51 protein-coding genes and 1 CRISPR repeat array (1 of these 52 only partly in view) are annotated in these 57,671 nt (G+C 52.4%); of the genes, 10 read left to right on the top strand and 41 right to left on the bottom strand.

Annotated elements, in window-relative coordinates; genetic code table 11:
- Positions 1-289 precede the first annotated feature (289 nt).
- From OGX91_RS16370 to OGX91_RS16380, 3 genes are read right to left on the bottom strand one after another with little or no spacing between them, the layout of a single operon-like run.
- Positions 290-526, bottom strand: coding sequence for a non-oxidative hydroxyarylic acid decarboxylases subunit D (locus tag OGX91_RS16370; RefSeq protein ID WP_005130838.1), 237 nt, complete (start codon positions 524-526; stop codon positions 290-292).
- Between the two features lie 10 nt (positions 527-536).
- Complete coding sequence (locus OGX91_RS16375; RefSeq protein WP_040232221.1) at positions 537-1,964, bottom strand: non-oxidative hydroxyarylic acid decarboxylases subunit C; 1,428 nt, start codon at positions 1,962-1,964, stop codon at positions 537-539.
- On the bottom strand, positions 1,964-2,557 hold the full coding sequence (locus OGX91_RS16380; RefSeq protein ID WP_040232219.1) for a non-oxidative hydroxyarylic acid decarboxylases subunit B: 594 nt from the start codon (positions 2,555-2,557) through the stop codon (positions 1,964-1,966). Before OGX91_RS16380 ends, OGX91_RS16375 begins: the two co-directional genes overlap by 1 nt.
- Positions 2,558-2,715: 158 nt before the next feature.
- Here OGX91_RS16380 and OGX91_RS16385 point away from each other — a divergent pair, with 158 nt between their 5' ends.
- The gene (locus tag OGX91_RS16385) at positions 2,716-3,120 is read left to right on the top strand and encodes a MarR family winged helix-turn-helix transcriptional regulator (protein ID WP_005130843.1); all 405 of its coding nucleotides are present in this window, start codon (positions 2,716-2,718) and stop codon (positions 3,118-3,120) included.
- Positions 3,121-3,262: 142 nt separating this feature from the next.
- Here the strand turns inward: OGX91_RS16385 and rpoS are convergent, their stop codons facing one another.
- The 12 genes from rpoS to cysD all read right to left on the bottom strand — a co-directional run bounded on the left by rpoS (position 3,263) and on the right by cysD (position 13,175).
- Positions 3,263-4,255 (bottom strand): RNA polymerase sigma factor RpoS, encoded by a 993-nt coding sequence (gene rpoS / locus OGX91_RS16390; RefSeq protein ID WP_000081498.1) that lies wholly within the window; start codon positions 4,253-4,255, stop codon positions 3,263-3,265.
- A 61-nt stretch (positions 4,256-4,316) separates the two neighbouring features.
- The gene (nlpD, locus tag OGX91_RS16395) at positions 4,317-5,399 is read right to left on the bottom strand and encodes a murein hydrolase activator NlpD (protein ID WP_338079053.1); all 1,083 of its coding nucleotides are present in this window, start codon (positions 5,397-5,399) and stop codon (positions 4,317-4,319) included.
- Positions 5,400-5,585: 186 nt separating this feature from the next.
- On the bottom strand, positions 5,586-6,212 hold the full coding sequence (locus OGX91_RS16400) for a protein-L-isoaspartate(D-aspartate) O-methyltransferase (protein ID WP_005130872.1): 627 nt from the start codon (positions 6,210-6,212) through the stop codon (positions 5,586-5,588).
- Complete coding sequence (surE, locus tag OGX91_RS16405) at positions 6,206-6,967, bottom strand: 5'/3'-nucleotidase SurE (protein ID WP_149692207.1); 762 nt, start codon at positions 6,965-6,967, stop codon at positions 6,206-6,208. The genes OGX91_RS16400 and surE overlap by 7 nt, the downstream gene beginning before the upstream one ends.
- Entirely contained in the window at positions 6,948-7,997 is a 1,050-nt protein-coding gene (gene truD / locus OGX91_RS16410; RefSeq protein ID WP_040232214.1) for a tRNA pseudouridine(13) synthase TruD, read from the bottom strand. The genes surE and truD overlap by 20 nt, the downstream gene beginning before the upstream one ends.
- On the bottom strand, positions 7,994-8,473 hold the full coding sequence (gene ispF / locus OGX91_RS16415; protein ID WP_005130881.1) for a 2-C-methyl-D-erythritol 2,4-cyclodiphosphate synthase: 480 nt from the start codon (positions 8,471-8,473) through the stop codon (positions 7,994-7,996). The genes truD and ispF overlap by 4 nt, the downstream gene beginning before the upstream one ends.
- 139 nt (positions 8,474-8,612) lie before the next feature.
- The gene (gene ispD / locus OGX91_RS16420; protein WP_005130882.1) at positions 8,613-9,308 is read right to left on the bottom strand and encodes a 2-C-methyl-D-erythritol 4-phosphate cytidylyltransferase; all 696 of its coding nucleotides are present in this window, start codon (positions 9,306-9,308) and stop codon (positions 8,613-8,615) included.
- Positions 9,309-9,326: 18 nt separating this feature from the next.
- Complete coding sequence (gene ftsB, locus OGX91_RS16425; RefSeq protein ID WP_003034163.1) at positions 9,327-9,638, bottom strand: cell division protein FtsB; 312 nt, start codon at positions 9,636-9,638, stop codon at positions 9,327-9,329.
- A gap of 215 nt (positions 9,639-9,853) precedes the next feature.
- On the bottom strand, positions 9,854-10,177 hold the full coding sequence (locus OGX91_RS16430; RefSeq protein ID WP_040232213.1) for a DUF3561 family protein: 324 nt from the start codon (positions 10,175-10,177) through the stop codon (positions 9,854-9,856).
- A gap of 47 nt (positions 10,178-10,224) precedes the next feature.
- A complete protein-coding gene (cysC, locus tag OGX91_RS16435; protein WP_005130888.1) occupies positions 10,225-10,830 on the bottom strand; it encodes an adenylyl-sulfate kinase in 606 nt (201 codons plus the stop codon).
- Positions 10,830-12,257 carry a sulfate adenylyltransferase subunit CysN gene (gene cysN, locus OGX91_RS16440; protein WP_286626870.1) on the bottom strand — a complete coding sequence of 476 codons (1,428 nt, stop codon included), beginning with the start codon at positions 12,255-12,257 and terminating at the stop codon, positions 10,830-10,832. Before cysN ends, cysC begins: the two co-directional genes overlap by 1 nt.
- Before the next feature lie 9 nt (positions 12,258-12,266).
- Positions 12,267-13,175, bottom strand: coding sequence for a sulfate adenylyltransferase subunit CysD (gene cysD / locus OGX91_RS16445; RefSeq protein WP_005130891.1), 909 nt, complete (start codon positions 13,173-13,175; stop codon positions 12,267-12,269).
- 254 nt (positions 13,176-13,429) lie between these two features.
- On the opposite strand from cysD, the gene OGX91_RS16450 reads away from it, so the two are divergent.
- The gene (locus tag OGX91_RS16450) at positions 13,430-14,467 is read left to right on the top strand and encodes an aminopeptidase (protein WP_286626873.1); all 1,038 of its coding nucleotides are present in this window, start codon (positions 13,430-13,432) and stop codon (positions 14,465-14,467) included.
- A gap of 27 nt (positions 14,468-14,494) precedes the next feature.
- On the opposite strand, the gene OGX91_RS16455 is transcribed toward OGX91_RS16450, so the two are convergent.
- The 6 genes from OGX91_RS16455 to cysJ form a co-directional block, all read right to left on the bottom strand.
- Positions 14,495-15,088, bottom strand: a complete 594-nt coding sequence (locus tag OGX91_RS16455) for a LysR substrate-binding domain-containing protein (RefSeq protein WP_286626875.1) — start codon at positions 15,086-15,088, stop codon at positions 14,495-14,497.
- Positions 15,089-15,162: 74 nt separating this feature from the next.
- Positions 15,163-16,289: a CRISPR direct-repeat array (repeat unit 29 nt; unit sequence CGGTTTATCCCCGCTGGCGCGGGGAACAC).
- Between the two features lie 96 nt (positions 16,290-16,385).
- The gene (gene cas2e, locus OGX91_RS16460) at positions 16,386-16,679 is read right to left on the bottom strand and encodes a type I-E CRISPR-associated endoribonuclease Cas2e (protein ID WP_286626877.1); all 294 of its coding nucleotides are present in this window, start codon (positions 16,677-16,679) and stop codon (positions 16,386-16,388) included.
- Positions 16,676-17,551, bottom strand: a complete 876-nt coding sequence (gene cas1e / locus OGX91_RS16465) for a type I-E CRISPR-associated endonuclease Cas1e (RefSeq protein WP_286627035.1) — start codon at positions 17,549-17,551, stop codon at positions 16,676-16,678. Before cas1e ends, cas2e begins: the two co-directional genes overlap by 4 nt.
- 399 nt (positions 17,552-17,950) lie before the next feature.
- Positions 17,951-18,685, bottom strand: a complete 735-nt coding sequence (gene cysH, locus OGX91_RS16470) for a phosphoadenosine phosphosulfate reductase (RefSeq protein WP_182289939.1) — start codon at positions 18,683-18,685, stop codon at positions 17,951-17,953.
- Positions 18,686-18,786: 101 nt separating this feature from the next.
- Complete coding sequence (cysI, locus tag OGX91_RS16475; protein WP_199947082.1) at positions 18,787-20,499, bottom strand: assimilatory sulfite reductase (NADPH) hemoprotein subunit; 1,713 nt, start codon at positions 20,497-20,499, stop codon at positions 18,787-18,789.
- Positions 20,499-22,298 (bottom strand): NADPH-dependent assimilatory sulfite reductase flavoprotein subunit, encoded by a 1,800-nt coding sequence (gene cysJ / locus OGX91_RS16480; protein WP_155021772.1) that lies wholly within the window; start codon positions 22,296-22,298, stop codon positions 20,499-20,501. Before cysJ ends, cysI begins: the two co-directional genes overlap by 1 nt.
- A 304-nt stretch (positions 22,299-22,602) precedes the next feature.
- Here cysJ and queD point away from each other — a divergent pair, with 304 nt between their 5' ends.
- Positions 22,603-22,965 carry a 6-carboxytetrahydropterin synthase QueD gene (queD, locus tag OGX91_RS16485; RefSeq protein ID WP_005130904.1) on the top strand — a complete coding sequence of 121 codons (363 nt, stop codon included), beginning with the start codon at positions 22,603-22,605 and terminating at the stop codon, positions 22,963-22,965.
- A 96-nt stretch (positions 22,966-23,061) separates the two neighbouring features.
- Here queD and queE read toward each other — a convergent pair whose 3' ends face one another.
- Positions 23,062-23,733, bottom strand: coding sequence for a 7-carboxy-7-deazaguanine synthase QueE (queE, locus tag OGX91_RS16490; protein WP_286626883.1), 672 nt, complete (start codon positions 23,731-23,733; stop codon positions 23,062-23,064).
- Positions 23,734-24,161: 428 nt separating this feature from the next.
- Between queE and OGX91_RS16495 the strand changes: the two genes are divergently transcribed.
- On the top strand, positions 24,162-25,271 hold the full coding sequence (locus tag OGX91_RS16495; RefSeq protein ID WP_005130908.1) for an SDR family oxidoreductase: 1,110 nt from the start codon (positions 24,162-24,164) through the stop codon (positions 25,269-25,271).
- A gap of 69 nt (positions 25,272-25,340) precedes the next feature.
- On the opposite strand, the gene eno is transcribed toward OGX91_RS16495, so the two are convergent.
- The 5 genes from eno to rlmD form a co-directional block, all read right to left on the bottom strand.
- Positions 25,341-26,639, bottom strand: coding sequence for a phosphopyruvate hydratase (gene eno / locus OGX91_RS16500; RefSeq protein ID WP_005130911.1), 1,299 nt, complete (start codon positions 26,637-26,639; stop codon positions 25,341-25,343).
- Positions 26,640-26,725: 86 nt separating this feature from the next.
- Positions 26,726-28,363 carry a glutamine hydrolyzing CTP synthase gene (gene pyrG, locus OGX91_RS16505; protein WP_005130912.1) on the bottom strand — a complete coding sequence of 546 codons (1,638 nt, stop codon included), beginning with the start codon at positions 28,361-28,363 and terminating at the stop codon, positions 26,726-26,728.
- A 224-nt stretch (positions 28,364-28,587) separates the two neighbouring features.
- Positions 28,588-29,379: a nucleoside triphosphate pyrophosphohydrolase gene (mazG, locus tag OGX91_RS16510; protein ID WP_005130914.1), complete on the bottom strand. Its 792-nt coding sequence runs from the start codon at positions 29,377-29,379 to the stop codon at positions 28,588-28,590.
- Between the two features lie 104 nt (positions 29,380-29,483).
- A complete protein-coding gene (gene relA / locus OGX91_RS16515; RefSeq protein ID WP_005130916.1) occupies positions 29,484-31,718 on the bottom strand; it encodes a GTP diphosphokinase in 2,235 nt (744 codons plus the stop codon).
- A gap of 100 nt (positions 31,719-31,818) precedes the next feature.
- Positions 31,819-33,117: a 23S rRNA (uracil(1939)-C(5))-methyltransferase RlmD gene (gene rlmD, locus OGX91_RS16520; RefSeq protein WP_005130917.1), complete on the bottom strand. Its 1,299-nt coding sequence runs from the start codon at positions 33,115-33,117 to the stop codon at positions 31,819-31,821.
- 57 nt (positions 33,118-33,174) lie between these two features.
- Here rlmD and barA point away from each other — a divergent pair, with 57 nt between their 5' ends.
- Complete coding sequence (gene barA, locus OGX91_RS16525) at positions 33,175-35,931, top strand: two-component sensor histidine kinase BarA (RefSeq protein ID WP_286626886.1); 2,757 nt, start codon at positions 33,175-33,177, stop codon at positions 35,929-35,931.
- Between the two features lie 128 nt (positions 35,932-36,059).
- Here barA and OGX91_RS16530 read toward each other — a convergent pair whose 3' ends face one another.
- The 8 genes from OGX91_RS16530 to syd form a co-directional block, all read right to left on the bottom strand.
- A complete protein-coding gene (locus OGX91_RS16530; RefSeq protein ID WP_005130920.1) occupies positions 36,060-37,202 on the bottom strand; it encodes a glycerate kinase in 1,143 nt (380 codons plus the stop codon).
- Between the two features lie 78 nt (positions 37,203-37,280).
- Complete coding sequence (gene gudD / locus OGX91_RS16535) at positions 37,281-38,621, bottom strand: glucarate dehydratase (protein ID WP_286626887.1); 1,341 nt, start codon at positions 38,619-38,621, stop codon at positions 37,281-37,283.
- A gap of 20 nt (positions 38,622-38,641) precedes the next feature.
- Positions 38,642-39,982, bottom strand: a complete 1,341-nt coding sequence (locus OGX91_RS16540) for an enolase C-terminal domain-like protein (RefSeq protein ID WP_286627036.1) — start codon at positions 39,980-39,982, stop codon at positions 38,642-38,644.
- A 2-nt stretch (positions 39,983-39,984) separates the two neighbouring features.
- A complete protein-coding gene (gudP, locus tag OGX91_RS16545) occupies positions 39,985-41,337 on the bottom strand; it encodes a galactarate/glucarate/glycerate transporter GudP (RefSeq protein ID WP_040232198.1) in 1,353 nt (450 codons plus the stop codon).
- Between the two features lie 342 nt (positions 41,338-41,679).
- Complete coding sequence (locus OGX91_RS16550) at positions 41,680-42,129, bottom strand: flavodoxin (RefSeq protein ID WP_003034096.1); 450 nt, start codon at positions 42,127-42,129, stop codon at positions 41,680-41,682.
- A 19-nt stretch (positions 42,130-42,148) separates the two neighbouring features.
- Positions 42,149-42,931 carry a tRNA pseudouridine(65) synthase TruC gene (truC, locus tag OGX91_RS16555; protein ID WP_286626889.1) on the bottom strand — a complete coding sequence of 261 codons (783 nt, stop codon included), beginning with the start codon at positions 42,929-42,931 and terminating at the stop codon, positions 42,149-42,151.
- Positions 42,931-43,260: a YqcC family protein gene (locus tag OGX91_RS16560; RefSeq protein ID WP_149692202.1), complete on the bottom strand. Its 330-nt coding sequence runs from the start codon at positions 43,258-43,260 to the stop codon at positions 42,931-42,933. Before OGX91_RS16560 ends, truC begins: the two co-directional genes overlap by 1 nt.
- Before the next feature lie 633 nt (positions 43,261-43,893).
- The gene (gene syd / locus OGX91_RS16565; RefSeq protein WP_005130939.1) at positions 43,894-44,439 is read right to left on the bottom strand and encodes a SecY-interacting protein; all 546 of its coding nucleotides are present in this window, start codon (positions 44,437-44,439) and stop codon (positions 43,894-43,896) included.
- Positions 44,440-44,507: 68 nt separating this feature from the next.
- Here syd and queF point away from each other — a divergent pair, with 68 nt between their 5' ends.
- The 5 genes from queF (at position 44,508) to xni (ending at position 51,031) form a co-directional block, all read left to right on the top strand.
- Complete coding sequence (gene queF, locus OGX91_RS16570) at positions 44,508-45,356, top strand: NADPH-dependent 7-cyano-7-deazaguanine reductase QueF (protein WP_286626890.1); 849 nt, start codon at positions 44,508-44,510, stop codon at positions 45,354-45,356.
- Between the two features lie 113 nt (positions 45,357-45,469).
- Positions 45,470-46,834 (top strand): nucleotide 5'-monophosphate nucleosidase PpnN, encoded by a 1,365-nt coding sequence (gene ppnN / locus OGX91_RS16575; protein WP_286626891.1) that lies wholly within the window; start codon positions 45,470-45,472, stop codon positions 46,832-46,834.
- A 560-nt stretch (positions 46,835-47,394) separates the two neighbouring features.
- The gene (locus OGX91_RS16580; RefSeq protein WP_005130942.1) at positions 47,395-48,684 is read left to right on the top strand and encodes an HAAAP family serine/threonine permease; all 1,290 of its coding nucleotides are present in this window, start codon (positions 47,395-47,397) and stop codon (positions 48,682-48,684) included.
- Between the two features lie 53 nt (positions 48,685-48,737).
- Positions 48,738-50,105 carry an L-serine ammonia-lyase gene (locus OGX91_RS16585; RefSeq protein ID WP_005130943.1) on the top strand — a complete coding sequence of 456 codons (1,368 nt, stop codon included), beginning with the start codon at positions 48,738-48,740 and terminating at the stop codon, positions 50,103-50,105.
- Positions 50,106-50,275: 170 nt separating this feature from the next.
- Positions 50,276-51,031, top strand: coding sequence for a flap endonuclease Xni (gene xni / locus OGX91_RS16590; protein WP_149692201.1), 756 nt, complete (start codon positions 50,276-50,278; stop codon positions 51,029-51,031).
- Positions 51,032-51,107: 76 nt separating this feature from the next.
- On the opposite strand, the gene fucO is transcribed toward xni, so the two are convergent.
- From fucO to OGX91_RS16620, 6 genes are all read right to left on the bottom strand, one after another.
- Positions 51,108-52,256 carry a lactaldehyde reductase gene (gene fucO, locus OGX91_RS16595; protein ID WP_048213086.1) on the bottom strand — a complete coding sequence of 383 codons (1,149 nt, stop codon included), beginning with the start codon at positions 52,254-52,256 and terminating at the stop codon, positions 51,108-51,110.
- 27 nt (positions 52,257-52,283) lie between these two features.
- Entirely contained in the window at positions 52,284-52,931 is a 648-nt protein-coding gene (fucA, locus tag OGX91_RS16600) for an L-fuculose-phosphate aldolase (protein WP_005130946.1), read from the bottom strand.
- Positions 52,932-53,073: 142 nt separating this feature from the next.
- On the bottom strand, positions 53,074-54,072 hold the full coding sequence (locus OGX91_RS16605) for a LacI family DNA-binding transcriptional regulator (protein WP_005130949.1): 999 nt from the start codon (positions 54,070-54,072) through the stop codon (positions 53,074-53,076).
- Between the two features lie 66 nt (positions 54,073-54,138).
- Positions 54,139-55,719 carry an FGGY-family carbohydrate kinase gene (locus OGX91_RS16610; RefSeq protein WP_286626895.1) on the bottom strand — a complete coding sequence of 527 codons (1,581 nt, stop codon included), beginning with the start codon at positions 55,717-55,719 and terminating at the stop codon, positions 54,139-54,141.
- 53 nt (positions 55,720-55,772) lie between these two features.
- Positions 55,773-56,723 (bottom strand): ABC transporter substrate-binding protein, encoded by a 951-nt coding sequence (locus tag OGX91_RS16615; RefSeq protein ID WP_005130953.1) that lies wholly within the window; start codon positions 56,721-56,723, stop codon positions 55,773-55,775.
- Positions 56,724-56,796: 73 nt separating this feature from the next.
- Positions 56,797-57,671, bottom strand: the 3' portion of a protein-coding gene (locus OGX91_RS16620) for an ABC transporter permease (protein WP_003034055.1). 109 nt of this gene lie beyond the right edge of the window; 875 of the gene's 984 nt are visible here — the last part of the coding sequence; the start codon falls outside the window, past its right edge; it ends in the stop codon at positions 56,797-56,799.

Raw genomic sequence — 57,671 nt, forward strand, 5'->3', positions numbered from 1 at the left:
AACGCTAGCCTCAGGTTGATAGAACTATCTCCTGGGGCTTTTGTCTTTCCGGGACCTAACAAATGCTCAAAACCCAAAAAGCCTCAAGCACCCGCCGCTATTCTATTTCAGGTGTCATCTCTTCAAATAAATTAAGCCATTCGCTACGAGCTTGCTCGCAAAATAACAAACCCCGGATATTCCGAGGCTTAATATAGGTGTGTCCTTCCCGATGGCGCTATGCTTATCGGGCCTACAAAATACCGCTATATGTAGGTCGGGTAAGGCGAAGCCGCACCCGGCGTGTTGATTAGCGCTTATCTTCTGCCAGCAGCGGTGGAATACTCGGCACCATCGGTGCGTCATCCATATCTTTTTGCGTCATACGAAACGCCTGCGGGTAGTGCTCGCGGCTGGTGCGGCGTAGCGGTTCGGTATTACGCCAGGTGTACAGACAATGCTGGCACTGATATACCGTCCAGACGCCTTTTACCGGCGAGTTCGCCATCACTTCAATATGTTCATCGGCACAACGTGGACAAATCATCTGCAACTCCTTATTTACGGTTAGCCAGCATGGCGGTCAGCTTTTCAGCCCAGGCTTTCGTTTCCGGTAAATCACATACCGGCTGGCTGTAGTGCCCACGGTTATCCGGTGCAACCGGCGTGGTGGCATCAATGATTAACTTGTCGGTAATCCCCGCCGGACTGGAACCCGGATCAAGCTCCAGCACCGACATATTCGGCAATTGCACCAGATCCCCCGCCGGATTAACTTTCGACGACAGCGCCCACATCACCTGCGGCAGATTGAACGGGTCAACGTCCTCATCAACCATAATCACCATTTTCACGTAACCCAGACCATGCGGCGTGGTCATCGCCCGCAACCCTACCGCACGGGCGAAGCCGCCGTAGCGTTTTTTGGTGGAGATAATCGCCAGCAAACCGTGGGTGTACATGGCGTTCACCGCCTGTACTTCCGGGAATTCGGCTTTCAGCTGTTGATAAAGCGGTACGCAAGTTGCTGGCCCCATCAGATAGTCGATTTCCGTCCACGGCATCCCAAGATACAGCGATTCAAAAATCGGTTTACTGCGATAAGAGACTTTATCGATACGCACGACAGTCATGTTACGTCCACCGGAGTAGTGACCGGTAAACTCGCCAAACGGCCCTTCGATTTCACGCTTACGGCTTTCAATGACGCCTTCGAGGATCACTTCTGAACCCCACGGTACGTCAAAGCCAGTGAGTGGTGCGGTAGCGATCGGATACGGGCTTTCACGCAGCGCGCCCGCCATTTCGTATTCCGACTGATCGTACTTCAGCGGCGTAGCCCCCATCAGGGTAATAATAGGATCGTTACCCAGGGTGATGGCAATCGGCAGGTCTTCACCACGCTCTTCCGCTTTATGCAGATGCAGCGCGATATCGTGCATCGGCACCGGTTGCAGGCCCAGCTTACGCTTGCCTTTTACTTCCATACGATAAATACCGACGTTCTGCTTACCGAAGTTATCCGGATCCAGCGGATCGCGCGACACAACACAGGCTTTATCGAGATAGAACCCTCCATCGCCATCGTTCAGACGAAACAGCGGCAGAATATCAAACAGGTTGATCTCCTCACCATCAACACAGTTTTCAGCCCACGCCGGGTTAGCGCGGCGTTCTGGCGCAATCGGGAAGTGGTCCCAGCGGCGAATAAACTCATCAATCTGTTTTTTCACCGGCGTATTGGGCGGCAGGCCTAATGAAATGGCATGATTCTGCCACGAGCCGATGGTATTCATCGCCACGCGGGCGTCGGTAAAACCACGAATATTGTCAAACCACAGCGCTGGCGCACCGTCGCCAATACGTCCGGTCGCGTTAGCCGCCGCAGCCAGATCCGGCTCAGCGTTGACCTCTTCACCGATTTTCAGCAATTGCCCCTGGTCGTCCAGCGCCTGTAAAAAGCTGCGCAAATCATCAAATGCCATTATTCATTCTCCTGTGCAAAATTCTTCGCCTGTCGTAATCCCTGCCAGCGACGGGCGTTGGGGTGTTCCAGACCAAACTGATCGAGCACGCGAGCCACAATGTGTTGCGTGATGTCATCAACCGTTTGCGGGTGGTTATAAAACGCGGGCATCGGCGGGACCATCGCGACGCCCATGCGGGAAAGTGCGAGCATATTTTCCAGATGAATAGTGCTCAGCGGCATTTCACGCGGAACCAGCACCAGCTTGCGCCCTTCTTTCAGCACCACATCAGCGGCACGCCCCACCAACCCTTCCGCATAGCCTGCACGAATACCGGCCAGGGTTTTCATACTGCAGGGGATAATGATCATGCCGTCAGTACGAAACGATCCGGAGGAGATGGTCGCCGCCTGGTCAGCCGGGTTGTGGCAATAATCGGCCAGCGCTGACACATCGCGGACGTTGTACGGCGTTTCCAGTTCAATGGTGGTTTTGGCCCACTTTGACAGCACCAGATGAGTTTCCACCCCCGACATTTCCCGCAGCGCCTGCAGTAGCGACACACCAAGCGGTGCGCCAGTCGCCCCGGTCATTCCTACAATCAGTCTCATTTCATCCTCAAAATTGTTCGTATGCGAACATTTTTATTAAAATACTCCCTCAAGGCATTCCGGGCAAGGGTACCTCGCACAGATTGTTAAAGCAGCAATGGTTAAACTATGACGCATTACCCGTTAAGATAGAGACTAACAGAAATTCCGGAGCTCTCATGCCGTTACGAAATACCGCCTTCCACCTTTTACGCCAGCTTTTTCAACAGCATACGGCTCGCTGGCAACATGAATTACCGGAACTGACCAAACCGCAGTATGCGGTGATGCGCGCCATTGCCGAACAGCCTGGCATTGAGCAGGTTACCCTGACCGAGGCTGCGGTCTGTACCAAGGCGACGCTTGCGGAAATGCTGAGCCGGATGGAAAAACGCGATCTGGTCAGGCGTGAGCACGACCCGGCGGATAAGCGTCGGCGGTTTGTTTATTTGACCGCGCAAGGAGAAGCGTTACTGGCCAGCGCAACCCCGCTGGGAAATAGCGTAGATGATGAGTTTTTGGGGCGATTATCTGATGAAGAACGTGAGCAGTTCACACGTCTGGTGCGTAAGATGATGAACTAATTTGCCGGATGGCGACATAAATGTCTGATCCGACCTACAAAGTCCTGCTCCCCGTAGGCCTGATAAACGCAGTGCCATCAGGCAACAAACATAGAAAAAGGCCAGCCTCACCGAGACTGGCCTTTCTTGATAGAACTTGTGCTTACTCGCGGAACAGCGCTTCGATGTTCAGCCCCTGCGTCTGCAGGATTTCACGCAGACGACGCAGACCTTCAACCTGAATCTGACGAACACGTTCACGGGTCAGGCCAATTTCACGGCCCACATCTTCCAGTGTCGCAGCTTCGTACCCCAGCAGACCAAAACGACGTGCCAGCACCTCACGCTGTTTGGCGTTCAGTTCGAACAGCCATTTGACGATGCTCTGTTTCATATCATCGTCTTGCGTGGTGTCTTCCGGACCGTTTTCCTTTTCATCGGCCAGAATATCCAGCAACGCTTTTTCGGAATCGCCACCCAGCGGGGTGTCTACCGAGGTAATACGCTCGTTGAGCCGGAGCATACGGCTGACGTCATCAACCGGTTTATCCAGTTGTTCCGCAATCTCTTCTGCGCTCGGTTCGTGGTCCAGTTTATGCGACAACTCACGCGCGGTACGCAGATAGACGTTCAGCTCTTTTACAATGTGAATCGGCAGTCGGATCGTACGGGTTTGATTCATAATCGCCCGTTCGATCGTCTGGCGGATCCACCAGGTTGCGTATGTTGAGAAGCGGAACCCGCGCTCAGGGTCAAACTTCTCGACGGCACGGATAAGCCCCAGATTGCCCTCTTCAATCAGGTCCAGCAATGCCAGACCACGATTGCCATAACGACGAGCAATTTTCACCACCAGACGCAGGTTACTTTCAATCATGCGGCGGCGAGAAGCGACATCTCCACGCAGTGCGCGACGCGCAAAATAAACTTCTTCTTCGGCTGTTAACAGTGGCGAATAACCAATCTCACCAAGGTAAAGCTGAGTCGCGTCCAACACACGCTGTGTGGCCCCCTGCGATAACAGCTCTTCTTCAGCCAGGTCGTTATCACTGGGTTCCTCTTCACTCAAGGCTTTCTCATCAAAAGCCTCTACTCCGTTCTCATCAAATTCCGCATCTTCATTTAAATCATGAACTTTCAGCGTATTCTGACTCATAAGGTGGCTCCTACCCGTGATCCCTAACGGAACTAGCACGTGAAAGCCTGGTTCCGCCGAATTATCGCTGCGGTAAATAGCGCAGCGGGTTTACGGATTTCCCCTTGTAACGAATTTCAAAATGCAAGCGTGTAGAACTGGTTCCGGTGCTACCCATGGTAGCTATCTTCTGCCCCGCCTTGATTTCTTGTTGTTCCCGGACCAGCATTGTATCGTTATGGGCGTAGGCACTCAGGTAATCATCGTTGTGTTTGATGATAATAAGATTACCGTAACCACGCAGCGCGTTACCGGCATACACGACGCGTCCATCTGCGGTCGCGACAATAGCCTGTCCTTTGCTGCCTGCAATGTCGATCCCTTTATTGCCACCTTCGGTAGCTGCGAAGTTTTCGATCACCTTGCCGTCAGTCGGCCAGCGCCAGGTAGAAATCGGCGAACTGGTAGAAGTTGAGCTTGCAGTCGATTCGGTTGCACTAACTGCCGGAGCCGTTACAGGCGCTGTGACAACGGTCCCAGCAGGCTTGTTGTTCGGCAACATTTTGTTAGCACTTTGTTCACCTGAATCCTCAGAATACGTAATTGTTGGTTTCGAAGCAACAGCAACGGTGGAATTTTGTGCAGGGTTGGTCACAACTCCTTGCTGTGCTGCATCCGCCTGGGTGATGGCATTACCACCGGTAATCGGTGCACCCGACGCGTTGCCCACTTGCAGAGTTTGTCCGACATTCAGGCCATACGGGGCCGGAACGTTATTGCGTTGTGCGAGGTCACGGAAATCGTTCCCGGTAATCCAGGCAATATAGAAAAGCGTGTCGCCTTTCTTAACAGTATAGGTACTGCCACCCGTATAGCTACCTTTCGGAATATTCCCATACTGACGATTGTACACAATCCGCCCGTTTTCCATCTGGACAGGCTGTTCTGCAACCGGCTGAATCTGTGTTGGCTGAGTCGCCGGGCGTTGCACCGGTTGGATCTGTGGCGTTTGTTGTACTGTCGCCGTTGATCCCATTTTTGGTGGAGGCGTAATCAGCATGCCGGAGCTGGTGTTCGATGATGCATTGCCGCCAACAGAGCTGACCGGCGCTGGCGGATTCGAGGTGTTTGAACAACCTGCCAGCCATAACGAAACCAGTGACAATGCCGCAATACGGCGAACGGTAAATTTGTGGCTTCCCGCGCTCATTTATCCCCCAGGAAAATTTGGTTAATACCCAGTGACGTAATCACCGTGCAAGGCATCGGGCTGGACACTGGAAAACGTGACCACGATACGCTTACTAATTCCAGAATATCCAGGAAAACTCCAGGTATTCAGCAGCGTTAGCTACGCCAGCTCCCCCTTGACTAAGGGAACAAAGCGTACGGCCTCCACGGTGTCGATAATAAATTCGCCTCCCCGACGACGAACCCGTTTCAAAAACTGGTGCTCATCGCCCACGGGCAAGACGAGAACGCCGCCTTCATCCAACTGCATCATCAATGCCGTTGGGATCTCAGGCGGTGCTGCCGTCACAATGATAGCGTCAAACGGCGCTCGAGCCTGCCAACCTTGCCATCCATCACCATGACGGGTCGAAACATTATGTAAATCAAGCTGTTTCAGGCGACGACGCGCCTGCCATTGCAAACCTTTAATGCGCTCAACAGAGCACACATGATGCACCAGATGCGCCAGGATAGCCGTCTGGTAGCCAGAGCCGGTACCAATTTCCAGAACCCGCGATTGCGGCGTTAGCTCCAGCAGCTCGGTCATGCGAGCCACCATATAGGGCTGTGAGATGGTCTGCCCCTGGCCAATCGGCAGGGCGATATTATCCCAGGCCTTATGTTCAAACGCCTCATCAACGAACTTTTCACGCGGCACTGCGGCGAGCGCATCCAGGACATGCTCATCTCTGATGCCCTGCGCACGTAATTGTTCAAGAAGAGTGTGTACGCGTCTGCTTACCATTGCGTGTCGACTCCCACGCTGTCTAACCAGTCAGAAACAACCTCATGCGCACCGTATGCGGTTAAATCAACATGCAGCGGCGTGATGGAAACATAACCTTCATCAACGGCAGCAAAATCCGTATCCGGACCGGCATCGCACTTTTCGCCCGGCGGGCCAATCCAATACAGCGTATTGCCACGCGGATCCTGCTGTGGAATCACCTGATCCGCCGGATGACGGCTGCCGCAGCGGGTGACGCGGATCCCTTTAATCTGATCCAGCGGTAAATCCGGCACGTTGATATTCAAAATGCGTCCGGTGCGCAGCGGTTCACGACTCAGCGCCCGTAAGATACGACAGGTTACTGCGGCAGCGGTATCGTAGTGTTTATGACCATCAAGTGAAACAGCCAGCGCAGGGAACCCGAGGTGACGACCTTCCATCGCCGCCGCCACGGTACCGGAATAGATGACATCATCACCCAGATTTGGACCCGCATTAATACCAGAAACAACAATGTCCGGACGCGGACGCATTAATGCGTTCACGCCCAGATAGACGCAGTCGGTAGGCGTACCCATTTGTATGGCAATATCGCCGTTATCATAGGTAAACGTGCGAAGCGAGGACTCCAGCGTCAGCGAATTAGACGCGCCACTGCGGTTACGATCCGGGGCAACCACCTGTACGTCAGCAAACTCACGCAGCGCTTTCGCCAGCGTTTGTATACCGGGTGCGTGGACCCCATCATCGTTACTCAGCAATATACGCATAATCACCCATTGTGTTAATAAGTTCCCTTACAACACTGGTGGCGAAGCTACCTGCCGGTAGCCAGAAGCGCAACTCAACGGTTACGTCATCCCACCAGTTCCAGCTTAATTGTTGTGGATACAGCAATATAGCGCGGCGCGATGCCTCAACTTTCTCGCGCAATAACAGAGACTGTAGCGCGGTTTCGTCAGCAATAGCGGCCTCTTCAAACGCCAGAGCATCGCGCTGAGTTCCCCACTCACCGCTGCCCGGCAATGCCGCTGTTATCATCAATTCTTTCTCATCGACGCGACGCTGTAATTCGGTCTGTTCTTCCCGTGTGGCAACAAACCAGCTTCCGCGTCCCGACAATTGTAGCGCATCGCCGTCAACAACTTGATTAAAGTCTGTTTTTTTCAGGCGTTCATTGACTATCTGATTAAACAACGCGCTACGGGCTGCCGACAACCAAAAACTGCGTTTATTGCGATCGCGCACCGGCGCATCGCTTTGCGCCCAGCGCAGCGCACCTTGCAGGTTGCTGCCGCCGATACCAAAACGTTGGGCGCCGAAATAGTTCGGTACGCCGCGCTCGCTAATCGCCTGTAAACGCGCTTCAACATCATCACGCTCGCTCACTTCACGCAACACCAGCGTAAACGCGTTGCCTTTCAGTGCGCCTAAACGCAGCTTACGCTTGTGGCGGGCGTACTCCAGCACTTTACAGCCTTCAAGCTCAAATTTGCTTAAATCGGGCATTGCATTGCCCGGTACGCGCGCGCACAGCCACTGTTCCGTGACCGCATGCTTATCTTTCTGCCCGGCAAAGCTGACTTCGCGGGCGTGGATTTTAAGGAATTTGGCCAGCGCGTCAGCCACAAAACGGGTGTTACAACCGTTTTTCAGAATACGCACCAGAACGTGCTCGCCTTCGCCATCCGGTTCGAAGCCTAAATCTTCGACGACGACAAAGTCTTCCGGATTGGCTTTCAGAACTCCGTGGCCGAGTGGTTTACCATGGAGATAGGTCAGATCTTCAAACGCTGTCATTTCGTTGCCTTAATGAGTAACGCCACCGCTTCACAGGCAATCCCTTCCCCACGCCCGGTAAAACCGAGTTTTTCCGTGGTGGTCGCTTTCACGTTAACATCATCCATATGGCAGCCGAGATCCTCGGCAATAAACACCCGCATTTGCGGAATGTGCGGCAGCATCTTCGGCGCCTGAGCAATAATAGTGACATCCACATTACCAAGCGTATAGCCTTTAGCCTGAATACGCCGCCAGGCCTCACGCAATAACTCGCGGCTATCGGCACCCTTGAACGCTGCATCGGTATCCGGGAAGAGTTTACCGATATCACCCAACGCCGCAGCCCCCAGCAGGGCATCGGTTAGCGCATGTAATGCCACATCGCCATCAGAATGCGCCAGCAATCCTTTTTCGTATGGGATGCGCACACCACCAATGATAATTGGGCCAACACCGCCAAAGGCGTGTACGTCAAAACCGTGTCCAATTCGCATTATGTCTTCTCCTGGTATACACATCATCCTTCAAGCTGCTTCTTTGTTGGCTACCTTTGTTCACCCCAGTCACTTACTTATGTAAGCTCCAGGGGATTCACTCAGTTGCCGCCTTGATGCAGCTTGAATGATTTTGTGTCTAGATTCTTCGGGTCAGATAAAATTCCGCCAGTGCCAGATCTTCCGGACGGGTGACTTTAATGTTGTCAGCGCGTCCTTCAACCAGCAGCGGATGAAAGCCGCAATATTCCAGTGCCGAAGCCTCATCCGTAATGGTTGCGCCTTCGTTTAGTGCTCGGGTCAGGCAATCGTGTAACAGCTCACGTGGGAAATACTGCGGTGTCAACGCATGCCATAAATCGGTGCGTTCGACCGTATGAGCAATCTCAGTCTTACCTGGCTCGGCACGTTTCATGGTGTCGCGTACGGGAGTCGCCAGGATACCGCCGATACGGCTGGTTTCACTTATTGCCAGTAAGCGGGCTAAATCATCCTGATGCAGACATGGCCGCGCGGCATCATGCACCAGTACCCACTGAGCGTCTCCAGCGGCTTGCAAACCGGCAAGGACAGAATCGGCACGCTCATCGCCGCCATCCACCACGGTAATTTGCGGATGCGCTGCAAGTGGTAGTTGGGCAAAGCGGCTGTCGCCGGGACTGATAGCGATAACGACACGCGTCACCCGGGGATGCGCCAGCAGCGCATCAACCGAGTGTTCAAGAATGGTTTTATTGCCAATTGAGAGGTACTGCTTAGGACACTCCGCCTGCATTCGGCGGCCAAATCCGGCAGCCGGCACCACGGCGCAAACGTCCAATAAAGAGGCTGCCATGTTAAATCCTTGGCTGGTTTATCGATTGTTTTGCCCTGCGGTCTGTGCGCGTTTAGACGCGTCAGGGACCAGGCGATAAAACGTTTCGCCCGGCTTAGTCATGCTGAGTTCGTTGCGTGCGCGTTCCTCGATAGCTTCCTGACCGCCATTGAGATCGTCAATTTCAGCAAAGAGCTGATCGTTACGCGCTTTAAGTTTCGCGTTTGTAGCTTGCTGCGCAGCAACATCATCGTTGACGCGACTATAGTCATGTATGCCGTTCTTACCGAACCACAGCGAATACTGCAGCCAGACTAATAAAGCCAGCAACAGCAGCGTTAGTTTACCCATCCTGCCCCCTGAAAAACGGCATTAACATCCCATAACTTCCGCAGACAACTTTACATCAACGGTCGGGAATGCCGCGACAACGCGGGCAAATGTACCACATTTGCCCGTTGTTACGTATACCTCGTGTAAGGAGAACATAATCTCATTGTTGGTTACGGTTTGAATTAGAGCTGTCGGTATGCAGCACCACTCGCCATGAAAAAAGGGAAGTAAACCTAGCCCAGCAGCCACAGGAACAATGCGCCAAACATCGACCCAACCACCAGCAGGGTAAACGTAACGCTTAGCAGCAGCCGTCCCTGCATAAGCGAATGCAGGGCAATACCCGCCACAATGGCGACGGGCAGCAACGCGAGGAAAAAAGGCCAGGTATAAAGGAAAAAAAATAGCGTATTAGGGCCATACATCAGGCATGGGAACCCCAGCGCCAGCAACCACGCAGCAAAACCGACAACGGCACCCGGTAGTGACCAGGTGGTTTCGTCGTCGGCGGCGAAGGTATCTGAGTCTGTAATGGTAATGTTATGGCTGTTACGCATATCGAATCCTGTGACCGTGACTGACCGGGCATACAAGCTCGGGTGTCTCAGGATCTGATAATATCTTCCTGCCTCAGCAGGTCTAATAATTGGGGTACCAAATTTGTTACCAATTGTTCACCATCAAGATGAATCTCTGGCGATTCAGGCGCTTCGTATACCGAGTCGATTCCGGTGAAATTGCGCAACTCCCCCGCCCGCGCTTTTTTATACAGCCCTTTTGGATCGCGTGCTTCACACGTTGCTAATGGCGTATCGACAAACACCTCTATAAAACGCCCATGACCCACACGTTCGCGAACCATCTGTCGTTCAGCACGATGAGGGGAAATAAAGGCCGTCAGTACCACCAGCCCCGCATCCACCATCAGGTTAGCCACTTCGCCAACCCGACGAATATTCTCCTTACGATCGGCATCGCTAAATCCGAGATCGCTGCACAAGCCGTGGCGCACGTTATCACCGTCCAGCAGATAAGTGCTAACCCCCTGCTTGTGCAATGCTTCTTCCAGCGCCCCTGCTACCGTGGATTTACCGGAACCAGAGAGTCCGGTAAACCACAGCACAACACCACGATGACCGTGGCGTTGTTCCCGCTGTTGCGGCGTAACAGGATGGGCATGCCAGACGACGTTTTCGTCATGCAGCGCCATTATTTTCCTCCCAGCAGATCGCGCGCGCCCCAGTGTGGGAAGTGGCGACGCACCAGCGCATTAAGCTCCAGTTCAAACGCGCTGAACTGGGATGCCATGGCCTGCTCCTGGACGATCGGCTCGCGTACCAGTCCAGCACCGACGGTGACGTTGGTCAGACGGTCAATGATAATCAGGCCGCCCGTCACCGGATTATGCTGATAGGTGTCCAGCACCAGCGGCTCATCAAAGGTCAGATTAACCAGACCGATGCCGTTTAGCGGCAGCGCTTCAACGTCACGTTGGGTCAGGTTATTAATATCGACCTGATACTCCACGCTATCAACACGCGCACGCGTCTTCTTGCCTGCGACTTTGATGTCGTAGCTCTGCCCTGGCGACAGCGGTTGTTCCGCCATCCACACCACATCAACGGCAGCGCGTTGCACCGTCGACAGCGTTTCCTGGGCATCAAGCAGCAGATCGCCCCGGCTGATGTCGATCTCATCTTTTAGCACCAGGGTAATGGCTTCACCTGCATGTGCTTCCTGCAAGTCGCCATCAAACGTGACAATCCGGGCGACGCTGGACTCAACGCCGGATGGCAGCACTTTGACGCGTTGCCCTACCTTCACGCTACCCGAAGCCAGCGTTCCGGCATAACCGCGAAAGTCCAGATTCGGCCGGTTCACATACTGCACCGGGAAGCGCATCGGTTGGGTATCAACACTGCGTTGGATCTCAACGGTTTCAAGCACTTCCAGCAGCGTCGGGCCGCTGTACCACGGCATGCTGAAACTTTGCGACGCCACGTTGTCACCTTCCAGTGCTGAAAGCGGTACAAAACGGATATCCAGGTTGCCTGGCAACTGCTCGGCAAAGGTCAGATAATCTTCACGGATCCGGTTAAATGTCTCTTCGCTAAAGTCCACCAGATCCATTTTGTTGATCGCAACGATCAGATGTTTTATTCCCAACAGCGTGGAGATAAAGCTGTGACGACGCGTCTGATCCAACACGCCTTTACGTGCATCGATCAGCAGGATCGCCAGATCGCAGGTCGACGCACCGGTTGCCATATTGCGGGTGTACTGCTCATGGCCGGGGGTATCCGCAATGATAAATTTACGCTTCTCGGTAGAGAAATAACGGTAAGCCACGTCGATGGTGATGCCCTGCTCGCGCTCGGCCTGCAAGCCATCAACCAACAGCGCCAGATCGAGCTTTTCACCCTGGGTGCCGTGACGTTTGCTGTCGTTGTGCAGCGATGAAAGCTGATCTTCATAAATCTGACGCGTGTCGTGCAGCAGGCGACCAATCAGGGTACTTTTCCCGTCATCCACGCTACCGCAGGTTAAAAAGCGCAGCAGACTTTTGTGTTGCTGGGCAACCATCCAGGCTTCAACGCCGCCTTCATTAGCAATTTGTTGTGCAAGTGTCGTATTCATGGCTGCTCCTTAGAAATACCCCTGACGTTTCTTCAGCTCCATGGAGCCCGCCTGGTCGCGGTCAATCACGCGGCCCTGACGTTCACTGGTGGTTGAAACCAGCATCTCTTCGATGATTTCCGGTAGCGTCTGCGCGTCCGACTCCACCGCGCCAGTGAGCGGCCAGCAGCCGAGAGTACGGAAACGCACCATACGTTTTTTGATAACCTCACCAGGCTGCAGATCGATTCTGTCGTCATCAATCATCATCAACATGCCATCGCGCTCAAGCACCGGACGCTCTGCGGCAAGGTACAGCGGAACAATGTCGATGTTTTCCAGCCAGATGTACTGCCAGATATCCTGTTCCGTCCAGTTAGAGAGCGGGAATACGCGAATGCTTTCGCCTTTGTTAATCTGGCCGTTGTAGTTATGCCACAGTTCCGGACGCTGGTTTTTCGGGTCCCAGCGATGAAAACGATCGCGGAAGGAATAGATGCGCTCTTTCGCGCGCGATTTCTCTTCATCACGGCGTGCGCCGCCGAATGCTGCGTCAAAACCGTATTTGTTCAGCGCTTGCTTCAACCCCTCGGTTTTCATAATGTCGGTATGCTTGGCGCTACCGTGGACAAATGGGTTGATCCCCATCGCCACCCCTTCCGGGTTTTTATGCACCAGCAGTTCGCAGCCGTAGGCTTTTGCCGTGCGGTCACGAAACTCATACATCTCACTGAATTTCCAGCCGGTATCAACGTGCAGCAGAGGAAACGGCAGTGAACCAGGATAAAACGCTTTGCGCGCCAGATGCAGCATTACGCTGGAATCCTTGCCGATGGAATACATCATCACCGGATTCGAAAACTCGGCGGCCACCTCACGAATGATATGGATGCTCTCCGCTTCCAGTTGCCGCAGGTGGGTAAGTCGTTTTTGATCCATAACCGTTCCTATGTATTGCCGTTATTTTGCTAACGAAGTTCAGATAACCTGACTATAGGGAGGGCAAGAGAGCGAATGAAATTACGAATTGGAATGAGTAGTTCCTCAAAGGAATAACGATTTGGAAAAGCAAAGTTCAAAAAGTGCTTAAGCCGCCGGATTTCGGGCATTTAGGAGCAAATGAAATTGTTTTACCTCGATCACAGTTTCATACTAGCGGCTGAAAATTTCTGCTTGGTATTTAAGGACTCACTATGTTTTCCGCATTGCGCCACCTGACTACCGCCCTGGCGCTCGGCGCGTGCTTTATCCTTCCCGCACAGGCAACCTCTTCGAAGCCCGGAGATATGGCAAATACTCAGGCCCGATATATCGCAACATTCTTCCCTGGCCGCGTGACGGGCTCTCCGGCAGAAATGCTATCTGCTGATTATTTACGTCAGCAATTTCAGCAGATGGGCTATCGCAGTGATATTCGGACGTTTAATAGCCGTTATGTTTATACCGCCAAAGACAACCGTAAGAACTGGCATAACGTTACGGGCAGCACCGTCATTGCAGCGCATGAAGGCAAAGCGCCGCAGCAGATTATTATCATGGCGCACCTCGACACTTACGCCGCGCAGAGCGATGCCGATTCCGATGCTAATCTGGGCGGATTAACCTTGCAGGGCATCGACGATAACGCCGCAGGTTTGGGTGTCATGCTGGAATTGGCTGAAAAACTTAAAAATGTGCCGACACAGTACGGCATTCGGTTTATCGCCACCAGCGGCGAGGAAGAAGGCAAACTGGGTGCAGAAAATATCCTCAAGCGCATGAGTGCGGCTGAGAAGAAGAATACCCTGCTGGTTATCAACCTCGATAACCTGATCGTCGGGGATAAGCTCTACTTCAATAGTGGGAAAAGAACCCCGGAAGCCGTACGAAAACTGACGCGCGACCGGGCGCTGGCAATTGCACACAGCCGCGGTATCGTCGCCAGTACCAACCCGGGCCTGAACAAAGACTATCCGAAAGGAACCGGATGTTGTAACGATGCCGAGGTCTTCGACAAAGCGGGAATCGCCGTGCTCTCGGTAGAAGCAACCAACTGGAACCTGGGTAAAAAAGACGGCTATCAGCAACGCGCCAAAACTGCCTCTTTCCCCGCCGGTAACAGCTGGCATGATGTGCGGCTGGATAACCAACAGCATATCGATAAAGCGCTTCCAGGCCGGATTGAACATCGCAGCCGCGACGTGGTACGCATTATGCTGCCGCTGGTAAAAGAACTGGCGAAAGTGCAGTGACGCGCTTGCCGAACTCTTAACCCGGAGTTACACGATACCCTGCGTGTTCATTTCTGTAAAACAGGCCCAGTTGTATTGGCGGATGATCGTCAGCAATGCTTCAACGCCCGCACTTTGACGTTTATTGCGGGAACAAACAAGAGCATACCGGGCTTGCGGTAACATCTCTCGTACAGGCAATTCTGTAAATTGTCCCTCGTCAAAGGGGGACGACATCGCACGCGCCAATACGGTAATAAATTCTGCACGGGCAACCAGATTAAAAATCGTGATAACAGAATCAGTTCTGACAACCCGATCGGTGTTTACCACGTTATTTTCCAGCAGTTCAGATAATGCCTGATAATAACCCATATCCGTTTGCGGCAAGACCCATCTGGCATGCTGTAAAGCATTCAGCGTTTCGCAGTTTGCCAGAGGATGCTCCAGGGCGACGACAAACGAAAATTCCGTGTTAAACAATGGATATACCGACCGATTTTGCACCGGCATATCCGGCGTAATCGTCCCGATCGCAAAATCAAGACATCCTTCACGAAGCGCCGGGAGTAAAGACGATAACTGTGCTTCCTGTATGGATATCTGCGCGGTTAGGATAGCGTTTGGTAAATTGTCTGACAATCTCAGGGATTACCGTAAAGCCAATTAATGATGAAAAACCAAACGCGACCTCTATAACCGGATCATCTAATAATCGGTTTATCCCCGCTCGCGCGGGGAACACCCATACGAGAAAAACGTTAAGTACTGGGAGGCCGGTTTATCCCCGCCGGCGCGGGGAACACTGCCCAGGCAGAGTAACCGGTGATTCTGATCCCGGTTTATCCCCGCTGGCGCGGGGAACACGCATACGGTCGCCACCCTCAACAACAAAAAACCGGTTTATCCCCGCTGGCGCGGGGAACACTACGCCGTCTGATTGTGGCACATATTGAATTTCGGTTTATCCCCGCTGGCGCGGGGAACACGTCACTGACCTTGGCCTCTGCCAGCCCGGTAGCGGTTTATCCCCGCTGGCGCGGGGAACACTTTGCTGCCGCCAAACACGAAGGCCTCCTGCCCGGTTTATCCCCGCTGGCGCGGGGAACACCAGGAGAACCAAACAGCTATTGTTGGTTTATTCGGTTTATCCCCGCTGGCGCGGGGAACACCTTGCCGCTGGCTTTATCATAAAATGCCTCATCGGTTTATCCCCGCTGGCGCGGGGAACACTAAAGAAAACGCCAGGAATCAATTTGCGTGGCCGGTTTATCCCCGCTGGCGCGGGGAACACAATATGCTCAAAAAATAGACGATTTATCCGCACGGTTTATCCCCGCTGGCGCGGGGAACACTGATAGTGGGTCGGCAGTGATGGTGGCACCGCCGGTTTATCCCCGCTGGCGCGGGGAACACTCGGGTGCTGTGCCGACCAGGCCAATTACCGACGGTTTATCCCCGCTGGCGCGGGGAACACTTTGACGCGTCAATCCTGAGTAAGCTGGGCACCGGTTTATCCCCGCTGGCGCGGGGAACACCTCGGCATCAGCGTGAAACACATAGGTATCACCGGTTTATCCCCGCTGGCGCGGGGAACACATCTGTCGTGTCAGTCCAGCGCAGTTCCAGCACGGTTTATCCCCGCTGGCGCGGGGAACACCTCCGCGTCAGAAAAAAAACACAGTGAAAAATCGGTTTATCCCCGCTGGCGCGGGGAACACGACCGGCTCTGGCCTCGGGGACCAATTCACCCCGGTTTATCCCCGCTGGCGCGGGGAACACCCGAAAAACTTCCAGCCGGAGAACGCCTACAACGGTTTATCCCCGCTGGCGCGGGGAACACTCTAAACGTATATAACTGTTTTTTATCACATTTTTTACCAAGAAACGATCCACCAACTTATCAGCAACAAATCCAATTTATTAAAGAACACTCAACCTATTGATTATCAACAGGAAGAAAAGACACCAGTCTGAGTCCATCCAAATCTACCGGAATACGTCGATTTTCACCCCAGGTTTGAAACTCAAAACCGGACTCCGTGTTTGTCGCCCAGGCCATCACGACGTTTCCCACTCCGCCCAATTGCGTGATTTGTTGCCAGATCATTTCCCGAATTCGCTTTGAGGTATCACCTACGTAAACACCTGCACGGATTTCCAGCAACCAGATGGCCAAGCGCCCTCTCAGACGCGGCGGAACATTTTCCGTTATAACGACAACCATACTCATCCGCCACGCCCCCGATGACCGCCGTCGCCTAATAATTCGGGCTCAGGAATTGCAGGCGGTAACATATCTGGCGCAGGCTGTGGGGGATCAATTTCACCGGCAGCAAGAACTTGCTCAATCAGAGGGATCAGTTTGCCGGTCAACTTCGTACTGCGAAATATATCCCGACAGGCCAACCGCACCTCTTTATCTGGCTCTGCGGGATGGCGGGCAGCAATTTCAAATGCTTTCGGTACGACAGAATCAAATTTAATGATATCGGCAATGTCATACACAAAAGAAAGCGGTTTACCGCTATGGATAAAACCAATCGCAGGCGCATAGCCAGCCGCCAGAATAGCCGCTTCTGAAATACCATAAAGACACGATGTCGCAGCGCTAATACACCGATTGACTACATCACCTTTTTCCCAGTCTTTAGGATCGTAGTTGCGGCCGTTCCATTTCACGCCGTATTGTTTTGCCAGCAGGGCGTAGGTCTGGCGCACACGCGAACCTTCAATACCGCGTAATTGCTCAATAGATCGACGCGCTGGCGGCGGTTCGCGAAAGCGCAGTTCGTACATCTTGCGAACAACTTTCAGCCGCAAATCATCATCAAGCGCTAATTTGGCCTGATAAAGCAACTTGTCGGCTCGTGCCCCACCGGGCTGGCCGGAAGCGTAAACGCGGACACCGGCTTCACCGACCCACACCAGCAGCGTTCCAACCGTTGATGCCAGCCGCACTGCGGCATGAGAGACTCGCGTTCCCGGCTCCAGCATAATGCAGGCCACTGACCCTACCGGAATGTGCGTGCGAATACCGGTTTTGTCGATCAATACAAATGCGCCATCCAGTACGTCAACCTGACCGTACTGGAGGAAGATCATTGAGGTACGATCTTTTAAAGGGATCGGGCTTAGCGGGAGGTTTATCCCCGCTCGCGCGGGGAACACTCTAAAAATAACCAATTGAATTCATTATATTTTTATACCACTTTAATTTCTACCAACTTTCAGAGTTCAAAAGCAAAAATTAACACATTGATTTTAAAAGACTAAAAAATCATTACCATGCTTCTCACATTCCACCGAAAAACCTACTTATCGGGTATCTCAAGCTTTCACTAAGATGGTGAGAGGTTCGGACCAGCTCACTCCGAACTGCCAACGTTATTTTATCCCTAATGTGGTTATTTCTGCAGATGCCATTTGTATAGCGAAATGTTGCTGGCAAATAAAAACGCCCCCGGCTATACAGCAGGAGGCGTTGAATATAGTAAAGAGCCGTTACCCTTCGTGCAATCCGCACTCTCTTTTCAGCCCAAAGAACCGCGTCTCTTCTTCCGCCATCCCCGGCTCCCATTTACGCGTCGTGTGGGTATCACCCACTGACAGGTAGCCTTGATCCCACAGCGGATGATACTTCAGACCGTGTTTTTGCAGATACTGGTATACCGTACGGTTGTCCCAGTCGATAATCGGCAGCACTTTAAATACGCCACGCTGAATAGCCAATACCGGTAAATGTGCACGACTGCCGGACTGTTCGCGACGCAGACCAGCAAACCAGGTTTGCGCATCGAGTTCCTGTAGCGCCCGGTTCATCGGTTCGACTTTGTTGATGTCATTGTATTTCTCAATGCCTTCGACACCCTGTTCCCACAGTTTGCCGTAACGTGCTTCCTGCCAGGCGGCGCTCTCTTTAGCGCGATAAATCTGGAGATTCAGCTTGAGTCTGTCCGTTAATTCATCGATGAACTGGTAGGTTTCCGGGAATAAATAGCCAGTATCGGTGAGGATCACCGGGATATCCGGGCGAACCTGGTTCACGAGATGCAGGCTGACCGCCGCCTGAATGCCAAAACTTGATGAAAGGACATATTCGCCGGGCAGGTTTTCCAGCGCCCACGCCACGCGATCCTCGGCACTCAGTTTTTCCAGTTCGGCGTTGGTTTCTGCCAGAGCTAATACGCGTTCGACTTTCGGCAGTTCATTCAGCGTGTTTAGATCGAGTTGGGACATAAGTTCCTCACTGTGTGCCTTGCCTGATGGCGCTTCGCTTATCAGGCCTACGCAGACGGTAGGCCGGATAAGGCATGTATGGCGCCATCCGGCAATTCATGTTATTCCCAGAAATCACGCGCTGGATCGAGCACCGGGCGAATGATGCCCGCACGCACCGTAAAGTCACCGAAGCCTTCACCCGCTTCGCGCTCTTTTGCCCAGCGCCCCACCAGTTCGTCAACGGCGTCGAGAATTTCCGATTCCGTAATATTTTCGCGATACATACGCGGGATGCGCGTGCCCATGCGGTTACCGCCCAGATGCACGTTGTAGCGTCCCGGCGCTTTGCCCACCAGGCCCAGTTCCGCCAGCATCGCGCGGCCACAGCCGTTCGGGCAGCCGGTGACGCGCATCACGATATGTTCGTCAGGAATGCCGTGTTTTTCCAGAATCGCTTCCACTTTATCAGTGAACGATGGCAGGAAGCGTTCGGCTTCAGCCATCGCCAGCGGACAGGTCGGGAACGACACGCAGGCCATCGAGTTTTCACGCTGCGGTTTTACCGCATTCATCAGACCATGATCGCGTGCCAGCTTCTCAATCTTCGCCTTATCACTCTCCGGGACACCGGCAATGATCAGGTTCTGGTTGGCCGTGATACGGAACTCGCCTTTGTGGATCCTCGCGATCTCCAGCAAGCCGGTTTTCAGCGGACGCCCCGGATAATCCAGAATACGGCCGTTTTCAATAAACAGCGTCAGGTGCCAGTTATTGTCGATCCCCTTCACCCAACCGATCCTGTCGCCACGACCGGTGAACTCGTACGGACGGATCGGCTCAAACTTGATCCCCGCCCGGCGTTCAACTTCCTCTTTAAACGTCTCGACACCTACCCGCTCCAGCGTGTATTTGGTTTTGGCGTTTTTACGATCGGTACGGTTACCCCAGTCGCGTTGGGTCGTGACCACCGCTTCCGCCACCGCCAGGGTGTGTTCCAGCGGCAGATAACCAAACTCACTCGCCGTACGGGCGTAGGTTTTCTTGTTGCCATGCTCAATCGACAAACCGCCGCCGACCAGCAGGTTAAAGCCTACCAGCTTGCCGTTTTCGGCAATCGCCACGAAGTTCATATCGTTAGCGTGCAGATCGATATCGTTCTGCGGCGGGATCACCACTGTGGTTTTAAACTTACGCGGCAGATAGGTCGCCCCGAGGATCGGCTCTTCATCCGTCGTCGCGACTTTTTCCTGATCCAGCCAGATCTCAGCATAAGCGCGAGTGCGCGGCAGCAAGTGTTCGGAGATCTTTTTCGCCCACTCGTAGGCTTCCGCATGCAGCTGCGACTCATATGGATTGGAGGTACACAGCACGTTACGGTTCATGTCGTTGGCGGTCGCCAGCGCGTCCAGCCCCACTGAATGCAGCATCTGATGCACCGGCTTCACGTTCTTCTTCAGAATGCCGTGGAACTGAAAGGTCTGACGGTTGGTCAGACGAATGCTGCCGTAAATGGTGTTGTCATGGGCGAACTTGTCGATCGCCTGCCATTGTTTGGTGGTGATGACTCCCCCTGGCAGGCGGCAGCGTAGCAGCATCGCATGACGCGGCTCCAGCTTCTGTTCCGCACGTTCGGCACGAATATCGCGGTCGTCCTGCTGGTACATACCGTGAAAACGGATCAGCAGGAAGTTGTCACCGTGGAAGCCGCCGGTCAGGCCGTCGTTCAGGTCTTCCGCGATGGTGCCGCGCAGGAAATTACTTTCACGCTTCATGCGCTCGGCGTCAGTCAGTTTGCCTTCGACCACTAAAGGCCCTGGGTATTTTTCGCTCATTAGTAGACATCTCGCTGATAACGGCGCTCAACGCGCAGCTCACTTAAAAATTCATCCGCCGCTTCGATGTCCATTGCACCGAATTCAGCAATCACTTCCAGCAGTGCCTGCTCAACGTCTTTCGCCATGCGATTGGCGTCGCCGCAGACATAAATGTGCGCACCGTCGTTAATCCAGCGCCACAGTTCCGCGCCCTGTTCGCGCAGTTTGTCTTGTACGTAGATTTTTTCTTTTTGATCGCGAGACCAGGCCAGATCGATTCGGCTCAACACGCCCTCTTTCACGTAGCGCTGCCATTCCACCTGATACAGGAAATCTTCGGTAAAGTGTGGGTTACCAAAAAACAGCCAGTTTTTCCCTTCTGCACCGTCTGCCGCACGTTGCTGCATAAAGGCGCGGAACGGCGCAATCCCCGTTCCTGGCCCGATCATAATTACCGGTGTTTGCGGATTTTCTGGCAGGCGGAAGTTGTCGTTATGTTCGATGAAGACGCGGACTTCGCCCTCTTCTTCCACGCGATCGGCAAGGAAGCCGGAGGCCCCGCCTGCACGCGCACGGCCTTCAACCTCAAAACGCACGGCACCAACGGTGATATGTACTTCGCTTTCCACTTCCGCCTGGGATGAGGCAATGGAGTACAACCGTGGCGTCAGCGGACGCAGAAGATCAACTAACGCCTGAGCGTCCAGTTGCGCCGGGGAGAAACGCACCATATCAACGATTGGCGTGGTGGCGGCGTAATGCTGTAATTGTGCTTTATCGCCTACCAACGGCAACAGCGTTTCGCTGCGCGTCAGGGTGGCATAGTTTTCCACGATATTGGCCGTATTGACGGTCAATTCGAAATGCCACTCCAGCGCGTCAGCGAGCGGCAGCGTTTTGCCCTCAACAGTGACCGGCTCAGTACCTTTCAGCCACAGCAGTTCCACAATTTCTTTGACCAGGGCTGGATCGTTCTGATACCAGACCCCCAGTGCGTCGCCTGGCTGATAGCGCAGACCAGAATCGCCGAGATCAATTTCGATATGGCGTACATCTTTTTGTGAGTCGCGACCGGTAATTTTCTGGTTCACCGCAAGTGTTGCACTCAGCGGTGCTTCTTTGGTGTAAGGACTGGTGTGCAACTCGTTCACCGCACCGCTCGCTGCCGCCTGTGCAGACGGTGCAACAGGCGCGCGGGCCTTCAGTACATCAACCAGGCGGGCACGCCATTCTGCCGCCGCCGATTGATACTCAACATCAGCATCAACGCGGTCCAGCAGGCGTTCACCACCCAACTCTGCCAGTTTCGCATCAAAGTCTTTACCTGACTGGCAGAAAAATTCATAAGACGTATCGCCAAGGCCAAATACGGCGAAGGCCGTGTTTTCAAGCTTCGGCGCTTTTTTAGAGAACAAGTATTTATGCAACGCCACGGCTTCTTCTGCCGGTTCACCTTCCCCTTGCGTTGACGCCACCACAATCAGCAATTTTTCATTGGCGATTTGTTTGAATTTATAGTCGCCAGCGTTGATCAGAGTGACGTTGAGCTTCGCAGCGATCAGATCATCGCGCAGGGCTTCCGCCACACGACGCGCATTACCAGTTTGCGAAGCGGAGATAAGCGTAATACCGGGCATTTCAGCAGCAGGCGCAGGCGCTGCAGCATTCGTTCCTGGCTGCTGATTCAGCACGCCCCAGAAGTAGCCAGAAACCCACGCGAGCTGTGCGGGAGTGAGGTCGGTCGTGGCTGCCTGAAGGCGTGCCAGTTGCTCCGGGTTTAGCGGTAGCAGAGTGGAAGGTGGGGCCTGTGTCGTCATGCGTTGTCATGTTCCAGTAAGCAAAGCGGATTTCAGCAATAAAACCCAAACTGAAGATAAGGTTAACGGTGGGGATAGTAACAATTAAAGAAGGGATGGAAATAACAAATAACCAAATGGACTAACCTGTTTTAGTTATAGTTATTAACAGCAAAAGCGATTTAATAACTGTATGATATATAAATAATTATCAAACATTCTCCTAACAAATATGTCGTTCTGGTACCCAGCGCCCTTTTAACTAATGATAAAATTTGCTCTTTACGGTACCCTACGGCGTTTTTTGCATTCTTGAGAGTAAATAATGTCCACCACCTTGTTTAAAGATTTCACCTTCGAAGCCGCTCACCACCTGCCGCACGTGCCGGAAGGACACAAGTGTGGCCGTCTGCATGGTCACTCATTTATGGTGCGTCTTGAAATTACCGGTGAAGTCGATCCACATACCGGTTGGATCATGGATTTTGCCGAATTAAAAGCGGCGTTTAAGCCGACTTACGACAGGCTTGATCACTACTACCTGAACGATATCCCGGGCCTTGAAAACCCAACCAGCGAAGTCTTGTCCCGCTGGATTTGGGAACAGGTAAAACCGGTTGTTCCTCTGCTGAGCGCAGTGATGGTAAAAGAGACCTGCACAGCAGGTTGCGTTTATCGCGGAGAGTGATCCCGACCTTGCCGGATGGCGACGCACCGCGTCTGCTCCCGGCCTACCTTATTAACAAGCGTAGGCCGGGCAAGCGAAGCGCCCCGGCAAAACTTATCAGGCAATATTCAGGTACTTATGCGTCTGCATCGACAAACGCCAGTTACGCGCAATACAGGTATCAATACACAAACGCGTCGCATCTTCTTTCTGACTGATTGGCTGCAGCGCAATAATGCGTGGTTTATCATCGCTTAACGTAGCCAGCAGTTCATCCAGCGCTTCAATATCGCGAACGCGACCCACCGGATGCTTGATTTCATTGGCTCGTTCCAGCGCCTGTGACAGTACGTCATAGCCGCCACGCATATTCACCTTCGGTGATACCGTCACCCAGGTATTCGGCGTACAGCGCACTTCGTGGGTGCCGCTGGTTTCAATCTGGCAGCTAAAGCCGTTCTTTTCCAGCAGGTCAGTCAGCGGCATCAGGTCATGAATGCAGGGCTCACCGCCGGTTATCACCACATGACGGGCGGTATAGCCCTGGCGCTGAATAACAGCCAGCAGTTCTTCACTGCTCGCCGCGCCCCATTTATCACTCTCTTTCGTCTTGGCCAGGATGCTATATAAGGAGACTTCCCGATCCTCAAGCTTATCCCAGGTGTGTTTGGTATCGCACCAGGCACAGCCAACCGGGCATCCCTGTAAACGAATAAAAATGGCGGGGACGCCGGTAAAGTAACCCTCACCTTGCAGGGTCTGGAACATCTCGTTAATCGGGTACTGCATAGTCATCTCTGTTTAGGGTTATGAACGCGTATTATCGCAGATTTACACTCTCAGGTCTTGCCCCCGGCTGCGCTGTCCCGTGAGTTAAAAATCATGAAACGTGATCTCGTGTTTACGCCTGCAATGTTCGAATAGCTGTGATTTAATTTCATAGCTATGAAGGCAGCGTTTTGATGTAACAAAATATTTTTGATAATAACCTTATAAAAATAGTATAAACATTTTAAAAGTAAAATATTTCAAGCATGTACAAACGGATACATGAAATTATGAATTTATTAGCATCACGCATAGTCAAATTCGATCCGCGGTATCTTTTTATATTAAAATAGGCTTAAGAAACTTAAAGTTACGCTAATTTTCCATTTAATCTCCGTTTAATTATCCGCGCCTAGAATCCAGTCACCCCCCCTGATGAGACTGCATTCATGAATACACTATTAATTACTGGCGCAACCGGTTTTTTGGGCGGAGCCGTTTTAGAAAACATTCTGAATCAGACAAATGGATTTAATCTGCTGCTTTTAGTTCGTGGCGATAATGATGTATCTGCGCTGGAACGGATAAAGGAAAATCTGCGCAAATTCAATATTGCAGAAGAAAAACTGGCCGCACTTAGCCCGCGAAATATCCTGTTGGGTGATTTGGTGGAACCTGAAGCGTTTCTTAACGACCCGCGTCTGGACCAGGTTACTCATGTCATCAACTGTGCCGCCGTCGCCTCTTTTGGCAACAACCCGCTTATCTGGAAAGTAAATGTCGCAGGAACGCTGAAGTTCGCCCAGAAAATGGCCTGTGTCGGCAGCCTGCAGCGTTTTCTTCACGTTGGTACAGCGATGTCATGCTCCCCAGAGCCCGACTCACTGGTGGCAGAAAGTGCAGAATTTTGCGAACGTGCTGAGCACCTGGTTGAGTATACGCACTCTAAATCCACGATAGAGCGTCTGATGCAACAGGAATGCCCAACATTACCACTGGTTATCGCGCGGCCTTCGATCGTTGTTGGCCACACTCATCATGGCTGCCAACCCTCCAGCAGTATTTTCTGGGTATTCAGCATGGGTCTGATGTTACAAAAATTTATGTGTTCGATGGAAGACCGTATTGACGTGATCCCGGTTGATTACTGCGCCGATGCCTTGCTGATGTTACTGAGCTGTCCGCTCGCTCGCGGTGAAGTGGTGCACATCTCAGCCGGAGAAGAAAATAGCGTGAGGTTTGCAGATATTGATAGCGCGATGGCATCTGCGCTGGAACAAGCTCCCGTCGGTAATAAATACGCACAGGTCAGGTATGAAACGCTGGTCAAAATGCGCCGCGAACTGAAGAATATTTTTGGCCCCTGCAACGAACGGCTGATGCTGAAAGCCATGCGTCTGTACGGCGCGTTTGCTACGCTGAACGTGCGATTCAGCAATGATAAGCTGCTCAGCATGGGGATGCCGAAGCCGCCGCGTTTCACCGATTACATTGAGCGCTGTGTACAGACGACACGTGGGCTGACTATTCCACAGCAAATGGCGGTGGACTTTAAATAGGTTGCTATTGTGCAGGCAAAAAAATGCCAGCCTGAAGGCTGGCATTTTTAAATCAGAGAAAGAACAGGATTACGCCTGACCTTTGATCTCTTTACGACCATTGTACGGTGCTTGTTCACCCAGAGCTTCTTCGATACGAATCAGCTGGTTGTACTTAGCAACACGGTCAGAACGGCTCATAGAACCCGTTTTGATCTGGCCTGCAGCGGTACCAACAGCCAGGTCAGCGATGGTAGCATCTTCAGTTTCGCCAGAACGGTGAGAGATGACAGCAGTGTAGCCAGCGTCTTTCGCCATTTTGATCGCAGCCAGAGTTTCGGTCAGAGAACCGATCTGGTTGAATTTGATCAGGATGGAGTTAACGATGCCTTTTTCGATGCCTTCTTTCAGGATCTTGGTGTTGGTTACGAACAGGTCGTCACCAACCAGCTGGATTTTGTCGCCCAGTACTTTAGTCTGGTATGCGAAACCATCCCAGTCAGACTCGTCCAGACCATCTTCGATGGACACGATCGGGTACTGTTTGGTCAGTTCTTCCAGGAAGTGAGTGAATTCTTCGGAGGTGAATGCTTTGTTGCCTTCGCCAGCCAGAACGTATTTACCGTCTTTGTAGAATTCAGATGCTGCACAGTCCATCGCCAGGGTGATGTCTTTGCCCAGCTCGTAGCCAGCTGCTTTAACCGCTTCAGCGATTACAGCCAGAGCTTCAGCGTTGGAACCCAGGTTCGGCGCATAGCCGCCTTCGTCACCCACTGCAGTGTTCATACCTTTAGCTTTCAGAACTTTAGCCAGGTTGTGGAACACTTCAGAACCCATACGTACAGCTTCTTTCAGGGTTTTAGCGCCAACAGGCTGAATCATGAATTCCTGGATGTCGACGTTGTTGTCAGCGTGCTCACCACCGTTGATGATGTTCATCATCGGAACCGGCATGGAGTATTTGCCCGGAGTGCCGTTCAGTTCAGCGATGTGAGCATACAGCGGCAGGCCTTTAGCGGCAGCAGCAGCTTTAGCAGCAGCCAGAGAAACGGCCAGGATGGCGTTTGCACCGAAGTTGGATTTGTTTTCAGTACCGTCCAGATCGATCATGATCTTGTCGATGCCAGCCTGATCTTTAGCATCTTTACCCAGCAGAGCCTGAGCAATCGGGCCATTCACAGCTGCAACAGCTTTCAGTACGCCTTTACCCATGAAACGGGATTTGTCGCCATCGCGCAGTTCCAGTGCTTCGCGGGAACCAGTAGAAGCACCTGACGGAGCTGCTGCCATACCAACGAAACCACCTTCCAGGTGTACTTCGGCTTCAACAGTCGGGTTACCACGGGAGTCGATGATTTCACGACCGATGATTTTAACGATTTTGGACATTAGGTTTTCCTCAGTACAAGTTAAACTAAAACTCCAGACAAACAATGCACCCTGATGGGTGCATTGCCGTTCTAACTTTTTACTTCTTACTTCGCCTGACGCTTCTGATGTTCACTGGCGGCTTTCACAAAGCCGGCAAACAGCGGGTGCCCATCACGTGGCGTGGAAGTAAATTCCGGATGGAACTGACAGGCCACGAACCACGGATGATTCGGTACCTCAATGATCTCGACCAACTGATCATCACCGGAACGGCCTGCAACACGCAGACCCGCAGCTTCAATCTGTTTCAACAGCATATTGTTGACTTCGTAGCGGTGGCGATGGCGTTCAACAATCGTCGGTGTACCGTACAGTTGACGAACCAGACTCTCATCGCTCAGCTGACACTGTTGCGCACCAAGACGCATTGTGCCACCCAGATCACTCTTCTCGGTACGGACTTCGACATTGCCGTCTTCATCACGCCATTCAGTAATCAGGGCCACCACTGGGTACTTACAGTCTGGCACAAATTCTGTGGAGTTGGCGTTGTCCATTCCCACGACGTTACGAGCAAACTCAATCAACGCAACCTGCATACCCAGGCAAATGCCCAGATAAGGAATATTGTTCTCACGCGCAAAGCGTGCTGTCGCGATTTTCCCTTCAACACCACGGTAGCCGAAGCCGCCGGGGATTAGGATGGCATCAAGACCTTTCAGGATCTCAACACCGCGCGTTTCAACATCTTGCGAATCAATCAGCTTGATGTTGACGGTGACACGATTCTTCAGACCACCGTGCTTCAGCGCTTCGATAACTGACTTATAGGCATCCGGCAGTTCAATGTACTTGCCAACCATACCGATAGTCACTTCGCCTGCCGGATTCGCTTCTTCGTAGATAACCTGTTCCCATTCTGACAGATTCGCTTCCGGACAGTTCAAGCTGAATCGTTTACAAATATAATCGTCAAGGCCCTGGGATTTCAACAGGCCCGGAATTTTATAGATGGAATCGACATCTTTCAGAGAAATCACCGCTTTTTCCGGAACGTTACAGAACAATGCAATTTTTGCACGTTCATTAGCCGGAACTGCGCGATCGGAGCGGCAAATCAGGATATCTGGCTGAATACCGATAGAAAGCAGCTCTTTTACAGAGTGCTGAGTCGGTTTAGTTTTGACTTCACCTGCCGCCGCCATGTACGGAACCAGCGTCAGATGCATAAACAGCGTGTGCTCGCGGCCAATTTCTACAGCCATCTGGCGAATCGCTTCAAGGAACGGCAGAGATTCGATATCCCCAACGGTTCCGCCGATCTCGACCAGAACAACATCATGACCTTCACCGCCTTCCAGAACGCGCTCTTTAATGGCATTCGTGATGTGCGGAATGACCTGAACGGTAGCGCCCAGATAGTCACCACGGCGTTCTTTACGCAGAACGTCGGAGTAGATACGACCCGTGGTGAAGTTGTTACGGCGGCTCATTTTAGTGCGGATGAAACGCTCATAGTGACCCAGGTCCAGGTCGGTTTCAGCGCCGTCTTCGGTAACGAACACTTCCCCGTGTTGGATAGGGCTCATAGTACCTGGATCGACGTTGATGTACGGATCCAGTTTCATCATGGTCACATTGAGGCCACGGGCTTCAAGAATGGCTGCCAGGGAGGCTGCGGCAATGCCTTTTCCCAGAGAGGATACGACCCCGCCGGTCACAAAAATATAGTTCGTTGTCATGCTGGACCTGAGAAGTTAGGGTGAAACGATGGAATTACCAAGACGGGAAAGTAGTATACCCGAACATGACGAGCGCCACAAACTTTCATTATTCCTCCTCTTCACCAGGCTCACATTAACATCGGGAGTGAGAAAATAGCCCCTTTGGGGTAAATGTTTTTGACGTAAATCAAGCGCTTGTTATTTAAAAAATCACACAAATCGCCCTTGACCGACGAAATCCCTTAGAGATCAATTTCCTGTCGTTTTACCTGTTGCCAGACTTCTTCCATTGTTTCCAGATCAACACCAGTCATTTCCAGGCCTCGGGCTGCCACAATTCGCTCAACCTCACGAAAACGGCGCTCGAATTTTTCATTCGCTTTCTGCAATGCCGTCTCTGCTTTTGTCCCTAAATGACGGGCCATATTGACCGTGGCAAACAGCAGATCGCCCATTTCCTCCTCCAGTTTAGCCTGATCAACGACAGCCTGCTTCGCCTCGAACATGACTTCGTCAATCTCTTCATAAACTTTGTCGACAACCGGTCCTAATGTCTTCCAGTCAAAACCAACATTGGAACAACGTTTCTGGATTTTCTGAGCGCGCATTAGCGCCGGTAAACTACGGGGAATATCGTCCAGCGCGGAATGTTGTGACTTCTCGGCACGTTCTTCGGTTTTGATTTGTTCCCAGCGGGTTAGCACTTCGCGACTAGTGCTGGCAGAAACATCTGCAAATACATGCGGATGCCGACGTTCGAGCTTATCGCTAATCGCGGCGCAGATGTCATTAAAATCGAAGCGCCCTTCTTCCTGCGCCATCTGGGCGTAAAACACCACCTGGAACAACAGATCGCCCAGCTCTCCACGCAGGTCATCGAAGTCTTCACGCGCAATCGCGTCCAGCACTTCATAGGTTTCTTCGAGGGTGTAAGGGGCAATAGTGGTGAAAGTCTGCTCTTTATCCCACGGACAGCCGTTTTCCGGGTCGCGCAGGCGCTGCATAATACCGAGCAGCCGATCGATTTGATTCATTGGATTGTCCTGAAAAAAACAGGCCCGATGAACGGAGCTCCATCGGGCAAATAATAATGCCTGATGGCGACGCAAACGCGTCTTATCAGGCCTACAAATTGTCGTTAATTACCGTGCAAGCGACGCGCGTCGATCACATCCGGCACCTGGTTCAGTTTGCCGAGCACGCGCCCGAGCACCTGTAAGTTGTAAATTTCGATGGTCATATCGATGGTGGCAAGCTGCTGTTTGGTATCGCTACGGCTGGCAACGCCCAGCACGTTTACCTTCTCGTTGGCGAGAATGGTGGTGATATCACGTAATAAACCGCTACGATCGTTCGCCTGGACGCGAACCACCAGCGAATATCCTGCCGAGTAGCTTTCGCCCCAAACCGCGTCAACAATACGCTCCGGTGCATGCGAGCGTAGTTCATTCAGCTGTTCACAATCCGCCCGGTGCACGGAAATGCCGCGTCCCTGAGTGATAAACCCGACAATTTCATCGCCTGGAATCGGCTGGCAGCAACGCGCGATGTGGTGCATCAGGTTACCCACCCCTTCTACCACCACGCGACCATCGTCTTTACGGCGACTCTGCGGAGCCTGCGTTTTCTGCTGAAGTTGTTTCAGCGCAGCGGCATCCTGTTCAGCTGCGCTGGGTTTATTAAACTGCGCTTGCAGGAAGTTGACCATCTGGTTGAGGCGGATGTCGCCGCCGCCGATCGCCGCCAGCAGCTCTTCCAGCTCATTAAAGCTGTAACGCGGAAGCAGGTGTTTTTCAGCCTCTTTCAGGCTAATACCCAGGTGCGCCAGTTCATCATCGAGGATCTGACGACCAGCCAGAATATTCTTGTCCCGGTCTTGTTTACGGAACCAGGCGTGGATCTTCGAGCGCCCCCGGCTGGTCGTCACGTAGCCCAGATTAGGATTCAGCCAGTCACGGCTTGGGTTTGGCTGTTTCTGGGTGATGATTTCAATTTGATCGCCCATCTGCAGCTGATAGGTAAACGGTACGATGCGCCCGCCAATTTTCGCGCCAATGCAACGATGCCCCACATCACTGTGGATGTGATAAGCAAAATCGAGCGGCGTTGAGCCCGCCGGTAAGTCCACAACATCGCCTTTTGGCGTAAAGACGTAAACTCTGTCGTCAAAGACCTGGCTACGCACTTCATCCAGCATTTCACCGGAATCAGCCATCTCTTCCTGCCAGGCTATCAGTTTACGCAGCCACGCAATGCGGTCTTCATGACCAGAACGCGCAGCGCCTGAAGCGGTACCTTCTTTGTACTTCCAGTGTGCGGCAACGCCCAGCTCGGCATCTTCGTGCATCTGTTTGGTACGGATCTGGATTTCAATGGTTTTACCACCAGGCCCCAGAACAACCGTATGGATTGACTGGTAACCGTTAGGCTTTGGATTGGCAACGTAGTCATCGAACTCATCAGGCAGATGGCGATAGTGGGTATGCACAATCCCCAGCGCGGCATAGCAATCCTGTAAACGCTCAGCCACGATACGCACCGCGCGCACATCGAACAGTTCGTCAAAAGCTAACTGCTTTTTCTGCATTTTGCGCCAGATACTGTAAATATGCTTCGGACGCCCGTACACCTCGGCTTTTACACCTTCGGTTTTCATCTCTGAACGCAGATGCCCCACAAACTCGTCGATATAGTGTTCCCTGTCGATACGACGTTCATGCAGCAGTTTAGCAATGCGTTTGTATTCGGCTGGGTGCAGGTAGCGGAAGCAGTAATCTTCCAGCTCCCATTTTAATTGCCCGATGCCTAATCGGTTAGCCAGCGGGGCATAGATATTGGTGCACTCTTTTGCCGCCAGTACGCGTTCATCTTCCGGCGCGTCTTTCACTTCTCGCAGATGGGCAATACGTTCCGCCAGCTTGATGACCACACAGCGGAAGTCGTCGACCATTGCCAGCAGCATGCGACGAACGTTATCAACCTGCTCGGAAGAGACGGAGTCGGTATGCGTGGCTTTTAGCTGGCGTATTGCCGCCATATCGCGCACACCATGGATAAGGTTAACGATTGACGTGCCTACGCTCTCGCGCAGGATGTCTTCACTCACCACATTGGCATCCGCCAGAGGGAACAGCATCGCCGCTCGTAGCGTGTCGATATCCATACTCAGCATGGAGAGTATTTCCACCATTTCGACGCCACGCCACAGCAGCAGATCCGCATCCGGATGACCCTGTGTCTGCTGCAGGCAATACGCCCAGGTTTCGGCTAAGCGTTCACACGACTGCTGGCTGGAGATCCCAAGACTCGCGATCCATTTCTTTGGATCAAACTCACCAGCTTTATTTATATGTGCACTTCTTACCGCAACCATCGTCCTCTCCTTAAGGGGCATGGCCTGTCGAAGTCGACAAGCCGTACCCATTGTCTTTCACGCTGCGTTACAACCCGAAATCCAATGGGTATAAAATTCATTACAAACGCTCAAACAGGGCCATCGATTCCAGATGTCCAGTGTGCGGGAACATATCGAGCATCGCCAGTCGCCGAACGGTATATCCTGCATTGAGTAACGCTTCGCTGTCACGAGCCAGCGTAGCAGGATTACAGGATACATAAACAACGCGCCCAGGGTTTAACTTTATAATATGTTGCATCACTCCGGCAGCCCCCGCACGCGCAGGATCGAGCAATACTTTGTCAAATCCGTTTTTTGCCCATGGTTGTTTAGTGACATCTTCTTCAAGGTTTTCATGAAAGAATGTCACATTGTGTAGTCCGTTATTCCGCGCATTTTCCCGGCCTTTTTCCACCAGCGCAGGGACACCTTCAACTCCCACAACGCTCGCTGCTCGTACGGCTAACGGCAACGTAAAATTCCCCATACCACAGAACAAATCGAGCACCCGGTCCTCTGGCTGCACATCCAGCCATTCCAGCGCACAGGAAACCATTTTTTGGTTTACCCCTTCATTGACCTGGATAAAATCACGCGGGCTGAAGGTTAAACGTAGTCCATTTGAATCATACCAGGGCGATTCTTCTGAATTTGATTCCAGTATCTCGCTTTGCGGAGCCAGAAACAAAGACAGTCCCTGAGAATGCGAAAAGCGTTCCAGTTTTTCTTTATCCGCGGCACTCAGTGGTGCAGTGTGGCGCAAAATCATCAGAGTTCCACTTCCAGCCTGCACCAATTCGACATGCCCCAAGTGACGCAACCCCTGCAGACTCTGCAGGCATGCCCGAATTTCAGGCAGCAACGCCTCAAGTTGGGGCACCAAAATAGGGCATTGTTTTACATCGATAATGTCGCTGGAGCCGGACTTGCGAAATCCGATCTGCAATTGCTGCTCTTTCGAGCGATAGTTCAGACTTAAACGCGCGCGGCGTCGATAACCCCACGGGGTATCGGCGATAACTTCTGTCACCTCACATTTCATTAAACGCGATAACGCTGCACTTTTGCTACGCTGCTGCAACGAGATGCTGGCGTGCTGCTGTTGACAGCCACCACAGACCCCAAAATGTGGACAACGTGGCACTTCACGTTCCGAGCTGTCGTTTAAACGACGTTTGACTTGCGCACGGGCAAACTGTTTTTTATCTTCAGTTATCACCACTTCTGCGCTTTCCTGAGGCAGCAATTCCGGTATAAACAGGGCTTTCCCGTTATGACGAGCAACGCCCTGACCAAAAGAATCAAGGTCATTGACGGTAACGGTTATGATCTGACGCGTCGTCACGCGTCGTTTTGCAGAGTAGAATTGCGCCATCGACGAGATATTTCTCTATTTAACAGTGTGACCCTAATTGTCCCATAACGGAACTCCATGACCAACTACAGCCTGCGCGCACGCATGATGATTCTGATCCTGGCCCCGACCGTCCTGATAGGTTTGCTGCTCAGTATCTTTTTTGTTGTGCATCGCTATAACGACTTGCAGCGTCAACTGGAAGATGCTGGTGCCAGCATCATCGAGCCACTCGCGGTTTCCAGCGAATACGGCATGAACTTGCAAAACCGGGAATCCATCGGCCAGCTTATCAGCGTGTTGCATCGTCGCCATTCCGATATTGTGCGGGCAATTTCCGTCTATGACGAAAATAACCGACTGTTCGTCACCTCCAACTTTCATCTTGATCCGTCAGAGATGCAATTGGCTACCGGATCGCCGTTTCCGCGAAAGCTGAGCGTAACCCGGCACGGGGATATCATGATCCTGCGTACCCCTATTATATCGGAAAGCTATTCACCGGATGAATCTGCCGTTAGCGATGCCAAAAACGCCAAAAATATGTTGGGGTATGTGGCGCTTGAGTTGGATCTCAAGTCCGTGCGATTACAGCAGTACAAAGAGATCTTTATCTCCAGCGTCATGATGCTGTTTTGTATTGGCATTGCGTTAATTTTCGGCTGGCGTCTGATGCGTGACGTGACCGGACCAATTCGCAACATGGTGAATACCGTTGACCGAATACGTAGAGGTCAGCTCGATAGCCGCGTGGAAGGTTTCATGTTGGGCGAACTGGATATGCTGAAGAATGGCATCAACTCGATGGCAATGTCTCTCGCCGCCTACCATGAAGAGATGCAGCACAATATCGATCAGGCGACGTCAGATCTGCGCGAAACGCTGGAGCAAATGGAGATCCAAAACGTTGAGCTGGATCTGGCAAAGAAACGCGCTCAGGAAGCTGCTCGTATTAAATCAGAGTTCCTGGCGAACATGTCTCACGAGCTACGTACACCGCTAAACGGTGTCATTGGCTTTACACGCCTGACACTGAAAACCGAGTTAAATACCACCCAGCGCGATCACCTGAATACGATTGAACGCTCTGCCAACAACCTGCTCGCTATCATCAATGATGTGCTCGACTTCTCTAAACTGGAAGCGGGTAAACTGATTCTGGAAAGCATACCGTTCCCACTGCGCAGCACACTGGATGACGTCGTAACGCTGTTAGCGCACTCCTCCCATGACAAAGGGCTGGAGCTAACACTGAATATTAAAAATGACGTTCCGGACAATGTGATTGGCGATCCGCTACGCCTGCAACAGGTCATTACCAACCTGGTCGGCAATGCCATCAAATTTACCGAGAGCGGCAATATCGACATTCTGGTTGAAAAACGCGCGCTCAGTAACACCAAAGTCCAGATTGAAGTTCAAATCCGCGATACCGGTATTGGTATCCCGGAACGCGATCAGTCACGTCTGTTCCAGGCTTTCCGTCAGGCTGATGCCAGCATTTCGCGCCGTCACGGTGGTACCGGACTTGGCCTTGTGATCACACAAAAACTGGTCAATGAAATGGGTGGGGATATCTCGTTCCATAGCCAACCAAATCGCGGTTCCACTTTCTGGTTCCATATCAGTCTTGATCTCAATCCTAATGTTATCAGCGATCGTTCAACCACCCGCTGTCTGGCCGGTAAACGACTGGCTTACGTTGAACCAAATGCTACCGCCGCGCAATGCACGTTAGATATCTTGAGTGAAACGCCGCTGGAGGTGATTTACAGTCCGTCATTCTCTGCATTACCGGCTGAACACTACGATATCCTGCTACTTGGTGTACCCGTTACTTTCCACGAGCCACTCACCATGCAGCATGAACGTCTGGCAAGCGCAGCCGCGATGACCGATTTCCTGTTGCTGGCGCTGCCTTGCCATGCGCAGATTAACGCTGAAAAATTAAAACAAGGCGGCGCGGCGGCATGTCTGTTAAAACCGCTCACCTCAACCCGATTGCTGCCTGCGTTAACCGAATATTGCCACCTGAACCAGGGGGCAGAACTCCAGTTGCCAGATGAAAGCAAGATTGCGATGACCGTGATGGCGGTGGACGACAACCCGGCGAACCTGAAGCTTATCGGCGCATTGCTTGAAGATAAGGTTCAGCACGTCGAGCTGTGCGACAGCGGGCAGCAGGCGATGGACAGAGCCAAACAAATGCAGTTTGATCTGATCCTGATGGATATTCAGATGCCAGACATGGACGGTATTCGTGCCTGCGAACTGATCCATCAGCTTCCACACCAGCAGCAGACACCGGTTATTGCGGTAACGGCGCATGCCATGGCAGGGCAAAAAGAGAAGTTACTCAGCGCCGGAATGAATGACTACCTGGCTAAGCCAATTGAAGAAGATAAATTGCACAGTTTGCTGTTGCGCTATAAGCCCGGTACCGGCACATCAGCCCGGACTATCGTGCCGGCCCCCCCTGAACCCGTGATCAACCCGAATACGACCCTCGACTGGCAGTTGGCATTAAGACAAGCCGCGGGTAAAAACGATCTGGCGCGGGATATGCTGCAAATGCTGCTCGATTTTCTACCCGAAGTACGTAACAAAATCGAAGAACAACTGGTGGGTGAAAACCCTGAAGGGTTGGTGGATTTGATTCATAAACTACACGGCAGCTGCGGTTACAGCGGGGTTCCCCGCATGAAAAACCTGTGTCAGCTTATTGAACAGCAGTTACGTAACGGGACCAAAGAAGAAGAGCTGGAACCAGAGTTTTTAGAGCTTCTTGATGAGATGGACAACGTCGGGCGGGAAGCGAAACGGATATTGGGGTGATATTCGCCGAATGCGGCGTAAACGCCTTATCCGGCCTACAAGTTTTGCTGTTTATCGTAGGTCCGACAGGCGTCGCGCCATCGGGCACATCGCCAGAGGCGGCGTAAGCGCCTTCTCCGACCTACAACTCAGCGTAATTGCTGCCCTGCTTTAAGCGTTGCGGCCACGTTTCGTGCCGTCATCCGCACATTTTCACTCGCATTATCCAGCGCCTCATCCAGCGTGCAAATGGTATAAATCACACTAAAAACAGCATCAATTCCATGCTCATGCACCACACCAACATCTGGCGTCAGGCTGCCTGCAATACCAATGACGGGCTTATTATATCGCTTTGCAACGTTCGCTACGCCTACCGGGACTTTGCCATGGATCGTCTGACTGTCAATACGCCCTTCCCCGGTCACAACCAGATCTGCATCCGCAACACAGTCGTCGAGGTGTAACGCATCCGTCACGATCTCGATACCACGGCGTAGCTGCGCGCCGCAAAACGCATACAGTGCAGCCCCCATGCCTCCGGCAGCGCCTCCACCGGCCAGATCCAGCACGTTAATGTCCAGATCGCGTGCAATCAGTTGCGCATAGTGCGTCAGCGCATTATCCAGACGGGTAATCATTTCTGGCGTTGCCCCTTTTTGTGGACCAAATACTGCAGAAGCGCCCTCTTTACCGGTCAGCGGATTCGTGACATCGCAGGCCACTTCGATACGACAGGTGGCAAGGCGTTTATCTAACGCTGAAATATCTATCCTGGTGAGCGCTTCCAGACCGATCCCGCCTTGCGCAATCTGGTTATTCTGCGCATCCAGCAATTTGGCGCCCAGTGCCTGCACCATACCGGCGCCACCATCATTAGTCGCGCTACCGCCAATCCCGATGATGATGTGTTCTACACCCGCATTCAGCGCATGGCGAATCAACTCTCCGGTCCCCCATGAGGTGGTTTTCAGCGGGTCGCGTAACCCTGCCGGAACCCGCTCTAACCCACTGGCGGCCGCCATCTCGATAAACGCTGAGCGCTCATCTCCCGATAACCCATAAAATGCCTGTACCTTACTTCCCAGGGGACCCGTAACATCAACATGCACAAGGTGGCCCGCCGTAGCGGCAACCATCGCCTCGACCGTTCCTTCACCACCATCAGCGACCGGTATCTTTACGTAATCCGCATCAGGCCAGATCTCACGAAAACCCTGCTCAATGGCAGTTGCCACCTCAAGCGCACTCAAACTCTCTTTATAAGAATCCGGTGCAATTACTATTTTCATAAGCCGTCCTTACGCATGTTGATTCTGTTAATCATACACCTGGAGATGTGCCGGTTCCTGTCAGAACCGGCATAACGCTTAGCGCACCATGCATGGGCGTTTATTATCGAAGGTCCAGTTCGGGATCAGGTACTGCATTCCCATCGCGTCATCACGCGCTCCCAGGCCATGTTGCTGGTACAGCTCGTGTGCTTTCATCACCTGGTCCATATCCAGTTCTACACCCAAACCCGGCTTCGCTGGTACCTGTACCATGCCGCCTTTAATATCGAACGGTTCTTTGGTCAGGCGTTGGTTACCTTCCTGCCAGATCCAGTGGGTATCAATGGCCGTAATTTTACCCGGCGCCGCCGCCGCCACATGAGTGAACATCGCCAGCGAAATATCAAAGTGATTGTTAGAGTGTGAACCCCAGGTGAGGCCAAACTCATGACACATCTGCGCCACGCGAACAGACCCCTGCATGGTCCAGAAATGCGGGTCAGCCAGCGGAATATCCACAGACTGCAATGACAGCGTGTGCCCCATCTGACGCCAGTCGGTAGCGATCATATTGGTCGCCGTCGGCAGGCCAGTAGCGCGGCGGAATTCCGCCATCACTTCACGCCCAGAGAAACCCTGCTCCGCGCCACACGGATCTTCAGCATAAGCCAGCGATCCTTTCAGATACTTACCGATCTTGATCGCTTCATTCAACGACCATGCACCATTGGGATCGAGCGTTACGCGAGCCTGCGGGAAACGCTTCGCCAACGCGACGATAGATTCCGCTTCCTCTTCCCCTGCCAGCACGCCACCTTTCAGTTTAAAGTCGTTAAAGCCATATTTCTCATACGCAGCTTCAGCCAGGCGCACAACCGCATCCGGCGTCATCGCCTCTTCATGACGCAGACGATACCAGTCGCACTTCTCATCCGGCTGACTCTGATACGGCAGCGGCGTCGCTTTACGGTTGCCAACGAAGAACAGATACCCCAACATTTCCACTTCGCTACGCTGCTGTCCATCACCCAGCAGAGAGGCGACGTTTACGCCCAGATGCTGACCTAACAGATCCAACATGGCCGCTTCGATCCCAGTAACCACATGAATAGTGGTACGTAAATCAAAGGTCTGCAAACCGCGACCGCCCGCATCACGATCGGCAAAAGTATTGCGTACCGCATTCAGCACGTTTTTGTATTCACCTAACGTTTTGCCTACCACCAGCGGGATCGCATCTTCCAGCGTTTTGCGGATTTTTTCTCCGCCGGGAATTTCACCCACGCCGGTATGACCGGAATTATCTTTAATAATCACAATATTGCGCGTGAAGAACGGAGCATGTGCACCGCTCAGGTTCATCAGCATGCTGTCATGACCCGCAACCGGAATAACCTGCATAGAGGTAACCAATGGGGTAGAAAATTGTACGCTCATAATTAAGTCCTTATCCAAAATTAGTGGCGGCCGAAAACGGGACGTTTACGGTCAAAAGTCCATCCAGGGATCAGATACTGCATTGGGCCTGCGTCATTACGCGCGCCGCCGGGCAGTCTCTTGTAGGCTTCATGAGCCTTGTTAACCTGATCCCAGTCCAGCTCTACGCCCAGTCCAGGCGCGTCAGGAACAGCAATTTTCCCGTTCTTAATCTCCAGCGGATTTTTGGTCAGACGGCAATCGCCCTCCTGCCAAATCCAGTGCGTATCGATGGCCGTCGGATTGCCCGGCGCTGCCGCACCGACGTGAGTAAACATTGCCAGCGAAATATCAAAGTGGTTATTGGAATGGCATCCCCAGGTCAGGCCCCAGTCATCGCACAACTGTGCCACGCGCACCGCGCCGGAAAGCGTCCAGAAGTGCGGATCGGCCAGCGGAATATCGACCGCATTCAGCATTACCGCGTGGCCCATTTCACGCCAGTTGGTGGCTATCATGTTGGTTGCTACCGGTAGACCGGTTGCACGGCGGAACTCGGCCATCACTTCGCGGCCAGAAAAACCCTGTTCAGCGCCGCATGGATCTTCGGCGTAGGTCAGAACATCGTTCAGCCCTTTACACAGGGAGATGGCTTCATCCAGCAACCAGGCACCGTTAGGATCCACCGTAATACGTGCATCCGGGAAGCATGCTTTCAGCGCACGGACGGTTTCAATTTCTTGCTCACCCGGCAGCACACCGCCCTTCAGTTTGAAATCTTTAAAGCCATAACGATCCTGTGACGCCTGCGCCAGACGCACCACCGCGTCGCTGGTCATCGCTTGCTGGTGACGCAGGTGATACCACTCATGGTTTCCCGGCGTACTTTCCAGATACGGCAAATCGGTTTTGCTGCGATCGCCTACGTAGAACAGATAGCCGAGTACGGTGACCGCATCGCGCTGCTTGCCCGGCCCTAACAGTTCACAGACCGGTACGTTGAGCGCCTTACCCAGCAGGTCGAGCAGCGCAGCTTCCAGCGCCGCCACCGCATTGACGCGCAGTTCAAACGTCCAGGCGCCTTTGCCGAAGGTATCAAAATCGGCAGCCTGGTTGCCTTTATGCACCTGCTGAACCACTTTATTCAGGCGCGCGACCTCCTGACCCAATACCATCGGGATAGCGTCAACCAGCGTCTGATAAATCACTTCACCGCCCGGCGCTTCACCGACGCCTGTATTGCCGGCGTTATCGGTAAGGATCACGATATTGCGGGTAAACCAGGCGTTATGCGCGCCACCAATATTGAGCAGCATGCTGTCATGACCGGCCACCGGGATGACCTTCATGTCGGTAATAACGGGACTCGATTGTGTTGTCATCATTATTGTCCTGCGACAGGTTTCAGTTCGATACGTTTAATATCACCGACCAGCACCAGATAGCTCACCACCGCAATCAGCGCATGTACACCTACGTAAATCAACGCGCCGTTAAACGAGCCGGTGGTCCCTACGATGTAGCCGATAGCAATTGGCGTCACGATGCCGGAGATGTTGCCGAACATATTGAACAGACCGCCGCTCAAACCACTGATCTCTTTCGGCGCGGTATCGGCCATCACGGCCCAACCCAGGGCACCTATACCTTTACCGAAGAAGGCCAGCGCCATAAAACCGATGATCATCCACTCCACGTTGACGTAGTTACAGAACACCATCACCATCGACAACAGCATGCCCATGACGATCGGCGTTTTACGGGCGATATTCAGCGAACCGGTACGACGCATCAGCCAGTCGGAAATAATGCCGCCGAGCACACCGCCTGCGAATCCGCAAATGGCCGGGACCGAAGCGACAAACCCCGCTTTCAGAATCGACATACCGCGCGCCTGTACCAGATAGACCGGGAACCAGGTGATAAAGAAGTAGGTCAGCGCGTTAATACAGTACTGGCCGATGTAGATACCGATCATCATGCGGGAACCCAACAACTGTTTGATTTGTCCCCATTTCACGCTGAACGGAACTTTAGCTTTAGCTGCTGCCTGATCCATGTTGATCAGTGCGCCACCTTCGGCAATGTAGTCCAGCTCTTTTTGGTTGACGCCCGGATGCTGGTTCGGTTCGTGAATCACTTTCAGCCAGACAAAGCTGATGATGATCCCGAGTCCACCCATAAAGAAGAACACGTGCGACCAGCCCACTTCGTGGGTCAGCCAGCCCATGATTGGCGCGAAGATAACGGTGGCAAAGTACTGCGCAGAGTTAAAGATTGCGACCGCCGTGCCCCTCTCCTGTGCCGGGAACCATGCCGCAACTATCCGACTATTGCCGGGGAAGGAAGGTGCTTCAGCTAAACCGACAAGGAAGCGCAGGGTAAACAGCGCAACGATAATGCCGAAGCCGCTAAAGATATCGACGAAGCCCTGCAGCAGGGTAAACATGGACCAGATAAAGATGGACCAGAAATAAACACGTTTTGAACCGAAGCGGTCGAGCAACCAGCCGCCAGGGATCTGACCGATAACATAGGCCCATGAGAATGCGGAGAAGACGTACCCCATCCCGACGGCATCAAGGCCAATGTCTTTGGCCATCTCTGAGCCGGCAATGGATAAAGTGGCGCGGTCGCCGTAGTTGAAGGATGTGACGATAAACAACATCACCACTATCCAGTAGCGAGCGTTAGTGCGTTTTTCCGCGCTGCTCGCCGCCTGACTTAATGAACTCATTGTTGCACTCCTGAATCTTGGCTGTCGCCAGTTCATTCTGTACAGCACCTGTAGGGTGATCAGAATGAGAGGTTAGTGTGTGGCAGTTTTGGTACAGCTCAGGGCCGTTTTATTCTGACTCGCTGCCTTTTCGGGAACTGACGGGAAAAGTATATGAAGGAGTGGCTCTTACCCTCACCGTGCATGAACACAACATTAGGCAGGCAGTAAGAAGTTGTTTGGGGCATAAGCCCAAAGCAGTGGAAGTTAGTTCACGTAATTGGGGTTTTATTGCCGGGTGGCGGCTTCGCCTGACCCGGCCTACGGTTCAAATGGGGGTTGTATGCCCGTGCGGGGGAGAGGTTATTTCAGCAAGGTTCCCCAGTTTTCTACCCAGGGGTTGGATTCGCTTTCCGGTTCAGGATGTTCGCTGGCGTCAATCAGCAACATTTCACCCACGCGCTGCGCGCTTTGCTCCTGTAACAGCGCATCAAACTGTTTGCCACCATTGCAGAAATTAACGTAGCTGCTGTCGCCCAGCGCAATTACCCCATAATGCAGATTTGGCTGGAAACCGAGATTATCTTTGATCCCCTGAAACAGCGGCACGATGCTATCGGGCAGATCGCCCTGCCCGGTCGTTGAGGTCACCACCAGGACATATTTGTCCTGATATGCCTGCCAGTCGCTGAGCTCGGGATCTTCAAACACCGTGGCTTTATGACCTTGTGCCGTCAAAATAGCCTCCGCCTCTTCAGCAACCAGCAGCGCGTTTCCATACATTGTGCCGACAAAAATACCAATTTCCGCCATAACCTTTATCTCCAGGAACTTAAGAATCTATCTGCTCATCCTGACCTGACATCCCGCTGAACTCAACCCTTTCATTCTCAGGGAGAAGTCCACGCCAGCCAAATTGTGACAATGCCTGCATCCAGACGTCATCCAGCCCGGCGCGAATAACCAGCGGCTCACCGGTGAATGGATGCGTCAGCGCAAGCTGGCTGGCATGCAGCATTAATCGCTGACAGCCAAAATGCTCTGCGGCGCTGCGGTTTTGTCGCAAATCACCGTGCTTACTATCGCCAATAATCGGATGACGCAAATGCGCCAGGTGACGTCTGAGCTGATGTTTACGGCCGGTTTTAGGATCCAGCTCCACCAGCCCGTAACGGGTGGTTGGATAGCGACCGGTTGCCACGGGCATTTCTACCGTAGCCAGCCCGCGATAGTGGGTTACCGCAGGCTGTGGACCTTTGTCGTCACGGGCAAATTTATCGGCAATCTTGTCCAGCTCTTCCACCAACGGATAATCCAGCACGACATCATCCATCAGCCAGCCACGCACAATCGCATGATAGCGTTTTTGGATTTGATGCTGCTCAAACTGCTGTGCCAGCCGTCGTCCGGCCTCGCTGGACAGTCCCATCAACAGCACACCGGAGGTCGGTCTGTCGAGTCGGTGGGCGGTAAAAACGTGCTGACCAATCTGGTCGCGCACCGTTTGCATTACCACCACTTTCTCATCGCGGTCGAGCCAGCTACGATGAACCAGCCAGCCCGAAGGTTTGTTGACTGCAACCAGCCATTGGTCTTGATAGAGAATTTCCAGCATCAGGCGTCATCACGGGTAAATAGCGCATCCAGATCCTGCAATGCAATCAGGATCACATCGCGCTGTGGATGATCGGCTGCCAGCGCCATTTCATAATATGGCGCAATAGCGAACGCTTCTGGAAGTGGCTGCGCATTATCAAGCAACGCATGCATGCGGGGAATCAACACCCACTGCAGCCATTCAACCGGTTCCATGGTATCCATACAAAAAGGCTGCGTGCTGGAAAACAGATGCGCTTCTGGCTCATCCATCCGCCAGTGATTATGTTCACGCAGCAGTGCTTCAAGCGCATGCAACTGCTCGCGCACACGGTCATGAGTCGTCATGAAATTAACCTCAATGATGAAAAATCTGGCGCGAAGAATAGCACCAGTAGAAAGGAAATAAAAAAAGGGAGCACTGTAAAAACAGTGCTCCCGGTTCGTTTCGCAGCATTCCAGCTACTTTTGGTGCTCCCTGCTCATCCGTGACAACTTTTCCTGTGGTCTTGCGACCTCGTTCATCCTGAACATTTGCATCCTGCTCACACCGCCCCCGATGTGAAAACTTCATCCTGAAGTGTCCCTGGCCATCCTGACCCGCCGAACATCCTGACCGGCTCTCGTTCTCCATCCTGGAGGTGTCCTTTAACGCATCCAGCGTTTTCCTCTTTGCTTCATCCTGAAACCTGTCCTTGCAGCACCGTCCTGGTGTGTCCTGCCGAAGCGTCATCATCCTGATGTTCACTTCGTTGTGCGACTCCTTGTCGACAGAGATAGAATCGCCTGTTTCGCATTGTCTTACAAGACACTTACAGACATACCTTAATGATTATTTTCGTATGAAAGTTGAAGATAAAACATTAACTAATTGAATTATAAATAGTTAACATTATATCGACCGATGAAGTCTTTACTGATCACCTGGCAATCTCCTACAGGGTTTGTAAGAGATCTCTCACACACCCAGGGCAAACTGGATTACAGAACAGGCTTAAGTTGAGTAAGAAATTCCGCAAGCGAGGCCGCCAGAACCGTTCGTTTACGGGTTCCCAGCGTTTCCTTGCAGACTTCCCCAGACAAGTTGCACACTGAAATAACATCAAGTTCATTGTCCAGTGTGGCAATAAAAAGCGTTGGAGAGAGCTTAAGGCGTTTTTGCGTAACCAGGTGGCCGATCTGGTTTTCCTGTACGCGTCTGAAGTCATCTTCAGACCAGGTTTGCAGAAGAGTCAGTTTCTCATCCGCAAATTGTGCGTGCATGTCCCCGGCAAACTGGGTGGTATAAAACGCATGAACAGCGGGTTGTACCACAATATCAAAGGCGCGTTCAACCGCGTTTACATTCGGCTCGCCCACAAAAGGCTGCGGTTGCCAGTACACCGCATCGTTCGTGGAGGAGATGATGCACGGAGACGGTACGCCATACAGCTCTTCACTCAGAGGCCAGCTGCCGTTTTTTTCATGCCATGCATCGCAATAACGCGTCGTAAAGGCTGTCAACGCCTGTGCTGTCAATTCGTCCACTGATTTCTCTCTTCACAAAAGCCAGGATACACTTGTCGCATAGTGTATCTGGTTTATGACGGTGAAACATGTCTTCTTATGAAAATCATCGGGCGCTTGACAGCCTGACTCTCGGAAAATCAACGGATTACCGGGATATTTACGACGCCAGCCTGCTGCAGGGTGTTCCGCGCAGCCTGAACCGCGACCCGCTGGATCTAAAGGCCGATAATCTGCCTTTTCACGGCGCGGATATCTGGACGCTGTATGAACTATCATGGCTGAATACCAACGGCTTACCGCAGGTTGCGGTCGGCCATGTGGAGCTGGATTACACCAGCGTTAATTTGATTGAATCAAAAAGTTTTAAGCTGTATCTGAACAGTTTTAATCAGACGCGTTTTGACTCATGGGAACACGTCCGTCAGACGCTGGAACACGATCTACGCGCCTGCGCGCAAGGTGATGTCAGCGTAGCGCTTTATCGTCTTGACGAACAGGAAGGGCAGCCGATAGCCCACTTCAATGGCACCTGTATCGACAATCAGGATATCGTCATTGATAACTACCAGTTCAGCACCGACTATCTGGAAAACGCCGTGAGCGGCGACAAAGCAGTAGAAGAGACACTGGTCAGCCATCTGCTGAAATCCAACTGCCTGATCACCCACCAGCCTGACTGGGGTTCCATACAAATTCAGTATCGCGGTCGCAAAATCGACAGGGAAAAGTTGCTGCGCTATCTGGTCTCCTTCCGCCACCACAATGAATTTCACGAGCAGTGTGTGGAACGCATTTTCAATGACCTACTGCGTTTCTGTCAGCCGGAGAAACTGAGCGTATACGCACGCTATACGCGGCGCGGCGGCCTCGATATCAACCCATGGCGCACCAACACAGATTTCACCCCCGCAACAGGCAGACTGGTGCGTCAGTAATCTTTTTTCTCAATTTTGCGTGTCGGATTCCGCGCGCAAGGTTGTGAAAGGTCATAAGCCAGGGCTATTGTAATCAGTAGAGGATGATATCTCTCGTCCCGTAAGGAGTTTACTTGATTACACATATTAGCCCGCTTGGCTCAATGGACATGTTGTCGCAGCTGGAAGTCGATATGCTTAAACGCACGGCCAGCAGCGACCTGTATCAACTGTTTCGTAACTGTTCGCTTGCCGTTCTGAACTCCGGCAGTTTGACAGACAACAGCAAAGAGCTGTTGTCTCGTTTTGAAAGTTTCGACATTAACGTGCTGCGCCGTGAACGCGGTGTGAAGCTGGAACTGATCAACCCACCTGAAGACGCGTTTGTCGATGGGCGCATAATTCGCGCGCTGCAGGCCAACCTGTTTGCCGTACTGCGCGACATTCTTTTCGTCAATGGTCAGATCCATAACGCGGGTCGTTTTCAGCATCTGGATCTCGAAAGCTCGGTTCACATGACCAACCTCGTCTTTTCCATCCTGCGCAACGCCCGGGCACTGCACGTCGGTGAAGCGCCGAACATGGTCGTCTGCTGGGGCGGTCACTCCATCAACGAGAACGAATACTTGTATGCGCGTCGCGTGGGTACCCAGTTGGGCCTGCGTGAACTGAACATCTGCACCGGGTGTGGTCCGGGCGCGATGGAAGCTCCAATGAAAGGTGCCGCGGTCGGCCACGCTCAGCAGCGTTACCGCGACAGCCGTTTTATTGGCATGACCGAGCCGTCTATTATAGCCGCTGAGCCGCCTAACCCGCTGGTTAACGAACTGATCATCATGCCGGACATTGAAAAACGTCTGGAAGCGTTCGTGCGTATCGCTCACGGCATTATCATCTTCCCGGGCGGCGTAGGGACAGCAGAAGAGCTATTGTATCTGCTGGGTATCCTGATGAATCCGGCGAACAAAGATCAGGTTCTGCCATTGATCCTGACCGGGCCAAAAGAGAGCGCAGATTACTTCCGCGTGCTGGACGAATTTATCGTGCACACGCTGGGAGAAGAGGCGCGCCGTCACTATCGCATTATCATTGACGATGCAGCGGAAGTCGCTCGTCTGATGAAAAAAGCGATGCCGCTGGTGAAAGAGAACCGCCGGGACACCGGTGATGCCTACAGCTTTAACTGGTCAATTCGTATCGCGCCTGATTTGCAGATGCCGTTCGAACCGTCCCACGAAAACATGGCGAATCTGAAACTGTATCCAGACCAGCCTGTTGAAGTGCTGGCTGCAGACCTGCGTCGCGCATTCTCCGGTATTGTCGCGGGGAACGTGAAAGAAGTCGGCATTCGCGCCATTGAAGAGTTTGGCCCGTACAAAATCCACGGCGACCCTGAGATGATGCGCCGCATGGACGATCTCCTGCAGGGCTTTGTTGCACAACATCGTATGAAGTTGCCGGGCACTGCGTATATCCCGTGTTACGAGATCTGCGCATAACCTTCAACACCGGGTAGCTGATGCTACTTCGGTGACAGTTTTGTCCATATCAAAGCCGGATTTGGCACATCAGCCAACCGGCTTTTTTAGTGATACCAGTCACATAGCTCACGCAATAACATAAATATCAATTATCTTTCGTCTGACAAGCCCCGAAACGCAAACGATTACCCTCCAAAGGAAACCGTGATTTATCACCGCAAATTATAATTAGTCACCAGAATTCACTAAAAACAACAGTTTTTATAGCGCAACCCTCGTATCTTCGCGCCCTGCCTTTCATGCCATATGTCGTTAATGTTAGCCTTCACGCCCGTAAATTCGCTTTGACTATTTTTTAACAGATTAATGGTCCAAATTTATCCACATAAAAGGTGGATTATTGCATTTGAGATCGCGATCACTGATACATTCATTACTTAAATGTATCTTTCCGCCCGAAAATTATTACGGCGAAAAATTATATAAAAATCGCTAAACGAATTTCGTTTTACAGTCGGGTATTTTTTCATTGGATTGAACCCAAACCCGACTTTTTAAGCTTCCTCCAGGAGAAACAGATGGAAAACACGCAAACCAGCACTATCGTTACGGGCCAGACCCGCAGCGCATGGCGCAAGACAGACACCATGTGGATGCTGGGCCTTTACGGCACGGCGATTGGCGCAGGTGTATTATTCCTGCCAATTAACGCAGGCGTTGGCGGGATGATCCCGCTGATCATCATGGCCATTCTTGCCTTCCCAATGACCTTCTTTGCTCACCGTGGTCTGACCCGCTTCGTGTTGTCCGGTAAAAATCCGGGTGAAGACATCACTGAAGTTGTAGAAGAGCACTTTGGCGTTGGCGCAGGTAAACTGATTACCCTGCTCTACTTCTTCGCTATCTACCCGATTCTGTTGGTTTACAGCGTAGCAATCACCAATACCGTTGAAAGCTTCCTGACCCACCAGCTGGCGATTACGCCGCCGCCGCGCGCAATTCTGTCTCTGATCCTGATTGTTGGCATGATGACCATCGTGCGTTTCGGCGAGCAGATGATCGTGAAGGCGATGAGCATCCTGGTATTCCCGTTCGTTGCGGCTCTGATGCTGCTGGCGCTGTACCTGATCCCTCAGTGGAGCGGTGCGATTCTGGAAACCCTGTCCTTTGATTCTGCGGCAACCACCGGCAACGGCCTGCTGCTGACCCTGTGGCTGGCAATTCCGGTTATGGTGTTCTCCTTCAACCACTCCCCGATCATCTCCTCCTTCGCCGTGGCGAAGCGTGAAGAGTACGGTGATGAAGCAGAGAAGAAATGCTCCAAGATTCTGGCATTCGCTCACATCATGATGGTACTGACCGTTATGTTCTTCGTCTTCAGCTGCGTATTCAGCCTGACTCCGGCAGATCTGGCTGCAGCGAAAGAGCAGAACATCTCTATCCTGTCTTACCTGGCAAACCACTTTAACGCACCGATTATTGCCTGGATGGCACCGATCATCGCGATTATTGCTATCACCAAATCCTTCCTCGGCCACTACCTGGGCGCGCGTGAAGGTTTCAACGGTATGGTAATTAAGTCTCTGCGTGGCAAAGGCAAGTCCATCGAAATCAATAAACTGAACAAAATCACTGCACTGTTCATGCTGGTAACCACCTGGATTGTGGCGACGCTGAACCCGAGCATCCTCGGTATGATTGAAACCCTGGGTGGCCCGATCATCGCGATGATTCTGTTCCTGATGCCGATGTATGCGATTCAGAAAGTACCGGCAATGCGTAAATACAGCGGCCATATCAGCAACGTGTTCGTTGTGATTATGGGCCTGATCGCTATCTCCGCTATTTTCTACTCTCTGTTCAGTTAATTCCCTTGCGCCGCTCTTCGGGGCGGCGCACCTCGATACACAATGGACGCCTCATGATTAGCGTATTCGATATTTTCAAAATCGGCATTGGCCCTTCCAGCTCCCATACTGTTGGCCCGATGAAAGCAGGCAAACAATTCACGGATGACCTGATTGCACGCGGAATTCTCACTGACGTAACACGCGTAGTGGTTGATGTCTATGGCTCTCTGTCCCTGACCGGGAAAGGTCACCATACCGACATCGCGATTATTATGGGCCTGGCGGGTAATCTGCCGGATACCGTAGACATTGATGCTATCCCGGCCTTTATCCAGGATGTGAATACTCATGGGCGTTTGCTGCTGGCGGACGGTCAACATGAGGTCGAATTCCCGGTTGATAAGTGCATGAATTTCCATACGGACAATCTGTCCCTGCACGAAAACGGGATGCGTATTACCGCACTGGCGGGCGAAAAAGCCATTTACAGCCAGACGTACTATTCCATCGGCGGTGGATTTATCGTTGATGAAGAACACTTTGGTTTACCGAATAACAATCCGGTAAACGTGCCGTATCCGTATAAATCCGCAGCCGATTTGCAACGACACTGTCAGGAAACCGGCCTGTCACTTTCCGGCCTGATGATGCAGAACGAGCTAGCCCTGCACAGCAAAGAAGAGCTGGAACAGCACTTTGCAAACGTCTGGGAAGTGATGCGTAGTGGAATTGAACGCGGTATCACCACCGAAGGTGTATTGCCGGGCAAACTGCGCGTTCCGCGTCGTGCGGCAGCACTGCGTCGCATGCTGGTTAGCAGTGACAAAACCACGACTGACCCGATGGCAGTTGTAGACTGGATCAACATGTTTGCGCTGGCCGTGAACGAAGAGAACGCTGCCGGTGGACGTGTAGTTACCGCCCCGACGAACGGCGCATGCGGGATTGTTCCTGCAGTGCTGGCGTACTATGACAAGTTTATCCGCGAAGTGAACGCTAACTCACTGGCACGCTATATGCTGGTCGCGAGCGCCATCGGTTCCCTGTACAAGATGAATGCCTCAATTTCGGGTGCTGAAGTCGGCTGCCAGGGTGAAGTCGGCGTGGCGTGTTCTATGGCGGCAGCGGGTCTGGCAGAGCTGCTGGGCGGTAGCCCGACGCAGGTATGTATCGCCGCAGAAATCGGTATGGAACACAACCTGGGTCTGACCTGCGATCCAGTTGCCGGACAAGTTCAGGTTCCGTGCATTGAGCGTAACGCTATTGCATCGGTGAAAGCGGTTAACGCTGCTCGTATGGCGCTGCGCCGTACCAGCGAGCCTCGTGTATGCCTCGATAAAGTCATCGAGACCATGTACGAGACAGGTAAAGATATGAACGCCAAATACCGCGAAACCTCGCGTGGCGGTCTGGCGATGAAGATCGTTACCTGCGATTAATTCTCAGCACATTTTAGGATCTGTAGGCCGGATAAGGCGCTCGCTGCCATCCGGCTTTTATTGCCTGATGGCGCTTCGCTTATCAGACCTACGGATAGCGCTATTTCGCAATGCTCGCCTCCCCCCACTGTGAATGTTACCCTACAGCCTGATTTATCAGGGAGAACACCGTGGCCGTCCATCTGCTCATTGTCGATGCACTCAATCTCATTCGTCGCATTCACGCCGTCCAGGGGTCGCCCTGCGTTGAGACATGCCAGCACGCACTCGATCAGCTGATTGTTCACAGCCAACCCACGCACGCCGTGGCGGTATTCGATGATGAGGCACGTAACAGCGGTTGGCGTCACCAACGGCTGCCTGACTACAAAGCAGGTCGCCCACCGATGCCCGACGAATTGCATCACGAAATGCCCGCCCTACGCGCCGCTTTTGAACAACACGGCGTCTGTTGTTGGGTCTCGAGCGGGAATGAAGCCGATGATTTAGCCGCAACGCTGGCGGTGAAAGTCATCCAGGCGGGACATCAGGCCACCATCGTTTCGACAGATAAAGGTTATTGCCAACTGCTCTCCCCAACATTACGCATTCGCGACTATTTCCAGAAGCGCTGGCTGGACGCGCCGTTCATTGAGAAAGAATTTGGCGTAATGCCTCAGCAGTTGCCAGATTATTGGGGACTGGCCGGGATCAGCAGCTCAAAAGTGCCGGGCGTTGCAGGTATTGGTCCCAAGAGCGCAACACAGCTACTCGTGCAGTTTCAGCATCTGGAAGGGATTTACGCACATCTGGAAGATGTGCCGGAAAAGTGGCGTAAGAAACTCGAAATACATAAAGAGATGGCGTTTCTGTGCCGTGATATCGCGCGGCTGCAAACGGACTTACATATTGACGGAAATCTCCAGCAGCTTCGGCTGGCACGGTAGTCTTATTGCCGGATGGCGCTGCGCCTATCCGGCCTACGCATCGTACCCTCCTGTAGGCCGGATAAACGCCAGGTGATTACCAGGCGGTGTGGTACAGCTCGACAATATCGGCAATGCTTGCTTCACGCGGATTACCGCCAGTGCAAACATCGTCAAATGCCGCCTGCGCCAGCGCAGGAATATCTTCCTTACGTACCCCCACATCACGTAAGTGCGGCGGGATCCCCACATCGCGGTTAAGCGCAAACACAGCATCTACCGCGGCCTTACGCGCCTCTTCCAGCGTCAAACCTTCCACTTTCACCCCCATAACCCGGGCGATATCGCGGAATTTCTCTCCGGTGTATTCGGCGTTGTAGTGCATCACGTGCGGTAACAAAATGGCATTGGCGACGCCGTGCGGAGTGTTATAAAAGGCCCCTAGCGGGTGCGCCATCCCATGCACGAGTCCCAGACCGACGTTTGAAAATCCCATCCCGGCAACGTACTGACCAAGCGCCATTGCCTCACCGGACTGGCTGTCACCATTAACAGAGCCGCGCAGCGCCCCGGCAATGATCTCAATGGCTTTGATGTGCAACGCGTCAGTGAGTGCCCACGCCGCCCGCGTAATATAACCTTCAATAGCATGGGTCAACGCATCGACCCCGGTCGCCGCTTTTAACGCGGCAGGCATACCGTCCATCATATCGGCATCAATAAACGCCACCTGCGGGATGTCATGCGGATCGACGCAGACAAATTTACGCCGATTTTCTTCGTCCGTGATCACGTAGTTAATGGTCACTTCCGCCGCCGTCCCTGCCGTCGTAGGGATAGCCATCACCGGTACGCTCGCAGCACGTGTTGGCGATAACCCTTCAAGGCTGCGTACATCGGCAAACTCAGGGTTATTGTGGATAATGCCAATCGCTTTGCAGGTATCCTGTGGGGAGCCGCCGCCTATAGCTATCAGATAATCAGCACCACTTTGCTGAAAGACTCCCAATCCCTCCTTCACCACTGCAATTGTAGGATTTGGGATCACGCCGGAATAGATTTCCCACGGCAAACCGGCGGCATCCATACGGGATGTCACCTTATCGACAACGCCGCACTGTACCAGGTTTGCATCGGTGACAATCAAAGCCTTGCGATAACCCCGACGGATAACCTCATCCGTTAATGCCCCAACAGCACCCCGGCCAAACCATGCCGTTTCATTCAGAATCATTCTGTTCGCCATCGTATTTCTCCTTTTCGCTATGCGAAATTACTCTTCAATTCGTAATCCGTAAGATTTGAATTTCTCCAGCACAATGGCGATCTCTTCGTCATCCAGCACTGGCACCGGGTCGACAATCGCCAGGGTGCTCAGATAAAGGCGGGCCAGGACTTCTACTTCATGCGCCAGCCATAGTGCTTTTTCCAGATTCGCTTCACAGGCAATCAACCCGTGGTGCTGCAACAACGTTGCCTTACGGCTTTTCAACGCGACGCTCACATGCTCTGACAGCTCTCGTGTACCAAACGTCGCATACGGCGCACACGGGATAGAGTTCCCCCCAGCCGCGGCAATCATGTAATGGATTGCCGGAATAGGACGGTTCAGAATCGACACGGCGGTGCAATGAATCGCATGGTTATGAACGACTGCATTGGCATCCGGGCGCGTCTGATAAGCCGCCAGGTGAAAACGCCATTCACTGGAAGGTAATTGTCCTTTATCATATTTGCCGTCGTTATCTACGAACACGATCATGTTTTCAGTGAGTCTTTCGTAAGGGATACCGCTGGGTGTGATCAGCATTCCATTTTCATAGCGCGCACTTACATTTCCTGCAGTCCCCTGATTCAACCCAAGCCGGGTCATTTCAAGGCAGGTTTCGATGATTTCACGTGATAAACGCATTCTTTCCATAATGATTCTCCGGGTACAGTTGCCCCTCGTCTTTATTGCGAAAAAATGCAGCCGCAGAGTAAGACGGGTCAGGTTTCAGGTATGAGCAGCCACTGAACATATTTATTCAGATTCAGTTGGCCGATTTAGTTAGTGCGACGAATTATTGTTGTCTTACACGCTTAATTAGTTTCATCTCAACTTTTACAGTTTCTTTAATTGGCTGGTCATCAATAGCACTCATCATCATAGCGAAGGCTTTTTCCGCCCAGACATTTTCATCCTGCTGCATTGACCAGACATTATTCGCGAGGAATCCCAGCATGGGATGTTCATCAAATGTCCCGATATTAATATCCGGTGGGATCACACCAAAACGATTGCGAATAGCAACAACGGCACCTTCCAGCACAGGTAATGATGAGGCAATAAACGCCTGCGGACAGCCCTGTTCGTTGATCAATTTATCCATCAACCGATAACCACCCTCCGGCGTATTATCCGGACCTTCACGCACCCAGTCACGATGAGAAATCCCATTATTGTTCAATGCGTTAAGATAACCTTTTAAACGATCGCCAATACTGGGCAATCCGGTATCCCCGACTAAAAACCAGATCGGAGATTTGCCTGCATCAAACAAACTTTGCGTCAGCTTTTCACCGCCTAAAATGTTATGACTTTCAACCAGCGCGTTATCGGTATACTTAAAATCCCTGTCGAGTAGCACCATCGGTTTTCTGACCTGACGCAAATGGTGTTGCTGATTCTCTAATGTTGAGGGAACAATAAAAAGACCGTCAACATTACGAGCTATTAACGCTTTCGTTAATTTGTTTTCATAATCAACATCATCGTAGGTACAACTAATCGTTAATTGATATCCAGAACGACGGCAACGTTGTTCAAGTTTCTCGGCCAGTGTGGCAAAAAAGACGTTAGATATATTGGGTACAATCAGCCCCAACGTATCTGTTTTATTCAGTTTCAGGCTGCGGGCTGAATGGTTTATGACATAACCATACCGTTCAACGTATTCATTAATACGCGTTTGGGTTTTGACACTGATACGATATTGCTCAGCCTTCCCGTTCAGCACCAGTCGCACGGTCGTCACCGATAAATTCAGATCGCTGGCTATCTGTTCTACTGTTTTAGCCATTTATATGTCCCAGTTCACATCCAAAAACGTCAATTCTCAATCATAAAAGTATTTTAAACTTTTGTCTTACTGCATAACCTGGTTAAGCGCTTGCTGTTGATCCCACATCATCAGATATGCCTGGTATTTACGGTCATAGAAGTCCTGTCGTGCCGGATTCGCTTTAATCACCCCGCCTGGACGAACCATCGCCCGGCAGGCGGAGGGAACATCTGCCCACACCCCGCAGGCTACCGCACCGGTGATAGCCGCACCTAACGTCACCGCATCTTCTTCCTGCATAAGATGAATATCGCATCCGGTGGCGTCTGCATACTCTCGCAACCACAGTGGATTATGTGTTGCACCGCCGCACAGCGTCAGTCGAGAAATGGTATGACCGTTGTCGCGCATCACTTCCATAATGTGTCGGGTACCGCAGGCAATCGCCTGTAATGTCGCCAGATACAGACGAGCAATCTGCTTCTCACCTCGTTCAAGCGTCAAACCACAAACGCTGCCCCGGGCATCGGGTCGCGCACGCGGGGAACGGTTACCATGATGATCGGCCAGGACATGCAGATAACGACCAGGCTCTGACTCCTGCGCTTCCAATGCAGCCACCCATTCATTAACTAACGCTATCGGATGACAACCCCGCGCCTCAGCCTGGTGATACAACTCAGCGCTGGCACCTGACTCCTGAAGCGTCCAGTCAACCAGCGCCCCAGCCGCGCTTTGTCCCCCTTCCGTCAGCCAGTAGCCAGGCAGCATGGCAGACCAGTACGGCCCCCATACACCCGGTGTATGAATCTCCTGCTCGCTGCACAACATATGGCAATTTGATGTTCCGCTGATCAACGCCAATGTTCCCGCAGGCTCGACACCGGCAAGCGCCACACCACCCGCATGCGCATCAATCATGCCACTGGCAACTACCACCGCTGTCGTCAGTCCCAGCGCCTGTGCCGCATCGGGGCTGAGCGTCCCAACGGCCGCGCCTGGGGGCAGGATCCGCGACGGAATTTTGTTCAGTAAATCAGTTAATTCAACCGCATCCAGCAGGGAGTGGCTAAAGCGTTGCTCATGTGCCAGATAGTTCCATTTACAGGTTAAAGTACACAGACCAGCAACATCACAAGCGGTGGCTTTCCAGACCAAAAAATCCGCCAGGTCGTAGAAGCGGTGTGCACTCTGCCAGGTCGCGGGGAAATGGTTTTTTAGCCACAACACTTTGGGTAGTTCCATTTCGACACTGACTTCACCACCGACATAACGCAACGCCGGATCCTGCGTAGCGTTGATACGCAGTGTCTCCTGCACCGCACGATGATCCATCCACATGATGATGTTGTGGTCTGACGGTTCACCAGGTGAAACCGCCAGACCCTGCCCCTGTTCATCCAGAGCCACTAACGAACAGGTGGCATCAAACCCCAACGAGCGGATCTCCTCAACGCCAACCCCGGCTGACGACACAGCCTCCTTCACGGCATGGCAAACCTGCTGCCAGATTTCGGCAGATGACTGCTCTACCCGCTCGGGGCCTGGTCGAAACTGCGAGATAGGGAATGTCGCAAAAGCCAGCCGTTTGCCACTGGCATCAAAAACACCAGCCCTGACACTGGCAGAACCGACATCCACTCCGAGGAAATATCCACTGCTCATAGTAGCTCCCTGACGCTGGCTAATAATGGGGCGAATGTACCGTCCCCGCGGTCTTATTTTTTACCGAATGGGTGCAACAGCTTGTCGATTTCCGGTGTATCAATGTTCTGCGCACTGACAAACTTCACCGGAATATCAATTTCTTTCGGCACAGACTGACCCGATACCGCTGCATTCAGCGTCTTGATGCCCTGATAGCCAATCTGATAAGCGTCCTGCACGACAAAGCCCTGAATAACCCCAGACTTCAGGAAGGCAATGATTGCCTCAGTGCTATCAAAACCAATCACCTTCACTTTGCCTTTCAGGTTCTGACTATCAATAGCGTTTGCTACGCCCAGCGTTGAACCTTCATTAGTGCCATAAATCCCCGCAATATCGGGGTTGGCCTGGATCATATCGATGGTTTTATCCATCGCTTTTTGCGGATCACCATCACTGTACTGAACCGGCAATACTTTGATATCCGGATATTTTTCCTTCATGCGGGCAATAAACCCTTCCGAACGCTCAATCGCTGAGGAGGTCCCCGCCACGTGCGCAATAATGCCGACTTTCCCTTTGCTACCCACTTGTGCAGCGAGAGCATCTGCCGCTTCAGCCCCTGCTTTACGGTTATTCGTTGCCACAAAGCTGACTGGAATGTCAGAATTTACGCCTGAGTCAAACGTCACCACCTTGATGCCGCGTGAATTCGCTGTTTCCACTAATGGCGCAAGCGCATTGGCGTCCAATGCCGCCAACAGCAATCCATTAGGTTTTTGCGCCATTGCGTTTTCAACCAACTGAATCTGCTCGGCAATCTGAGTTTCATCGGCAGGCCCAACATAGCTGGTCTTATCGCCCAACTCTTTCGCTGCCGCTTCAGTACCCATTTTTACGGTCTGCCAGAATTCATGCTGGAAGCCTTTACTGACCACAGGAAGGTTCATATCTTTAGCCAGTGCGCTGGATGTCATGCAGGCCAGCAGGGATAACGCATAGACAAAATTCCTGGTTCTCATTGTTTTACTCCGTTCTGAGTGAGTCACCCTAAACGTCAGGGTTATGTTGTCCCGTGACTTCCGGGTGCGTAAATCAACGAATTTTTTTGCGTAAAGTATCGAGATAAACCGCGGCGATAACGACGACGCCCATGGCCACCATTTGCCAGAACTGCGAGACGCCCATCAGGTTCAGACCATTTTTCAACACGCTCATAATGAATGCGCCGATAATGGTGCCGCCAATAGTGCCAATCCCCCCCATCAGGCTGGTACCGCCAATGACCACCGCTGCAATGGCTTCCAGTTCATAGCCCACGCCGACGGTTGGCTGGCCCGAGTTCAAACGAGAGGCCAGAATGACCCCGGCAATCCCGGTCAGCAGACCACAAAATGCGTAGACGAAAATTTTCACGCGCTGGACTTTAATCCCGGAAAGATGCGCAGCAACCTCATTACTGCCCACGGCATAGACATAGCGACCAATCACCGTTTTCTTGAGGATATATGCGGCGATCAGTGCGACAACCACGAGGTAGAAAACGGGGTAAGGCAGCACATCGAACAAGCGTCCCTGTGCCAGCATCTTGAAGGTGGGATAATCAGCAAAGTAAATTGCCCGGCCGTCAGTCATTACCATATTGATGCCTCTGACGGACATCATCAGACCCAGGGTGGCAATAAAGGGCGGAATAGTCATTTTAGTGACCAGCAACCCATTGATATAGCCGCATAATCCACCCGCCAGCACACCCGCCAAAATACATACGGGCAGAGGTAATCCCAGCGTGGCGCTGATACCTACCGCAACACCAGAAAAGGCCACTACCGAGCCAAGAGAAAGGTCGATTCCTGAAGTGATAATGACGAAGGTAACGCCAATCGCCATGATGCCAATCACCGAGGTTTGCAGGGCAATTGTCATAATGTTTTCAGTGTTAAAGAAGAAAGGTGATCCAAAACTAAAAA

Origin of the sequence: Citrobacter sp. Cpa228 (assembly GCF_030333085.1) — a bacterium.
GTDB lineage: Bacteria > Pseudomonadota > Gammaproteobacteria > Enterobacterales > Enterobacteriaceae > Citrobacter > Citrobacter pasteurii.

What these genes read in the sequence shown, in the direction of transcription:
- OGX91_RS16370 (WP_005130838.1), bottom strand. Translation starts at nt 526, where the DNA reads ATGATTTGTCCACGTTGTGCCGATGAACATATTGAAGTGATGGCGAAC.
- OGX91_RS16375 (WP_040232221.1), bottom strand. Translation starts at nt 1,964, where the DNA reads ATGGCATTTGATGATTTGCGCAGCTTTTTACAGGCGCTGGACGACCAG.
- OGX91_RS16380 (WP_040232219.1), bottom strand. Translation starts at nt 2,557, where the DNA reads ATGAGACTGATTGTAGGAATGACCGGGGCGACTGGCGCACCGCTTGGT.
- OGX91_RS16385 (WP_005130843.1), top strand. Translation starts at nt 2,716, where the DNA reads ATGCCGTTACGAAATACCGCCTTCCACCTTTTACGCCAGCTTTTTCAA.
- rpoS (WP_000081498.1), bottom strand. Translation starts at nt 4,255, where the DNA reads ATGAGTCAGAATACGCTGAAAGTTCATGATTTAAATGAAGATGCGGAA.
- OGX91_RS16400 (WP_005130872.1), bottom strand. Translation starts at nt 6,212, where the DNA reads ATGGTAAGCAGACGCGTACACACTCTTCTTGAACAATTACGTGCGCAG.
- surE (WP_149692207.1), bottom strand. Translation starts at nt 6,967, where the DNA reads ATGCGTATATTGCTGAGTAACGATGATGGGGTCCACGCACCCGGTATA.
- truD (WP_040232214.1), bottom strand. Translation starts at nt 7,997, where the DNA reads ATGACAGCGTTTGAAGATCTGACCTATCTCCATGGTAAACCACTCGGC.
- ispF (WP_005130881.1), bottom strand. Translation starts at nt 8,473, where the DNA reads ATGCGAATTGGACACGGTTTTGACGTACACGCCTTTGGCGGTGTTGGC.
- ispD (WP_005130882.1), bottom strand. Translation starts at nt 9,308, where the DNA reads ATGGCAGCCTCTTTATTGGACGTTTGCGCCGTGGTGCCGGCTGCCGGA.
- ftsB (WP_003034163.1), bottom strand. Translation starts at nt 9,638, where the DNA reads ATGGGTAAACTAACGCTGCTGTTGCTGGCTTTATTAGTCTGGCTGCAG.
- OGX91_RS16430 (WP_040232213.1), bottom strand. Translation starts at nt 10,177, where the DNA reads ATGCGTAACAGCCATAACATTACCATTACAGACTCAGATACCTTCGCC.
- cysC (WP_005130888.1), bottom strand. Translation starts at nt 10,830, where the DNA reads ATGGCGCTGCATGACGAAAACGTCGTCTGGCATGCCCATCCTGTTACG.
- cysN (WP_286626870.1), bottom strand. Translation starts at nt 12,257, where the DNA reads ATGAATACGACACTTGCACAACAAATTGCTAATGAAGGCGGCGTTGAA.
- cysD (WP_005130891.1), bottom strand. Translation starts at nt 13,175, where the DNA reads ATGGATCAAAAACGACTTACCCACCTGCGGCAACTGGAAGCGGAGAGC.
- OGX91_RS16450 (WP_286626873.1), top strand. Translation starts at nt 13,430, where the DNA reads ATGTTTTCCGCATTGCGCCACCTGACTACCGCCCTGGCGCTCGGCGCG.
- cas2e (WP_286626877.1), bottom strand. Translation starts at nt 16,679, where the DNA reads ATGAGTATGGTTGTCGTTATAACGGAAAATGTTCCGCCGCGTCTGAGA.
- cas1e (WP_286627035.1), bottom strand. Translation starts at nt 17,551, where the DNA reads ATGATCTTCCTCCAGTACGGTCAGGTTGACGTACTGGATGGCGCATTT.
- cysH (WP_182289939.1), bottom strand. Translation starts at nt 18,685, where the DNA reads ATGTCCCAACTCGATCTAAACACGCTGAATGAACTGCCGAAAGTCGAA.
- cysI (WP_199947082.1), bottom strand. Translation starts at nt 20,499, where the DNA reads ATGAGCGAAAAATACCCAGGGCCTTTAGTGGTCGAAGGCAAACTGACT.
- cysJ (WP_155021772.1), bottom strand. Translation starts at nt 22,298, where the DNA reads ATGACGACACAGGCCCCACCTTCCACTCTGCTACCGCTAAACCCGGAG.
- queD (WP_005130904.1), top strand. Translation starts at nt 22,603, where the DNA reads ATGTCCACCACCTTGTTTAAAGATTTCACCTTCGAAGCCGCTCACCAC.
- queE (WP_286626883.1), bottom strand. Translation starts at nt 23,733, where the DNA reads ATGCAGTACCCGATTAACGAGATGTTCCAGACCCTGCAAGGTGAGGGT.
- OGX91_RS16495 (WP_005130908.1), top strand. Translation starts at nt 24,162, where the DNA reads ATGAATACACTATTAATTACTGGCGCAACCGGTTTTTTGGGCGGAGCC.
- eno (WP_005130911.1), bottom strand. Translation starts at nt 26,639, where the DNA reads ATGTCCAAAATCGTTAAAATCATCGGTCGTGAAATCATCGACTCCCGT.
- pyrG (WP_005130912.1), bottom strand. Translation starts at nt 28,363, where the DNA reads ATGACAACGAACTATATTTTTGTGACCGGCGGGGTCGTATCCTCTCTG.
- mazG (WP_005130914.1), bottom strand. Translation starts at nt 29,379, where the DNA reads ATGAATCAAATCGATCGGCTGCTCGGTATTATGCAGCGCCTGCGCGAC.
- relA (WP_005130916.1), bottom strand. Translation starts at nt 31,718, where the DNA reads ATGGTTGCGGTAAGAAGTGCACATATAAATAAAGCTGGTGAGTTTGAT.
- rlmD (WP_005130917.1), bottom strand. Translation starts at nt 33,117, where the DNA reads ATGGCGCAATTCTACTCTGCAAAACGACGCGTGACGACGCGTCAGATC.
- barA (WP_286626886.1), top strand. Translation starts at nt 33,175, where the DNA reads ATGACCAACTACAGCCTGCGCGCACGCATGATGATTCTGATCCTGGCC.
- OGX91_RS16530 (WP_005130920.1), bottom strand. Translation starts at nt 37,202, where the DNA reads ATGAAAATAGTAATTGCACCGGATTCTTATAAAGAGAGTTTGAGTGCG.
- gudD (WP_286626887.1), bottom strand. Translation starts at nt 38,621, where the DNA reads ATGAGCGTACAATTTTCTACCCCATTGGTTACCTCTATGCAGGTTATT.
- OGX91_RS16540 (WP_286627036.1), bottom strand. Translation starts at nt 39,982, where the DNA reads ATGACAACACAATCGAGTCCCGTTATTACCGACATGAAGGTCATCCCG.
- gudP (WP_040232198.1), bottom strand. Translation starts at nt 41,337, where the DNA reads ATGAGTTCATTAAGTCAGGCGGCGAGCAGCGCGGAAAAACGCACTAAC.
- OGX91_RS16550 (WP_003034096.1), bottom strand. Translation starts at nt 42,129, where the DNA reads ATGGCGGAAATTGGTATTTTTGTCGGCACAATGTATGGAAACGCGCTG.
- truC (WP_286626889.1), bottom strand. Translation starts at nt 42,931, where the DNA reads ATGCTGGAAATTCTCTATCAAGACCAATGGCTGGTTGCAGTCAACAAA.
- OGX91_RS16560 (WP_149692202.1), bottom strand. Translation starts at nt 43,260, where the DNA reads ATGACGACTCATGACCGTGTGCGCGAGCAGTTGCATGCGCTTGAAGCA.
- queF (WP_286626890.1), top strand. Translation starts at nt 44,508, where the DNA reads ATGTCTTCTTATGAAAATCATCGGGCGCTTGACAGCCTGACTCTCGGA.
- OGX91_RS16580 (WP_005130942.1), top strand. Translation starts at nt 47,395, where the DNA reads ATGGAAAACACGCAAACCAGCACTATCGTTACGGGCCAGACCCGCAGC.
- OGX91_RS16585 (WP_005130943.1), top strand. Translation starts at nt 48,738, where the DNA reads ATGATTAGCGTATTCGATATTTTCAAAATCGGCATTGGCCCTTCCAGC.
- fucO (WP_048213086.1), bottom strand. Translation starts at nt 52,256, where the DNA reads ATGGCGAACAGAATGATTCTGAATGAAACGGCATGGTTTGGCCGGGGT.
- fucA (WP_005130946.1), bottom strand. Translation starts at nt 52,931, where the DNA reads ATGGAAAGAATGCGTTTATCACGTGAAATCATCGAAACCTGCCTTGAA.
- OGX91_RS16605 (WP_005130949.1), bottom strand. Translation starts at nt 54,072, where the DNA reads ATGGCTAAAACAGTAGAACAGATAGCCAGCGATCTGAATTTATCGGTG.
- OGX91_RS16610 (WP_286626895.1), bottom strand. Translation starts at nt 55,719, where the DNA reads ATGAGCAGTGGATATTTCCTCGGAGTGGATGTCGGTTCTGCCAGTGTC.
- OGX91_RS16615 (WP_005130953.1), bottom strand. Translation starts at nt 56,723, where the DNA reads ATGAGAACCAGGAATTTTGTCTATGCGTTATCCCTGCTGGCCTGCATG.